At 71.2% G+C, this 57,671-nt stretch carries 45 protein-coding genes and 1 pseudogene (1 of these 46 running past the window's edge); 23 read left to right on the top strand and 23 right to left on the bottom strand.

All coding sequences use genetic code 11. The features are described from left to right. The 4 genes in view from KUM38_RS20455 to KUM38_RS20440 are tightly spaced (at most 56 nt apart) and all read right to left on the bottom strand, a layout consistent with a single transcriptional unit that may run on beyond the window. Positions 1-260 carry the start of an AAA family ATPase gene (locus tag KUM38_RS20455; protein ID WP_217130852.1) on the bottom strand. The gene continues 865 nt to the left of window position 1, outside the view, so the window shows 260 of its 1,125 coding nt (coding positions 1-260); the start codon lies at positions 258-260; its stop codon lies off the left edge, out of view. A 56-nt stretch (positions 261-316) separates the two neighbouring features. After that, on the bottom strand, positions 317-1,741 hold the full coding sequence (locus tag KUM38_RS20450; RefSeq protein ID WP_217130851.1) for a VWA domain-containing protein: 1,425 nt from the start codon (positions 1,739-1,741) through the stop codon (positions 317-319). Beyond that, positions 1,738-3,132 carry a hypothetical protein gene (locus KUM38_RS20445; RefSeq protein ID WP_217130850.1) on the bottom strand — a complete coding sequence of 465 codons (1,395 nt, stop codon included), beginning with the start codon at positions 3,130-3,132 and terminating at the stop codon, positions 1,738-1,740. Before KUM38_RS20445 ends, KUM38_RS20450 begins: the two co-directional genes overlap by 4 nt. Continuing rightward, positions 3,132-3,650, bottom strand: coding sequence for a hypothetical protein (locus KUM38_RS20440; protein ID WP_217130849.1), 519 nt, complete (start codon positions 3,648-3,650; stop codon positions 3,132-3,134). Before KUM38_RS20440 ends, KUM38_RS20445 begins: the two co-directional genes overlap by 1 nt. Before the next feature lie 179 nt (positions 3,651-3,829). Between KUM38_RS20440 and KUM38_RS20435 the strand changes: the two genes are divergently transcribed. The 3 genes from KUM38_RS20435 to KUM38_RS20425 all read left to right on the top strand — a co-directional run bounded on the left by KUM38_RS20435 (position 3,830) and on the right by KUM38_RS20425 (position 7,165). Then, complete coding sequence (locus KUM38_RS20435) at positions 3,830-5,488, top strand: N-6 DNA methylase (RefSeq protein WP_217130848.1); 1,659 nt, start codon at positions 3,830-3,832, stop codon at positions 5,486-5,488. A 109-nt stretch (positions 5,489-5,597) separates the two neighbouring features. Continuing rightward, positions 5,598-5,996, top strand: coding sequence for an EVE domain-containing protein (locus KUM38_RS20430; protein WP_217130847.1), 399 nt, complete (start codon positions 5,598-5,600; stop codon positions 5,994-5,996). A gap of 137 nt (positions 5,997-6,133) precedes the next feature. Beyond that, positions 6,134-7,165, top strand: a complete 1,032-nt coding sequence (locus KUM38_RS20425; protein WP_217130846.1) for an alpha/beta hydrolase family protein — start codon at positions 6,134-6,136, stop codon at positions 7,163-7,165. A gap of 166 nt (positions 7,166-7,331) precedes the next feature. Here KUM38_RS20425 and KUM38_RS20420 read toward each other — a convergent pair whose 3' ends face one another. The 4 genes from KUM38_RS20420 to KUM38_RS20405 all read right to left on the bottom strand — a co-directional run bounded on the left by KUM38_RS20420 (position 7,332) and on the right by KUM38_RS20405 (position 11,836). Beyond that, positions 7,332-8,009 carry a hypothetical protein gene (locus tag KUM38_RS20420; RefSeq protein WP_217130845.1) on the bottom strand — a complete coding sequence of 226 codons (678 nt, stop codon included), beginning with the start codon at positions 8,007-8,009 and terminating at the stop codon, positions 7,332-7,334. Next, positions 8,006-8,428: a hypothetical protein gene (locus KUM38_RS20415; RefSeq protein ID WP_217130844.1), complete on the bottom strand. Its 423-nt coding sequence runs from the start codon at positions 8,426-8,428 to the stop codon at positions 8,006-8,008. Before KUM38_RS20415 ends, KUM38_RS20420 begins: the two co-directional genes overlap by 4 nt. 28 nt (positions 8,429-8,456) lie before the next feature. Beyond that, positions 8,457-10,919 carry a glycoside hydrolase domain-containing protein gene (locus KUM38_RS20410; protein ID WP_217130843.1) on the bottom strand — a complete coding sequence of 821 codons (2,463 nt, stop codon included), beginning with the start codon at positions 10,917-10,919 and terminating at the stop codon, positions 8,457-8,459. 353 nt (positions 10,920-11,272) lie between these two features. Next, a complete protein-coding gene (locus tag KUM38_RS20405; RefSeq protein ID WP_217130842.1) occupies positions 11,273-11,836 on the bottom strand; it encodes a hypothetical protein in 564 nt (187 codons plus the stop codon). Between the two features lie 767 nt (positions 11,837-12,603). Here KUM38_RS20405 and KUM38_RS20400 point away from each other — a divergent pair. Then, positions 12,604-13,065, top strand: coding sequence for a hypothetical protein (locus KUM38_RS20400; RefSeq protein ID WP_308409000.1), 462 nt, complete (start codon positions 12,604-12,606; stop codon positions 13,063-13,065). Then, the gene (locus KUM38_RS20395) at positions 13,062-13,472 is read left to right on the top strand and encodes a hypothetical protein (RefSeq protein WP_217130840.1); all 411 of its coding nucleotides are present in this window, start codon (positions 13,062-13,064) and stop codon (positions 13,470-13,472) included. Before KUM38_RS20400 ends, KUM38_RS20395 begins: the two co-directional genes overlap by 4 nt. A 348-nt stretch (positions 13,473-13,820) precedes the next feature. Here KUM38_RS20395 and KUM38_RS20390 read toward each other — a convergent pair whose 3' ends face one another. After that, on the bottom strand, positions 13,821-14,171 hold the full coding sequence (locus KUM38_RS20390) for a DoxX family protein (RefSeq protein WP_217130839.1): 351 nt from the start codon (positions 14,169-14,171) through the stop codon (positions 13,821-13,823). A 116-nt stretch (positions 14,172-14,287) separates the two neighbouring features. Here KUM38_RS20390 and KUM38_RS20385 point away from each other — a divergent pair, with 116 nt between their 5' ends. After that, on the top strand, positions 14,288-15,196 hold the full coding sequence (locus KUM38_RS20385; RefSeq protein ID WP_217130838.1) for a LysR family transcriptional regulator: 909 nt from the start codon (positions 14,288-14,290) through the stop codon (positions 15,194-15,196). Between the two features lie 212 nt (positions 15,197-15,408). Here the strand turns inward: KUM38_RS20385 and KUM38_RS20380 are convergent, their stop codons facing one another. The 5 genes from KUM38_RS20380 to KUM38_RS20360 all read right to left on the bottom strand — a co-directional run bounded on the left by KUM38_RS20380 (position 15,409) and on the right by KUM38_RS20360 (position 23,597). Then, positions 15,409-17,538, bottom strand: coding sequence for a UvrD-helicase domain-containing protein (locus KUM38_RS20380; protein WP_217130837.1), 2,130 nt, complete (start codon positions 17,536-17,538; stop codon positions 15,409-15,411). 39 nt (positions 17,539-17,577) lie between these two features. Continuing rightward, positions 17,578-18,789, bottom strand: a complete 1,212-nt coding sequence (locus tag KUM38_RS20375; protein WP_217130836.1) for an McrC family protein — start codon at positions 18,787-18,789, stop codon at positions 17,578-17,580. After that, on the bottom strand, positions 18,786-20,621 hold the full coding sequence (locus tag KUM38_RS20370) for a DUF4357 domain-containing protein (protein WP_217130835.1): 1,836 nt from the start codon (positions 20,619-20,621) through the stop codon (positions 18,786-18,788). Before KUM38_RS20370 ends, KUM38_RS20375 begins: the two co-directional genes overlap by 4 nt. 103 nt (positions 20,622-20,724) lie before the next feature. Then, the gene (locus KUM38_RS20365; RefSeq protein ID WP_217130834.1) at positions 20,725-21,135 is read right to left on the bottom strand and encodes a hypothetical protein; all 411 of its coding nucleotides are present in this window, start codon (positions 21,133-21,135) and stop codon (positions 20,725-20,727) included. Continuing rightward, complete coding sequence (locus tag KUM38_RS20360; protein WP_217130833.1) at positions 21,132-23,597, bottom strand: AAA family ATPase; 2,466 nt, start codon at positions 23,595-23,597, stop codon at positions 21,132-21,134. Before KUM38_RS20360 ends, KUM38_RS20365 begins: the two co-directional genes overlap by 4 nt. A 235-nt stretch (positions 23,598-23,832) precedes the next feature. Here KUM38_RS20360 and KUM38_RS41970 point away from each other — a divergent pair, with 235 nt between their 5' ends. Further along, positions 23,833-24,015 (top strand): hypothetical protein, encoded by a 183-nt coding sequence (locus KUM38_RS41970; RefSeq protein WP_254397492.1) that lies wholly within the window; start codon positions 23,833-23,835, stop codon positions 24,013-24,015. A gap of 368 nt (positions 24,016-24,383) precedes the next feature. On the opposite strand, the gene KUM38_RS20350 is transcribed toward KUM38_RS41970, so the two are convergent. After that, positions 24,384-24,896: a hypothetical protein gene (locus KUM38_RS20350; RefSeq protein WP_217130832.1), complete on the bottom strand. Its 513-nt coding sequence runs from the start codon at positions 24,894-24,896 to the stop codon at positions 24,384-24,386. A gap of 243 nt (positions 24,897-25,139) precedes the next feature. Between KUM38_RS20350 and KUM38_RS20345 the strand changes: the two genes are divergently transcribed. Both KUM38_RS20345 and KUM38_RS20340 read left to right on the top strand, forming a co-directional pair. Further along, positions 25,140-26,252 (top strand): ADP-ribosylglycohydrolase family protein, encoded by a 1,113-nt coding sequence (locus tag KUM38_RS20345; RefSeq protein WP_254397491.1) that lies wholly within the window; start codon positions 25,140-25,142, stop codon positions 26,250-26,252. A 482-nt stretch (positions 26,253-26,734) separates the two neighbouring features. Further along, positions 26,735-26,923, top strand: coding sequence for a DUF397 domain-containing protein (locus KUM38_RS20340; RefSeq protein WP_217130831.1), 189 nt, complete (start codon positions 26,735-26,737; stop codon positions 26,921-26,923). 64 nt (positions 26,924-26,987) lie between these two features. Here KUM38_RS20340 and KUM38_RS20335 read toward each other — a convergent pair whose 3' ends face one another. Next, positions 26,988-28,238, bottom strand: coding sequence for a hypothetical protein (locus KUM38_RS20335; protein WP_217130830.1), 1,251 nt, complete (start codon positions 28,236-28,238; stop codon positions 26,988-26,990). A gap of 291 nt (positions 28,239-28,529) precedes the next feature. Here KUM38_RS20335 and KUM38_RS20330 point away from each other — a divergent pair, with 291 nt between their 5' ends. The 4 genes from KUM38_RS20330 to KUM38_RS20315 are packed head-to-tail and all read left to right on the top strand — an operon-like array spanning position 28,530 to position 38,243. Next, complete coding sequence (locus KUM38_RS20330) at positions 28,530-32,132, top strand: sigma-70 family RNA polymerase sigma factor (protein ID WP_217130829.1); 3,603 nt, start codon at positions 28,530-28,532, stop codon at positions 32,130-32,132. A 53-nt stretch (positions 32,133-32,185) separates the two neighbouring features. Beyond that, positions 32,186-35,314 carry a helicase-related protein gene (locus KUM38_RS20325; RefSeq protein WP_217130828.1) on the top strand — a complete coding sequence of 1,043 codons (3,129 nt, stop codon included), beginning with the start codon at positions 32,186-32,188 and terminating at the stop codon, positions 35,312-35,314. Further along, positions 35,311-37,161: a DUF1998 domain-containing protein gene (drmB, locus tag KUM38_RS20320; protein ID WP_217130827.1), complete on the top strand. Its 1,851-nt coding sequence runs from the start codon at positions 35,311-35,313 to the stop codon at positions 37,159-37,161. Before KUM38_RS20325 ends, drmB begins: the two co-directional genes overlap by 4 nt. Next, positions 37,158-38,243: a DNA helicase gene (locus tag KUM38_RS20315; RefSeq protein WP_217130826.1), complete on the top strand. Its 1,086-nt coding sequence runs from the start codon at positions 37,158-37,160 to the stop codon at positions 38,241-38,243. The genes drmB and KUM38_RS20315 overlap by 4 nt, the downstream gene beginning before the upstream one ends. 580 nt (positions 38,244-38,823) lie before the next feature. Here the strand turns inward: KUM38_RS20315 and KUM38_RS20310 are convergent. Then, positions 38,824-39,456, bottom strand: coding sequence for a TetR/AcrR family transcriptional regulator (locus KUM38_RS20310; protein ID WP_254397490.1), 633 nt, complete (start codon positions 39,454-39,456; stop codon positions 38,824-38,826). Positions 39,457-39,532: 76 nt separating this feature from the next. Here KUM38_RS20310 and KUM38_RS20305 point away from each other — a divergent pair, with 76 nt between their 5' ends. The 3 genes from KUM38_RS20305 to KUM38_RS20295 all read left to right on the top strand — a co-directional run bounded on the left by KUM38_RS20305 (position 39,533) and on the right by KUM38_RS20295 (position 41,070). Then, entirely contained in the window at positions 39,533-40,228 is a 696-nt protein-coding gene (locus KUM38_RS20305; protein ID WP_217130825.1) for an alpha/beta fold hydrolase, read from the top strand. A 159-nt stretch (positions 40,229-40,387) separates the two neighbouring features. Beyond that, a complete protein-coding gene (locus KUM38_RS20300; protein ID WP_217130824.1) occupies positions 40,388-40,864 on the top strand; it encodes a hypothetical protein in 477 nt (158 codons plus the stop codon). Further along, positions 40,861-41,070, top strand: a complete 210-nt coding sequence (locus tag KUM38_RS20295) for a DUF397 domain-containing protein (RefSeq protein WP_217130823.1) — start codon at positions 40,861-40,863, stop codon at positions 41,068-41,070. The genes KUM38_RS20300 and KUM38_RS20295 overlap by 4 nt, the downstream gene beginning before the upstream one ends. Here KUM38_RS20295 and KUM38_RS20290 read toward each other — a convergent pair. The 5 genes from KUM38_RS20290 to KUM38_RS20270 all read right to left on the bottom strand — a co-directional run bounded on the left by KUM38_RS20290 (position 41,040) and on the right by KUM38_RS20270 (position 47,602). Further along, positions 41,040-41,540: a hypothetical protein gene (locus KUM38_RS20290; RefSeq protein WP_217130822.1), complete on the bottom strand. Its 501-nt coding sequence runs from the start codon at positions 41,538-41,540 to the stop codon at positions 41,040-41,042. The two genes, KUM38_RS20295 and KUM38_RS20290, sit on opposite strands and share 31 nt — an antisense overlap. A gap of 80 nt (positions 41,541-41,620) precedes the next feature. Then, positions 41,621-43,018 (bottom strand): hypothetical protein, encoded by a 1,398-nt coding sequence (locus tag KUM38_RS20285; RefSeq protein WP_217130821.1) that lies wholly within the window; start codon positions 43,016-43,018, stop codon positions 41,621-41,623. A gap of 130 nt (positions 43,019-43,148) precedes the next feature. Next, positions 43,149-44,213 carry a hypothetical protein gene (locus KUM38_RS20280; RefSeq protein ID WP_217130820.1) on the bottom strand — a complete coding sequence of 355 codons (1,065 nt, stop codon included), beginning with the start codon at positions 44,211-44,213 and terminating at the stop codon, positions 43,149-43,151. 208 nt (positions 44,214-44,421) lie between these two features. Beyond that, positions 44,422-44,685, bottom strand: coding sequence for a hypothetical protein (locus tag KUM38_RS20275; protein ID WP_217130819.1), 264 nt, complete (start codon positions 44,683-44,685; stop codon positions 44,422-44,424). A 139-nt stretch (positions 44,686-44,824) separates the two neighbouring features. Next, positions 44,825-47,602 carry a glycosyl hydrolase gene (locus KUM38_RS20270; protein WP_217130818.1) on the bottom strand — a complete coding sequence of 926 codons (2,778 nt, stop codon included), beginning with the start codon at positions 47,600-47,602 and terminating at the stop codon, positions 44,825-44,827. Positions 47,603-48,023: 421 nt separating this feature from the next. Here KUM38_RS20270 and KUM38_RS20265 point away from each other — a divergent pair, with 421 nt between their 5' ends. Then, complete coding sequence (locus KUM38_RS20265) at positions 48,024-48,515, top strand: hypothetical protein (RefSeq protein ID WP_217130817.1); 492 nt, start codon at positions 48,024-48,026, stop codon at positions 48,513-48,515. A 302-nt stretch (positions 48,516-48,817) separates the two neighbouring features. On the opposite strand, the gene KUM38_RS20260 is transcribed toward KUM38_RS20265, so the two are convergent. Next, positions 48,818-49,789 (bottom strand): YafY family protein, encoded by a 972-nt coding sequence (locus KUM38_RS20260; RefSeq protein WP_217130816.1) that lies wholly within the window; start codon positions 49,787-49,789, stop codon positions 48,818-48,820. A gap of 136 nt (positions 49,790-49,925) precedes the next feature. On the opposite strand from KUM38_RS20260, the gene KUM38_RS20255 reads away from it, so the two are divergent. The 6 genes and pseudogenes from KUM38_RS20255 to KUM38_RS20230 all read left to right on the top strand — a co-directional run. Further along, positions 49,926-50,321, top strand: coding sequence for a RidA family protein (locus KUM38_RS20255; RefSeq protein ID WP_217130906.1), 396 nt, complete (start codon positions 49,926-49,928; stop codon positions 50,319-50,321). A gap of 151 nt (positions 50,322-50,472) precedes the next feature. Beyond that, positions 50,473-50,802, top strand: coding sequence for a hypothetical protein (locus tag KUM38_RS20250; RefSeq protein ID WP_217130815.1), 330 nt, complete (start codon positions 50,473-50,475; stop codon positions 50,800-50,802). A gap of 521 nt (positions 50,803-51,323) precedes the next feature. Further along, positions 51,324-52,247 (top strand): hypothetical protein, encoded by a 924-nt coding sequence (locus tag KUM38_RS20245; RefSeq protein WP_254397488.1) that lies wholly within the window; start codon positions 51,324-51,326, stop codon positions 52,245-52,247. Positions 52,248-52,368: 121 nt separating this feature from the next. Continuing rightward, entirely contained in the window at positions 52,369-52,815 is a 447-nt protein-coding gene (locus tag KUM38_RS20240; protein WP_217130814.1) for a peptidase inhibitor family I36 protein, read from the top strand. Between the two features lie 159 nt (positions 52,816-52,974). After that, entirely contained in the window at positions 52,975-56,895 is a 3,921-nt protein-coding gene (locus KUM38_RS20235; protein ID WP_217130813.1) for a helix-turn-helix domain-containing protein, read from the top strand. Between the two features lie 296 nt (positions 56,896-57,191). Further along, positions 57,192-57,671 (top strand): annotated as a pseudogene (locus KUM38_RS20230) (hypothetical protein); the annotation flags it as partial.

Here is a 57,671-nt window from a genome sequence, read left to right as displayed (position 1 = left end):
CCGGGGTCGCCGATGAGCAGCAGACCGCGGTCGGAGGCGAGGGTGACGATCGACCGCTCCACGAAGCTGCGGTCGCCGAACCACTTCTGCGACACCTCGCGGTCCAGGCCGTCGGCACGCTCGGAGCCGAGGATGAACAGACGGACCATCTTCGGGGACAGGCGCCACGAGAACGGCTTGGGGTTGTCGTCGATCGACTCCAGCCAGTCGAGCTCCTCGGCGTACTTGATCTCGGCGGGGGCGCGCAGCAGGTCGGACATGAGGGAAAAGCCTTTCGTACGGTGGTCGAGAGGGACGTGTGACGCCGCTGCGTCGATCAGGTGAGGAACGTCTTGAGTTCGTGCACGAGCTTCTTGATGTGGCCGGAGATCACCGGCGTGCCGAGGTCCTTGAACTTCTCCCGGAACCACGGGTTGACGCTGCCGCGCCCGGAGCTGGTCACCGAACCCACCGGGATGAACTTCGCCCCCGAACGGTGGATGGCGGCCATGCTCTCGAACAGCTCCTCCGTGCGCCATTCGTAGAAGTCGGAGATCCACACCACGACGGTGTTGCGCGGTTCGGCGATCTTCGGCTGGGCGAGCGCCATCGCCACGGTGCCGTCGGTGCCGCCGCCGAGCTTGGTCCGCAGCAGCGTCTCGAACGGGTCGTGTGCCCAGGGCGTGAGGTCCAGCGCCTGCGTGTCGTACGCGATCAGGTGGACGTCCACCTTCGGCAGCCCGGCGAAGATGGACGCCAGGATGGTGCAGTTGACCATCGAGTCCACCATCGAACCCGACTGGTCCACGACCACGATCAGCCGCTGGGGTGTCGTCTTGCGGCTGGTGTGCCGGTAGTAGAGCCGGTCGACGTAGAGCCGCTCCTCCTCCGGGTCCCAGTTGGTGAGGTTCTTCCAGATGGTGCGGTCGAGATCGAGGTTGCGGTAGACGCGCTTGGGCGGGACGGACCGGTCGAGTTCACCGACCGTGGCCTTCTCCACCTGGGTGCGCAGCACCTCGGTGACCTCGTCGACGTAACGCCGGATCAGCGCCTTGGCGTTGGCGAGGGCGACACCGGAGAGGTTGTTCTTGTCGCGCAGCAACTGCTCGATCAGCGACATGCTCGGCGTCAGCCGCGAGGCCAGCGCGGGATCGGCCAGCACCTCGCGCAGCCGCATGCGCTTGACGAGACCGGCCTCGATGGAGCCGAGCTCCGGCCCGATCTGGGGAACGAGGCGGCTGAGGTCGGGTGTGGGCGCGCCGAAACCGGTGCCGGTCGGGCTGACGCCCTGCCCGGCTCCCGCGCGGTTGACGCCGCCGCGTCCGCCGCGCAGCTCACCGGGCCGGCAGCCCAGCGCCCGCTCCAGCCAGCCCGCGTCGGACTGCCAGCGCGCCAGCTGCTCGGCGGTGACGGCACCGGAGCCGGTGGCGAAGACGTTCAACAGCACCTTCGACGCGAGCGCCGCACGCCGCACCTCGGCGGCCCGGTCACGCGCACCGTCCCCGTCCGGCTCGGGCGTCATCAGCCCGTCGAACTCGGCGGCCAGCTCCGGGTGCCGCTGCACGACGGAGTCGACGGACGCCCCCGGGTCGAGCAGCGCGGCCGGCAGGCCGATGTCCTCGACGACGGCGAGACTCGCCGACTCCAGGGACGCCTGCTCCTCGGGGTCGAAGAGCCGGGCCAGCAGCCGCCAGTACAGCACCTGCCGCCGGTTCTCGTCGGGATCGGGCGCGCAGGCCCCTCCGATGGTCTGCCCGCTCATTTCCGCAGCAGCTTTCCGGCACGCTCGCGCAGCACCTTGACGGCGTCGGTGGCGGCCTTCTCGGCCCGCACCCCGGCCTTGTCGGTCGTACCTCCGGCCCACGCCCCGGCGTGCACGGCGACGGCCTTCTTCCGCACGGTCCGCTCGACGGCGAGCGGCTGGAGCAGGAACTCCCCGGCGTCCCAGCGCAGCAGCCCGACACACGCACCGGACGAGGCGACGACCTCGGGGGTGAGCGGACCGGCGGCCGGAACCCGGTCGGTGTCGACGGGGAGCCGCTCCCCGGCGACCCGGAAAGCCACCCCGCCCTCGTCCTCCTCCACGGCGTACCCCTCCAGCAGGACGGGCACGGCGATGCGGGCCGGATGCCGGTCGAGCGGAGCGGTCGCGAAGGCGACGGCGGCGGGCAGCGCCACCCGCGCGGTGGCGAACGCCTCGGCGGGCTCGCCCGCACGCGCCCGGGCGTCGTCCCACAGCAGATCGCCCTCACCGGTGACGGGCATCGCGTCGAGCTCCATGGCACGCCCCTCGCTCACGGCGGCCAGCAGGGACATGTGCGGCCGGAGCAGCTGCCACAGCCCCGCCCCGACGACGGTGTCGGGCTTCGGCGCGGACACACTGGCCCGCACCAGCCGGGCCGTGCCGCCGTCCGCCGGCTCGAACACCGCGTGCACCTGCGCCTGTACGGCGGTGGCGTGCTCCTGCACGTCGACCCCGAGCGGCAGCAGCCGGCCGGTCGCCCCGGTGACCGCGGGGGCGGACGCCGCGCCGGGCAGGGTCAGCAGCATGGCGCGCGACCACAGGTCGGCCCATCGACGTACGGGAACGTGCTCCAGGGACGCGCCGGGACAGGAGGCGGCGAGTTCGGCGGCGAAGCCGTCGAGCAGCGTGGCCAGGCGGCGCAGTGCCGGGTCGGGCAGCATGGCGGACACGACGGGCGCGGCACCGGCGACCAGCTCGTGATCGATACCGTGCCAGCCGGCCCGCGCGAGATCGCACAGCCAACTACGGGCGGCGGCACGCAGGTTGACCCCATGTTCCTCCCCGCCGGCCGCGGCCGTGCCGCTCTCCCCGTCCCGCGCCCGCCCGACGGCCTCCTCGACCCGCTGGAAGAGCGCGTCGTGCACGGAACCGAGCAGGGCGGTGCGAGCGGCCGCGAGCGCCACGAAGTGATCCTCGCCGGCCGCCCCGGCGGCCGTCTTCTCGGCCGCCTCGGCGACCCGCGCCGCCAGCGGCGACCCGGCGACGGCGTCCGCGAGGGCGGCCAGCCCGCTCGCCTGGGCGGGCTGCGGACGCAGCAGACCGGCGACCAGGACCTCGTCGAAACCGTCCACGGCCGCGAGGGCCTCGTCGAGCCCGTCGACGGCGTCGGTCAGCAGATCGGCACGCATCAGGCCACCGCCCTCGTCGTCGGGAACCACTGCATTTCGGGCAACGGGGCGGTGACCGGGGCGAGTTCGAGGTACGCGAGGTGCCGCAGGAACCGGCTGAACACCTGCGCCGCCGCCGAACTGTCGCCCTGGGCGGGCCGCGTGGCGGTCATCGCGTCGGTGACGGAGTCCGCGTCGGGCGCCTCACCGGTGACCTCGACCTTCAGGTACCGGGCCACCCGCTCGACGCCGTACTGCAGCACGGCCTCACCGACGAGCGCGCGTATGTGGTTGCAGAACCACCCGCGCGCCCCGCCGCAGGGCCGGTTGTTGTTGGTGCTGCACGCGAACGCGTACGTCCCCGCCTCGACCGACGAGACGTACACCCGCCCGATGTCCGACCCGCTGGACACCACACCCTGCAGCCGCCCGTCGGCCAGCTCCACGAACGGCACCTTCGCGAGCTTCCGCGGCCGCGCGGACGGCACCACCCGTGCCGTGCTCGACTTCTCCCGGACCGACAACGCACCATCTCCCATGCATGCGAAAGGGGACGTCAACGCCAGAGCGGCGCAACGAGATCAAGCTATCGGCAGCCACTGACAACGCCCCCTGCCCGGGGCGGGCGCGGAGGCGGCGGGCAGAACGATCGTCGTTGACGTCGTCAACGGCCGTCTTTCATTGATACGCGGCCGGGACGCTGTGTACCGTAGCCGGTATGCCACAGACCCCGGCCACGCCGACGAACCCGTTGGTCACCGGCTCCGAGATCGCCCGTATCGCGGGTGTCACCCGCGCCGCCGTGTCGAACTGGCGACGGCGGTACGACGACTTCCCGGCGCCGGTCGGCGGCGGCGCCAACAGCCCCCTCTTCGACCTGGCCGAGGTCCAGGCCTGGCTGGACAAGCAGAGCAAGGGACAGGACGTCACCGACGAGGTCCAGCTGTGGCAGGTGCTGCGGGGTGCCTACGGCGACGACATCCTCGGCGGGCTCGCGGACATCGCGCACGTCCTCGCCGCCCCCGGGGAGGAGGCGCCGGCCGCGTTGCCCGAGCAGGGGGTCCGGCTCGCCCGCCGGATGGCCGGCAGCGGCTCCGCCGCGGACGTGGTGAACGGCCTCGCCGAGCGCTTCACGGAGTCCGTGCGGCGAGCGGGCTCGGACCAGGTGACCTCGCCCCGGGTGGTCCGGGCCGTCCGGCACTTCGCGGGCGACGTGGCCGCCGACGCCGTACTCTTCGATCCCGCCTGCGGAATCGGTACTCTCCTGCTCGCCGTCGGCGCCGGACAGGGCGCCAGGCGGTGCGGCCAGGAAGCGGACGCCCGCAGCGCACGCCTCGCACAGTCGCGGGCCGACCTCGCGGGACTTCCCCGTACCGAGATCAAGCAGGGTGACTCCCTGCGCGCGGACCAGTGGTCCGGCCTCAAGGCCGACCTCGTCGTCTGCGATCCGCCGGTCAGCGACACCGACTGGGGCCGGGAGGACCTCCTCCTCGACCCCCGCTGGGAGCTCGGCACCCCCTCCCGCGCGGAGGGCGAACTCGCCTGGCTCCAGCACGCCTACGCGCACACCGCGCCCGGTGGCCGTGTCGTCATGGTCATGCCCGCCTCGGTGGCCTACCGCAAGGCCGGCCGCCGCATCCGCGCCGAGCTCGTCCGCCGGGGCATCCTCACCCAGGTCACCGCGCTGGCCCCGGGCACGGCCGCCGCACACTCCCTCCCCGTGCACCTGTGGCACCTGCGGCGCCCGACGTCGCCGGACGACGCGGCCACCGCCGTACGCATGGTCGACCTCACGTCCAACGACCCGGACGACCCCCTGGAGCCGCGGCCCCAGCAGATCACCGAGGTCCCCCAGATCGATCTGCTCGACGACCTGGTCGACCTCACCCCGAGCCGTCACGTCGAGGAGTCGCACCGCGACTACGTGACGGAGTACGACACCTTGCGCCAGGAGCTGACCGAACAGGTGCGGCGCCTGGCCGAACTGCTCCCCGCCCTGGTCGCCGGCGAGGGCACCGGCGCCCTGGACGGCCCCAGTGTCAGCGTCGCCGACCTGATCAGGGCCGGGCTGGTCGAGTACGCGGACCCGGAACCGGTCTCGGTCAGCGACCAGCTCGACACGGACTTCCTCCAGGGCTTCCTGCACAGCGCCGCCAACAGCCGCCGTTCCACCACCGCCAGCGGCACCTTCCGCCTCGACAGCAAGGGCGCCCGCATCCCGCAGATGGACATCACCGCACAGCGCGGCTACGGGACCGCCTTCCACGCGCTGCGCGAGTTCGAGGAGCGGGCCCGGCGGGTGGCGGAACTCAGCCGGCAGATCGCGGCACTGGCGCGGGACGGGCTCAGCAACGGGGCACTGAAACCCGGCACCTGACACCTTCGTGTCGAAAACGTGTACGCGCATCCCTCGGGTGTCTGGCACCATGAGTCGCTGCACCGATGCGTCTTCACGCGGGCCGAGCGTCCTGACCGAAGGGGATTCCATGGCGGACTGGATCTACATCCTCGATCCGCGAAAGGACACGCTGGACGGGGAGCCGTCCGACAGGGAGACGATGCTCCAACTCGCCGAAGAGGAACCGGAACTGGAGCTCTGGCTCAGCCGCCGCAACCGGATGGAGCCGGGCGACCGCCTCTGGTTCTACTTCGCGCGGCCCGAGGCGGCGGTCGCCGCGGTGGCCGAGGTCGACGAGGAGCCCCGCCCGGACGACGAGGACCCCGACGTCCCCTTCCTGGTCCCGGTGACCTTGCTGACCGAGGCGACGAAGGCCCTGTACCGCGACCCGGTGAGCCGCGGGGAACTGGGCCTGGGCCAGGTGAGATCGGTACAGAAGGTGAAGCCGGAGGCCCTGCCGGTGCTGCTGGCACGGGCGGGACTGTAGGCGGCGCGGCGGCGCCCCTCAGGGGAGCCGGGTGACGGTACGGCCGCCCGGACGCATCGTCGTGACCGTCCGTGGGAAGGGCAGTTCCGACGCGCTCGTGCGTCCAGCCCGGTCGAACCGCACCCCAGGGAGCCGCCTTGTCAGCGACCACGACCGCCCTCCTGACCCTCCGCTCCAGAGCCCTGCTCGTCCTCGCCACGGTCCTCCTCACCCTCGCGCCCACCGCACCGGCACACGCCGTCACGGGGCAGGGGGCCGAGGCCCCGTCCCGTTCGCCGCATGCGCGCGGCGCCGAGGTCGTCGCCGTCACCCAAGTCGCCGACCGGCAGGTCGACCTGTCGGTGAGGTCGGCGGCCCTGGGCGGCCGTACGGTCGAGGTCCGCCTCCTCACCCCCGACGGCTGGAACCCCGGCGACCGACGCCGGCACTGGCCGACCCTGTGGCTCCTGCACGGTTGCTGCGGCGACTACACCTCGTGGACCGCCATGACCGACGTCGCGGAGACGGACAGCCTGCGCGACGTCCTGGTCGTCATGCCGGAGGCCGGCTGGAACGGCTGGTACAGCGACTGGTGGAACCACGGCGAGGGCGGCGACCCGGCGTGGGAGACCTTCCACACGGCCGAGCTGCGCCACCTCCTCGAACGCGACTGGGGCGCCGGCCGCAACCGCGTCGTCGCCGGACTGTCGATGGGAGGCCAGGGCGCCCTGCTGTACGCCGCCCGGCACCCCGGCATGTTCAGGGCGACCGCCGCGTACTCCGGCTCGGCCCACCCCCTCCTCGACGACGAGTCGGTCGACCGCATCATGGGATTCTTCGCCGGTCAGGGCGGCGACCCGCTGCGCGTCTGGGGCGACCCGGTCGCGCAACGCCGCATATGGCAGGCTCACGACCCCTTCCACCTGGCCGAACGACTCAAGTCGATCCCCGTGTACCTGTCCTGCGGCGACGGCACCACCGGCCCCCTGGACCCGCCGGGCGGCACCAGCGCCCTCGAGGCCGACTTCAACCGCCAGAACCACGCCCTGGCCGCCGAGCTGGAACGCGTGGGCGCCAAGCACCTGACCACCCACTTCTACGGCCCGGGCACCCACGCCTGGGCGTACTGGGAACGCGAGTTGCACGCCTCGCTGCCGATGCTGCTGGGCGCCCTCGGCCTGAGGGGGTGACGCCCGGGTCCGGGGGACGGCCGGGGCAGCGACTTCGGCCCCTCGTCCGGCCTCCCCCCCTCGGGGAACCGCTTCCCCGGCGCGGGAGCCCCGCACTTCGGTCATGCTCCGCGCTGCCGCCACAGGATCTCCGGCCCGGGCCTCCGGGCCGGAGATCGCGCGGACCCTACGAGGCGTCCCTCCGGCCGAAGGCCTTGACGGCCGCCCGGCGTTCCGGAGCGAACGCGTCGACCGTCCCCGCTCCCAGGCCCGGTACGTCCCTCCAGGACCGGAGCTTGCGAGCCACGCCCCGCACCTTCGGGTGGGCCGGACCGAGAGCGATCTCGAAGTGCGACTCCTGGGGCGTGGTGAAGTCACCGCCCCAGACGACGGCACCGTCCAGCTCGGCCAGGATGTCCCGCACCACCACCAGCTCCTGCGGGTACAGACCACCGCGTACCCCCAGCGGGTAGGCGTGCGGCCGGATCGCCATCGCCGTGCCGGACAGGTAGTTCGACTCGTGGGGTTGACGCACCTCGCGGGACGTGGTGTGGCCCGTCACGTCCTTCTCGCGCAGTTGGTCGATCTCGTAGTGGAAACGCCGGGCGACGTGCAACAGGAGCGTCGCGGCGTCGCCGTCGGCCAGGCGTACGGTCAGGCCGCTGCCCTCGATGGTGTGGGACGCGGCCTCGTCGAGGATCTTCCAGCCGTTGGCCGAGCGGCTGCCGCGCCAGGCGGTTGCCGCCCGGTCCGTCCGGGCCGGGGCGGCGGCCGCGGCCGGGGCCGTGTCCAGGAGGCCGAGGGCGGCGGCCCCGGCCAGGCTCCCGGTGGCACCGAGCACACGGCGTCTGCTCAAAGCGGTCATGAAGTGCCCTTCCTGTTGGTACGGAGTCGGATGACGGTCAGGCCCACGGCACAGGCCAGGCAGAGCAGCGCCAGGACCGGGAGCACGACCAGGACCGGGTTCACCCAAGCCGGGACCAGGTCGTACCCCGCATGACACTTGTCGTGCAGCGGGAACCACCGCGTGTACTCCTCGAAGTTCGCCCTGCGGTACGCCCGGTCGTAGGTCTGGCCCGCCTTGTGGCACGCCTCCTCCGGGTCCAGTGACGCCCCGGCGAGGGAGCCGATGAGGTAGCTGACACCGGCTCCCAGCAGGAGGAGCACCGCGCTCCAGGTGAACCACGCGGGACTGCGCCGCCACGTGCCGGAGAGCAGCGGGCGGCTCCAGAACCACAGGCAGACCAGGAGGGGCAGGAGAATCGGGATGAGAATGAGGGCCATGGGCTGAACTCTGCAGGTTCTTCCTGACCTACCGGGCCGCGGCCCGCTGCGCGGCCTGCTTGCGGTAGACGGCCAGGTTCTCCTTGTACTTGGCGGCCAGGCTGTTCTCCAGGCCGATGAGGGCGAGCTGACGGTCGGAGAAGCCCTGACAGAACTGGGCCAGCTTCTCCGTGTTGCCGGGAATGAGGACGTAGTCCGCCGGCAGGGCGACGCCCGCGCCCGTGATGAGCGCGAGCCGGGCCGCGTCGACGGTGACGTCGGACGGGCCGGCGAGGATGTCCCAGCAACTCGCCCGCGCGTTGGTGGCGTTCTCCCACCGCCGGTCGAAGTGGCTGCGGAAGCGGGTCAGAGCGCCCCCGTTGTTGTAGTGCGCCTTCATCCAGTCGACGACGTTCCCGCCCCCGGCGACGTGCTTGGCCAGCAGGTACCCGTCGACGTCCTCCAGCATGTCCGTGTAGCCGAAGCTGGAGACGGTGCCGGGGATGGCCAGCTTGGCCTGGCAGAACGTGAGCGGCGAGGCGTACTCGTCCACCGAGTTCCGCCAGTCCGCCCAGAACGTCATGATGTCCCCGCCCCAGCCGGCGATGTCGCCACCGGTGGACTCCTTCTTGTCGGAGGGGTCGGAGTTCTCCAGGAAGCCGTTGGCCGTGGCCATCAGGTGGGTGGCGTCGAGCTGGTAGCCCGTGACGGTGTCGGTGAAGGAGTCCTCGACCGACATCCCGCGGCTGTCGCAGTACCCGACGAAGTCCTCGTCGTAGCTGTTCGCCAGCCACCACCACTTCAGGCCCCGGTACTTCTCGTGACGGATGTACTCCATCACCAGTCGGCTGGCGTTGGTGCCGACGTTGTTCGACGCCTTGTACGCGACGGCGTGATCGTAGAGACGCTGCACGTAGGCGATGTACGTGTCGGCGGGGCCGCCCGTGTTGTTCACCGAGCGGACGCCGGGCTCGCCGTTGCGCCGCCAGACGTCCCGGTCCAGGTCGAAGGTGTCCGAGCCGTTGGTGACCTGGAACTCCTTGATCTGGTTGATCGCCCAGTTGGCGGGCAGGGGGTAGCCGAGGTTCCCGGAGAAGCCCCAGGACATGCCGGAGACGAAGGAGAAGCGCGCACCGGTCTTGGCGGTGACGTTGATGCAGACGTTGCGGGAACCGTAGACGCCGTGGAAGTACTTCTTGCCCCGGCTGGCGAGGCCGGCCACCACACCGTTGAAGTAGGCGACGATGCCCTCCGGCTGACCGTCGATCTCCCACTGCTGGGCGTCGTAGTCGACCGCGAAGTAGATCGTCGTGCCGCGGTTGAAGCCGTACCCGCTTGCCAGGTCGTGCGCGTTCAGGGCGTGCTGGAAGCCCTGGCTGTAGGTGAAGTCCGCGAGCCGGCGCGCGTTGTCCTGATAGATCGGGAAGACGCGCAGACCGGCGTCGAAGATGGTCTGCAGCTCGCCGGGTTTGATCTCCTTGTCGAGGGTGGACCCCGGCGGATCGTAGAGGTAGCGGCCGACCAGGCGGTAGTCGTTGTCGTACAGCCAGCGGGCACGGGAGGCGGTGATCTCGAATCTCGTGTCCGAACCGGTCGCCGCACGGTCCGCGTTGCCCATGGACACCAGCAACTGGGACCAGGTGTCGTACTCACCCACGCCGTAGTTGGCGTCTCCCGACTCGTACAGCTGGGAGAACTTCTGGAAGACCTGGACGAACTCCTTGGTCTTCGCGTCGAAGGTGCTCTTGAACGTCGTCCGGACCTCCGAGTCGTCCAGGCCGCGCAGGATCACCGGCTCGTTGAAGACGCAGGCCGCGGTGAACAGCTGCACGAAGATGCCCGAGTCGCCCTCCCGCACGGGATGGCTGCGCAGACCGGCCTGGGTGCCGGGGCCGAAATTGCCGTTGGGGCTGAGCCCCAGTTCGTACTGGATGGCGATCACCAGGGACTTCTGCACGTCCCGGGAGTAAATGCCGTCGCACGGGCCGATCGAGTAGGCGTCCCGCTGCCAGTAGCGGTTGTTGAGCCACTGCTGGATGGCCCGGATCTTCTCCGTTCCGCCGGCGACGACGACGTATGCGTCCATGTTGAGGATGCACTTGAAGATCTTCGGAGTGGTGACGCCGCCGGACGTCCCTGTTCCGCCGTCGGGCAGGCCCATGTCGACCAGGAGGGCCTTCACCGCCTCCGTGGTCACGGCCCCGTACTCGCCGTATCCATTGGCTCCCCAGTAGCCCTTGCAGAACAGGCCGTGCTGGAGGATGCGGACGATGTTGGCGTTCTTGTTCCAGCCGAAGCCGATGTCGCCGAGCGCCTGGAGCCTGGAGAGGGTGGTCGGGCCGAAACTCGCCACCACGGGACTGATGCCCAACTCGTGCTGGAGCCCCATGGTCAGCGCGTACATCGTGGACCAGCCGGTGCGCCCGTCCTCGGGGCACCTGACGTATCCGGCGACAGATCCGTAGGTGGCATTCACCCATTGCTGCGCCTCAAGAACCTTGGCGTCGGCCAAGTCCGCCACTCCTTCTGTGATGAGAGCCGCAGCGATGGCGGCTGTTTCGAAGTCAAGTCGGGCATGAAAAAGCGCGCCCGTGTCGTCAGCGGTTGCCCGGACGGGACATGCTCGGGAATGCGGAATCCGGTGCCTGTGCGTCGGAAGGGGACGGCACGGTACGTGAGATAAACGGGCGGAATTCTTCACCGCGTGATTCTCGGGACGTCGGCGAGGACGGCCGGTTCATTCCTTGGAACGGCGGCGTGCCATTGTCCTGCCGGTACCGCGCACCATGCGCTTTCCGCGTCCATGTCCGCCGGACGTCACGAGCCCCGCCGCCGGAGCACGTCGTGCTCGAGTGCGGGCCACGATCAGTTGCAGCTCCCGACCGTCTGGGTACGGTCGACGAGAACGTTGCCGTTGGACGCCTCCATGTAGGAGTAGACCGTCCCGCAGTAGCCCCGCTTCTGGTAGACGGGGCCGGCGTAGGAGCCGAAGGCGCCGAAGTCCTCGGCGGGGGCGTCAGCGGTGTAATTGGACCGCAGACGCACACCCATGTACTTCGTGTAGCCGCTGTCGTTGAAGAACACGGCACAGATCGGCCTGTCGTAGTACCCGGCCCCGGACGTGCCGTTGGTCCATGTGTACGTGGTGCCGTAGCCGTCGTAGCGCCACGCTCCGGTGGAGATGGTGTAGCCGGATCCGCACACGTTCGCGGCGGCGACGGCAGCCGGCGCGTCGGCCTCGATGATCCGTCTCGTGTCGCTCGACGCCTTCTCGTCGACCTGAACGCCCTTGATGTCGACGGTCGCGAGCGTCGTGCTCGTCTGCTTCGTCCGTGCGGAGGTGTGCTCGGCCGCGGAGGAGGCGGGTGCGGCAGCCATGAGGCCCAGGGCGGCGGCAGCCGCAATGCCGATGCGTATCACTGTCTTCACTCGCGCTCCTTGTCAGGGATTCCCGCCGGGGTATTCGGCCCGCGTCACTGCGAAACGTGGTGCAAGGGTTTCGATGGAAGGCTCACGTCTTGAGAGGTGATGTCACCCGAGAACACTGCGGTCGCCATGACCATAGATCAATTGCAATGTCGGGGGAAGGGGCACGAGTCGAGAGGTCGGGCGACGGGGCGGCGTCGTCGCCGAGTGTTTTGCGGGACTTCCGGTTTTCTCTCTTTGTGAGTCCGTCGCGCGCTTTGCCGCCTTTCCCGTGTATTCAATCGGCTACTTCCGGCCAATCGTTCGTGCGGCCGTAGGCCGACCCCGCATCGTCCGGAGCTCTGGTCCGGGGGCGGAAAGCCAGGCGCTCGAACGGGCGTGGAGTCGTCACTGTCGCAGTGCACGCCCGCGGTATGCCGACGAGTTCCGGCCACACCGGACGAGGGGACGGCGCACGGAGGGCGCCGCCGCGGCGTGAGCGGAGAGCGAGGACCCCGCGCTGTGACCCTGCTCACCTCGACCGGAGGGGTCGCCGACGAGGAGGAACGCGGCGGGACTTGGTCTCCTCGGGGTCACTGCGTACACACGACCTTGCAGACCGGAGGCACGGGTTGGAGGCACGGGCTGGAGGTACGAGGCAGGGGCCTACGGGCGCCGGCGCGACTGGGGACCGGCTGAACCACGGCCCGAGTCGACGGGGCGTGTACATCAGGGACGTCCCGCGGGACTAGGGTCTACGTGACACGGGGCTCAGAGGGGGAGTGACGGGCGTGCTGTCGGGGCTGGGACTGTCCGCGGTCTGTGCCGCCGGCGCGCTCATCGCCGCGGTGGGGATCGTCGCGATGGCGTTCCACGGTCGGCCCCGGCCCCGGGCGGCGCATCTGCTGCGCCGCGCGGCGGGAACGGCCGCGGCCGTCCACTCCCCGGGGTTCCTCTCGGTTCTGATGTCGGAGCAGGCGTTCGGCGACGGCGCGGACTCGATCCCCGCCCCGGCCTGCCGCGACGGCTTCGACGCCGAGACGGAACAGGGCCTGTCCCACCACCGGTCCTCGTACCTGCCGCTCCGCTTCGACCGCGCCCGCCACGACGGCACCGTCTGCTCCGGTGACCCCGGCCATGTCCGGATGAACGGGGCGACCTTGTCCCTCGCCCTGGCCGCCGCCCTGCTCGTCATCGGCGCGGGCCACGCGTCCGAGTTCCGTGCCCGGAAGAAGACCGCGGTGATGTCATGACGCTGCTCCCGGTCTTCGTCGGGCTCGTGGTCGGCTGGGTCGCGCTGCGCGGGCTGCTGGCGCATCCGCTGCTGCCGTTGTGGGTGCGGACCGCGGTGTTCTGGTCGGTGCCGCTCGGCGCCGTCACCTGGTTCGTGATCATGACGGCGGACGACGCCTTCCTGTTCCCGGAGACCGCCCCCTGCCCCAGGGAGCCGATGCGCGAGGGCGTCCTCGGGGACGGGAAGGTCTCGGGAATCTCCACCCCGTTCCCGCCGCGCGCCTACTGCCGGTGGGAGGACGGCACCGTCTACGACCTCGCGCCCGGGGCCGAGTTCGTGTTCTGGGTCTTCTTCGCCATGACGGTCGTACCGCTCGCGGCGGGACTGTGGCACGCGCTGCGGGAACCGAAGTCACTTCTGCGCTGAGCGTGTCGGTCCGCGGGGGCGGTCAGCCCCGCCGCACGCGCCCGGGAGCGGGACATGAACCGAGTCGGTCGCCGCGCGACGGACCGGGCCCCCGGCCGCGCTCGGATGCCCCACGGACCGGGACGCGACACGGCCGCCGGATCCCCGGGCCAGGGCAACCGGGCCTCGATCTCGTCACCGGTCCCCGTCCGCGTCACTCCACCCCATCGGTCCGCACCGCACGGCTGTTCCCTGCCGGGGCCGATCACGTCGCCGTCGGCCGGACGCCACCGGTCGACGGCCTCCGCTGTCCTGACCTCGAAGGGAGTCGACCCCCGGGCCATGGCCCGTCGTGCGGCACTGCGGCGTTCACCGTGTGACGGCAAGGGCGAAGGACGCAGCGGCCAGAGCCAGATAACCGCCAGGAAAGGCGAAGTTGTAGTACACGCGAGCGCGGATGTGCGCGGCGACGGCGCCGAGGTAGAACAGGACGAGCCCGGTCGCGGCGGCGACGCCGATGACCGGGACACCCAGGAGCCCGAGGAGGAGACCGGCGGCCCCCGCGGCCTTGAGCACGGCGAGCCACGGGATCCAGGTCTGCGGGAGGCCGACCTCCGCCGAGTTGGCGAGGACGAACCTGGCCCCGAGGAAGTCCGCGGCGGCGATTCCGGCGTTGGCCAGGATCGTGACGACAGTGGTGATCGCGTAGGCGGTGAACATGTACCTCGTCCTTCGGTCGAGCGCGTAGTGAGTCCGGCGAACCCGGCACGCTCACCTCGCCAAGCCTCCTGGGGACCTTGAACGACGTCCAATACCTGCGCCCATAATCTGTGGGCATGGATGTGGACACTCGGTTGCTGCGCTCTTTCCTCGCCGTGGCGGAGGAGGGGACCCTCACCCACGCCGCGGAACGGCTGTTCGTGTCCCAGCCGGCGCTCACCAAACAGATCAAGCAACTGGAGACCCTGCTCGGAGTGCGGCTGTTCACGCGGTCCCGCACCGGCATGACCCTCACCGAACCGGGCCGGACCCTGACGGAGCGGGTACCGGCCCTGCTGGCCGACTGGGACCGGGCACTGCGGGAGACCAAGAACACCGCCGGCCGGGCGGCCCGCCTGCTGCGGGTCGGCTTCATGGCCAGTGCCGCCAACGAGACGACCCCGCGCATCGTCGCGGAGTTCACCCGGCGCCGGCCGGGCTGGCGGGTGGACATGCGGCAGGCCGCCTGGTCGAACCCGAGCGCCGGGCTCGCCGACGGGGACGTCGACGTGGCTCTGCTGCGGCTGCCCTTCCCCGGCCGGAGCGCTCTGCGGACGGCGGTACTGTTCACCGAGCCCCGCTGGGTCGCTCTTCCCGAGGGACATCCGCTCGCCGCTCGCGACACGATTCCCTTCCGGGACCTGTGGGACGAGCCGTTCGTGGCCGCTCCGCCCGAGACCGGCCGGTGGCGGGACCACTGGCTGGCCATCGACGAACGCGACGGCCACCCGGTCCGCATCGGCGCCGTCACCGACCAGCCGGACGACTGGCTCAGCGCCATCGCCAACGGCTACGGCATCGCCCTCGCCCCCGCGTCCGCCGCCCGCTTCTACGCCCGGCCCGGTATCACCTACCGTCCCGTCGGAGGCGTCAGCCCCAGCCAGGTCGGCGTCGCCTGGGCCCGCTCCGACGACGGCGACCCCGTCGTCCAGGACTTCGTCCACTGCTGCCTGGACGCGCTACGGCCGGAGGAGACCGCCACTTGATCACACGGCCGGTACCGACCGCGCCGCGTTCCGCTGCTGCCGGACGAGCCGTTGGACCCACCGCGCTCGCAGGCCCTGAACCCGGCCGTGCAGCGCCGCGTCGGCGGCCGGCTCCATTTCGGGACGGTCCGTCGGCGGCGGTCCGATGAGCGGTCGGTCAGGTGTATGCGGCTGCCGAGCGGGATCGATTGCACCGAAGACGGTACCGAGCCTCAGCGGAGCAGGAACGGACTCGCGGTCCCGCTCCACGACACCGCGAGCGCCTCCCGCGCCCTCGTGCACGCCACGAACAGCAGGCACCGCTCCCGCAGCAGATCCGACTCGTGCTGCAGGGCGTCCACGGAGGCCGGCGTCACCTCCCGGCCGAACGGCAGCGCTCCGGCGGTCACACCGAGCACGGCGACACACCGGAACTCCAGCCCTTTCATGGCGTGCATGGTGGCGAGCCGCACCCCGTCCACATCAGCGCCCGGATTGTCCCTGACCCGGACCACCGGCACCCCGGCCGCGGCGAGCTTGTCGTACGCCTTGTCGAGCAGGACGTTGAACCGGGCGCACACGCCGATCTCCGCGGGGCGGATGCCCTGCGCGACCCAGTCCTGAACACGCGCGACGAGCGCCGTGACCTCCTCCTGCTCCGACCCGTACCCCGCCGTGTGCGGTCTGCGTCCGTGCAGCAGCGAGCGGTAGCCGGCCAGCGTGTCGTGGCCGTCGCCGCCCAGGTCCTCCACCGTCACCGGGCCCAGCAGGCCGGTGGACCAGGTCAGGATCTCCTCCGTGCTGCGGTAGTTGAGCCGCAGCCGGTGGGTGCGCCCGGTCACCGCGATGCCCAGCGAACCGAGGGAGACCTTCGAGTCGTAGATGCGCTGGTGCGGGTCGCCCGTGATGAACAGGTCGTCGCTGCCGGGAGCCACCGCGCCCCGCAGCACCCGCCACTGCGCGGGGTGCAGGTCCTGCGCCTCGTCCACCACGACATGGTCGTGCGTGGGCGCCGAAGCGGTCAGCAGCTCGGCCGCCCGCGCGCACACCTTCAGGTGCGTGGTCTCCTTCCGGTCGCGCAGCATCGACTCGAACAGCTCGACGGCGGGCCACAGTTGTTCCCGCTTGCTCGGCGCCAGGGAGCTGCCCCGGCCGCGCCGGGAGGCGGCACGGTAGTCGTCCAGGGCGCGCAGGTCCTGGGCGAGGACGACGTGCCGGTACTCCTGGGCGAGGAACTGCTCGGTCCACGGCAGCCCGAGCTTCTTGACCACCCGCTGCCACAGCTGCCGCTCCTCGCGGTCGCCGACGGGCGAGGGGGCCTTGCCGTCGAGACGGGTCACGACGCCGTGCGCGTAGGCGTTGACCGTGGTCACGTCCACCCGCCCCAGCGACTCCTCGTCGCCGTCCAGGAGCAGCGACAGGTTTTCGCGCAGTGCCGCCGCCAGCGCGTTGGTGTACGTCGTGAGCAGGATCCGGGTGTCCGCGGAGCGCCCGAGCAGATGCTTGACGCGATGCAGGGCGGCGACCGTCTTCCCGGTACCGGGACCTCCGGTGACCTGCACCGGGCCGCCGTAGGACACCCGGTAGGCGACCCGTCGCTGCGAGGGGTGCAGGAAGACCCGCCAGGCCGCGAAGGGCTTCTCCAGGATGTCGGCGAGTTCCTCCGGGCCGGTGACCAGGGTGATCCGGCTGGTGGTGTTGGTGATCGCGGCCGCGAGGCTCTCGTCCGGATCGGGACCCGCGGCCACCGGCCGGCGCACGGCGACGACGTCCCGGTAGACCTCCTCGGGGCTGAACCCCTCGGCGAGGTACTGCAGCACCTCGAACTGGTCCTCCGGCAACAGGCTGCCGAACGCCTCCAGCTGGGGTTTGTCGATGACGGTCCGCACCGCGCGGAGCACCTGGTCGTCGAGGCCCAGCTCACGCAGCACGGTGTCCGAGTACCGCGCGAACAGCAATGAGGGCGCAGCCGCGGCGGCCTTCTCCAGCTGCGGCGTCAGCTGCTCGATGGCCACCACGTTGCGGACCTCGAGCGCCCGCGTCGCGGAGTTCGTGGTGTAGAGCCGCTTGGCGGCCCAGGTGTAGGCGTCGTCGTGCCGTACGACGTTGACGAGCAGGAACACATCGCTGCCGTCGTCGGGGGCGAGTACGACACCGCGCCAGAAGTCGTTGATCCGGATGGTCCGCATCCGCGGATCACGGGCCTTCTCGACGGACTCCAGATGCAGTCCCTTGTCCGCCTGCAGCTCCGGAACGGTGAGCTGCTGGAACTTCTGCATCGCCTTGCGCACGCCGGCCCGCACGGGCTTCTCCAGGAGGTCGTAGCTCTCCCAGAAACTGTTGGCGAACGCCAGCTGCGGCACGACGTGCTCTCCCCACCCCGGACGGTCACTGCGAGCTGATCATACGTGCGGTGTCCTCACCAGCCGGGCGGCCACCTCCGCGACGTCGGCGAGCAGCCCCGCCGGGTCCTGGTCGAGGTCCAGGGCGTGCTGGTGGAGGACGATGCCCGCGTGCCGCACCCGGTGGGCGGCGTGGTCCGCGTTGCCCTTCGCGTACACCAGGTGTCCCTCGTCCAGCCCGAGGGCCGTGCAGTAGGCGAGCATCTGGTACAGGTCGGCGTCCGGGTAACCGCCCGGTCTCTCCACCTTGTACTTGGCGTCGGCCACCGCGCACGGCGCGCGGTCGGGCCCGTGGAGGACGAGGTCCGGCTTCATGCGGATCGCCCGCGCCTCGTCCAGGTGAAGTGGGTCCTGGAACCGCGCGACGTACCCGGAACCGCGCAGCGCCTCCCGCAGGGCGACGGTCACGAAGTCCTCGAAGAGCTTGTTCATGTCGAACAGGAACCCCTCGACGCGCAGTCCGCCGGGCCCGTGCTCCGGGGAGGCGTCCTCCAGCACGGCCCGCGCCAGGCGCAGGGCGTGGTGGTACCGGGCGTTGAGCCGGCTCGGACGCCACTCGGGCAGGGGCCGGCCGCGCACGAGTACCGTGACGTCCGCCAGCCGCGCCCGCTGGTGCAGCAGCCTCCGGCGCACCTCGCGCGGAACCCCGGGCAGCCGCAGCAGTCGCTCGACGGCCGCCCGCAGGATCCGGTTCTCCGCGATGTCCGTCGTGAAGTCGTCGTACACCACCTCCACCGGCAGCGTCGCCCCGAACCGGCGCCGTATCTGCTCGGCCTCCCGGACCCGCCCCCGCACGACCGGCGAGGTCTCCTCCGTCACCCGGTACCCCTGCAACAGCCCCTGCCGCAGGGCCCGGTCCACCTGCCGCTCCACGGCGTGGGCGAGCGCGGGCAGCACCTCCCGGTGCTCGGCCACATCGACCTCACCCTCCCGCCAGGCGCCGGCGGGGTCGAGGCTGTAGCCGAGGAGGAAGAAGAGCCGGACGATCGGCACCTTGGGGGTGATACGGACCGTGAGCGGATCGCCGTGACCCGGCACCGTGACCGTGACGGCCCCGACCTTGCTCCCGGCCCGCAGCGACCAGCGCCCGGAGGAGTACGGATCCGGCGCGGCGTCCACGATCCGCAGGGCCGCGAGCGCCCGCCCCACGCCGTCCGGCAGGGCAACGCCGACCGCCGGCGCATGCTCGACGAGCTCGACGACCGACGTCACCCCAGCGACTCCCGCAACGCCGCCGGCCCGTACCGCTTCTCGACGTCCACGCCCTCGCCGTAGTGGTGCTCCTCCAGCAACGGCAGGATCTTCGTCCGCCAGGTCCGCTCCAGACCGCCGTCCCGGTACACGCCCTTCTTCATCAGGTACGAGGGCCCGATGCGGAAGTCCGGGTCGTCGATCCGCGCGTTGAGCGCGTCGAGCAGGTCCGCGGGCTCGGAATCCTTGCCCTCCCGCTCCAGCCACCGGCGCAGCAGGCCGCTCGTCGGCTCGGTGCGCGGCGACAGCTCGACGAACGCGAACCGCCGGCGCATCGCCGCGTCGACGAGGGCGATGGACCGGTCGGCGGTGTTCATCGTGCCGATCACGAACAGGTTCGGCGGCAGCGCGAAGTCGTCCCCGGAGTACGTCAGCCGCACCGACTTGTTGCGGTACTCCAGCAGGAAGTACAGCTCACCGAAGACCTTCGCGAGGTTGGCCCGGTTGATCTCGTCGATGATCAGGAAGTGCGGGATGTGCCGGTTGCCCTCGCGGGACGCCAGATCGGCGAGTTCGCGCAGCGGCCCGGCGGTGAGCCGGAACGCCACCTCCCGGGTCTCCGGGTCCTCCTGCGGCCGGAACCCCTCGAAGAAGTCCTCGTAGGAATAGGAGGGGTGGAACTGCACGAGCTTCACCTGCTCCGGACCGCCGCCCAGGAACTCGGCGAGCTTGAGGGCGAGGTAGGTCTTGCCGGTGCCGGGCGGACCGTAGAACACGAGCTGCCGCTCGTCCCAGAGCAGGTCGCGCACCTCTTCCAGCCACGCCGTGTCGTGCACGAGCAGGTCGGCGGCCAGTTCCTCCGTCGGCCGGGGCAGTTCCAGCTCGCGGCGGGCCGTGAGAGCGGGGATCTCCACACTGGGGTCACGGTCGGTGGCCTCGGCCTCGTCGATCAGGTCCTGATCGCTCAGACCTAGTCCGTCGATGAGGTCCTTGGCCACGGTGAGGTCGACCACGTCGTGCTGAGCGGAGAGACGCTGCTGCAGCTCCTCCGGCAACTCGTCATAGGGATGCCCCTGTCCCGCCCAGTCCACGGGTCGGCGCAGATGGGACCGGCCGTCCTCGGAGTCGACCTGCTCGGCGGGGCCCGAGACCTCACCGACGTAGAGCCGCCCGCCGGAGATCGTGCACATCGTGTCGCCGGGCCGCATCCGGGAGAGGAACGCGTGCATGTCCTCGACGAGCTGCAGTTTCTGGTTGTACGTGGCGGTGGAGGTGTAGTCCTCGTCGACGGCCGTGCGCAGGCGGTCCTTGCTGATGCCCTGCTCGACGCCCTTGCGCAGGTGGCGGGCCGAGAGGGAGACCAGCCCTTCGGACAGCCACAGCCGCTGCACGAGATCGAGACCGGAGACGTTCGACCCCCGCACCAGCCAGGCCCGGTTGCGTCCCCACCAGACCTGGTCGAGATAGTCGGCGAGCGGATGCCCGTCGGCCGACTTCCACTCCGCCCACCCGTTGGCGCTGCGCCCGACCAGGATCTCGGCGGCGGCCGACGGCGAGTTGCACTCGATGTCCCGCGTCGTCTCCAGCCAGCCGGGCCAGGTGGCGGACTCGACCAGTGCGCCCTCGTCGATCAGGCGTCGCCGCAGCCGGTACGACGACGGCATGCGGTGCGGGAACGAGGGCACGACCTCCGCACGGCCGGGCGACCCGGCCAGGACGACGAACTTCTGACTGCCGTTGGTGCCCTTGTCCGTGAGCAGCCGCCCCCGGGCCTCGGGTCCGTCGCCGGGCAGCCGCAGCCGGAACTCCGGATACTGCGTCGTGCCGGCAGGGACCTCGTACTCCTCGCTCACATCCACTCCTCGTCTTCCTCGTCTGCGGAGAGCCTGGCCCGTCGTCCAGGACCCTGTCCATGTCCGTCGGACAACTCGCCCGAGCCCGCGCGGGGGCCGTCGGTCACGCGTTCGTGCGTGATCCGGCCGGCGACGTCCCCCCGCCTTCGCCCAGCGTGGTGAGCAATGCGGTGACCTCGCCGAGCCGGGCGTGGATCTCGGCCGGTGTAGGCGGTAGTTCGTACGTGCGGTAGTGGCACGCCGCGCTGAGCGCCGCCCACGTCGTACGGCACCGGCGCGCGGTGTCGCGTCCCGCGTACCACTCCAGGCACAGCATGCGGTGCTTGCCGACCCGGGTCATGCGCGGAGTGACCCGCTGCCAGTAGGCGTCGAGGGCCTGCTCCAGGGCCATGCGCAGCAGGACCGCGGCGGCGCGGGCCCGCAGACCGGGGGCCAGGGTCTGTACCGTCCCCGCCGGAGGCAGCAGCAGTCGGTCGGCGGCGGCGACCAGACCGTCGGAGGAGATGGCCGTCACCGGGCACCTCCGGCGTTTCCGGCACCCGCCGCGCCGCTTCCCCGGGCGTCGGAACGCAGGATGGCCCGCGCCAGGCCCTTGGTCCGGGACACCAGTGTCCTGCGGTCGTCCACCGTGGGGAGCGGCCCGTGCGCCCCGGAGTTGAACGCTTCGATCAGCTGCCAGCCACCCGGCATGATCTGTTCGACGGCGTAGTGGGGGTGCAGCTTGCCGTCCCCGAGCAGTGCGAGAGCCACGTACTCCTTGGTTCGCTCCAGGGATGCGATGCGCTTCTCCACTTCGGACAGCGGCAGTCCGTGTTCGTCACGGAGCCGGCGGCGCGCCGTCGCCAGACAGGCGACTTCCACCGCGCCCCGGCACATGGCCGGAAGCACGTGATCGGCCACGTCCTGAGGCAGCTGCGGGTCGCGCGAGACGGCCCGCGCCTCCGCGAGGGCCTGCTCGACGGGGTCGGTCACCCTCTCGACTCCCACCACGGAGTCGCTCTGACGGGTGACCCGCAGCACGGTCGCCCGGATGCCGAGGTGGACGATCGCCTGCTGAAGCCGTGTGTCATGGGTGAAGACGATCACCTGGCGGTCCTTGGCCACGGTGTCGAGCACCCGGGCCAGTCCTTCGACCTTCTGCGGGTCCATGGACTGCACGGGGTCGTCGATCACCAGGAAACCGAACGGGCTGGCATCGTGCGTGGCACGCGGCAGGAACAGCGACAGCGCCAGCGAGTGCAGCTCCCCCTGGCTCATCACGCTGTAGGCGGGAGCGGTCATGTCGTCGACGGTGACGTCCAGTTCGACCCTGCCGCGTCCGGGAGTGCCGGCCAGGGTCACGGAGCCCAGCGTGACGCTGCTGTGCTCGCACAACTGCTGCCACACCTCCTGCGAGCGCTCGGCGAAGGGCCGCAGCCGCTCGTCCCGCAGCTCGTCGATGACCGTACGCAGCCAGGCGCGCGCCTTGTTCACGTACGGGCGACGGGCGCGGGCGGCCTCGGCCGCTTCCGCCACGGCCAGCCAGTCGGTGAGCCGCACGGCCATCGGCTGCCACTCGCCGTCCTGGTCGGCCAGTTGACGGGCCGATTCCTCCCGCACCTGTCGGCAGGCATCCTCCAGAGCGACGGCGGACCGCTCCGCCCGGCCGGCCAGCTCCGAGGCATCGGTGACGCTGCGGCACAGCGCCCATTGCCGCCAGAGCTCCGCAAGCGGTGAGTCCTCCGTCTGCAGCCACACGGGGACGGGCTCGATCACGTCGTGGAGGGCCCGCCGCGCCTTCACCACTCCCTGCAGGGCGGATTCGGCCTGGGCCGCCTCGCTCTGCAGCCGTTCCACCTCGGCCCGTGCCCGCTCGGCCCACGCCTGGTCGAGCTGCCCGGTGCCGCACACCGGGCAGTCGGGGGACGGGGAGCGCCGCCGGTGATCGAGCGCGGCTTCCAGCAGCTTCGCCAGCCGCCGGGCGTTCTCGGCGCTGCCGTGCCGGGCGTCCTCGGCCCGCGCCGCCGCCTCGCGCAGCCGCGCGACGGCACCGGAGACCTCCTGCGGATCGGGACCGGTGAGGCCGGCCTGCCGCCGCAGCCGTGCCAGTTCCGGCTCGGCCGCCGGGGAGCGGCTCGCGAGCAGCGCCCGTACCCTGCCGGTGTCGGGCCGGGTGCCGGACAGCGCTTCGACCGCGTCCCGGGCCCTCGGATCGTCCAGCGTGGCCAGTTCCCCGAGCAGCTGTTCCGTGCGTTCCTTCTCGCGCTTGCCCGCCTGCTCGCACTCGCTCGCGGCGTCCTTGACGCGTCCGTCGAGCTCTGCGAGCAGTTCCAGGCCGAGGAGTTTGAAGAACGCGTCGTGCAGGTCGGAGAGCGTGCCGTTGATCATCGAACCGAGTTCGCTGTACGGCAGGAAGGGCCGGGCCAGGCGGAGCGCCTCGGCGTCGACGACCTCGTCCGGCTTCCGCTCCGAGCCGTCGGCCCTTTCGGCGCGCGTCCGGGCGTCGTCGACCTTGGCGCCGTACCAGGTCCGCCGTACGGTGACGGGTTCGCCGTGCTCGCCGAGCCCCAGTTCGACGCTCACCTCGGGCGTGACGTCGGGGCTGTGCAGGTTGCGCCAGCCCTGCTTCCAGTCACCGGTCCGGCGCTTGTCCCAGCGGGAGTTGCGCCCGGTCAAGGCCGTCTCCGCGGCCTCGGCGAAGCTCGACTTGCCGGAGCCGTTGGGTCCGGCGACGACCACCAGGCCGGGGCCGGGCGGCAGTTCGAGCGTGGTACGAGGCCCGATGCCGCGCCAGCCGGCGGCGGTGATGGACCGCAGCTGTACGGGCCCGACGCTCCCCTCACCGCTCATGGTCCGCTCGTCCGGGAGTAACCCGCGCAGTACGGCGCGTGCTTCCGGCGCGAGCTCGGAGACGTCGAGACGAGCCAGAAGGAGCTCCCGGACGGAGGCGGGAGCGTCGCCGGGGTCGGAGGGGGACGGCTGGGGCTGCTCGGGCATGGACTGGTCCTTGTCGGGTCGGGAGGCTGTGAGAGCCGCACGTTGTGCGCGAGTCCAGACTGATGTTGTGCAGTTAGCGTTGTCAACGGAAATCCTCTTTCAAGCTATGGCTCGAAAATGTGTACGTTCGCGCGCTGGGCGCCTGGCGGTATGAGGCGGTGAGGAAGGTGAAACGCTTGCCCGGTGATGCCGGGACTTCGTACGGATTCGAGCGTGACGAGAACAGAGTGATGGCGTGTCGCGTACGCCCCTGCCGCGCGAACGAAGTGAAGGGGATCTTCACGTTCCCTTCATTGACCGGGGCGTCATCCAGTTGAACCTCAACTGGTCGGTCACAGCCGAGGCCGCCCTCGGCCTCGGCTGTCTGGTGCTCACCCGTGACGGGGCGGGGACGGCGGTGCAACCGCTCGGCGCGTAGCTCGGCGACCTCGACGTCTGACCCCACGTCAGCCTCGACCAGGACGACCGGACCGGCGAGACCTCGGACGGCGAGACCCTCCGCATCAGCCTCGAGCGCCGGAACCGGTTCGCCAAGCTGCTCGCCTACGTGTACCTCTGCGAAGGCGCGGCCGACTTCCGCAGCCTCGGAGGCGTCGTCACCGTCAGCGCGCCGCCACCCTCGACCTGCGGCGCGAGGTCCGCTGGTTCACCGCCGAGCCGCTCCTGTCGAGCCAGGAACTCATCGACCGGGCCTGCGGCTTCGGCGTCGACTGGGTGCCGGGCACCAAGCCGCCCCTGTAGCCGGGCGTCGTCGGGAGACGGCTCGCGGCCTTGCCGTGCCGCCCGTCAGGAGTAGGACCAGCGCCAGGCGTTCGAGCTGTACCTGCACGTGATCCGGGTGCCGCCCGCGGTCGTCGTCGTGGCCCCGTGGTCACTGTTCCGGCAGTACTGCCCCGCCTGGTAGCAGTTGCCCGTGTTGGAGGTGATGGAGCAGGTTCCGGAGCCGCTGTCGCTGTTGTTGCCGGTACTGCCGCTGGTGCCGGATCCGGTGGCGGCCCGGGCGGTCTTGGTGACGGTGACGGTCGGGCCGGGCGTGGTGACCTTCTTGGTCTTGGTGACCGTGGGGGCGGGTTCCGGCTCGGCGGTGACGGTCGCCGTCGCCGTAGCCGTCGCCGTGGTCGTGACGGTCGGCACGGGCTTGGCGGCCAGGGCCTGGGCGGCGTCCACCTCGTCCTGCGCGGACTGGGTGCCGCCGATCGCCCCCAGGGCGAACAGGGCGGCGCCGACGGCCCACAGTCTCTTGCGCTTGCGCAGCGGCCGTATGTCGGACGGACCCTGCGGGTGGTTCTGCGGATTCACGGTCTCTCCCGGGGACGGTGAGCGAGGGTGGCGTACAGCAGCTGAGGCACATGGGTACGGCCGGGCTGGTCACGCCGTTGCGGATTGGAGCATGAAGTATTCCCGTTGATGATGTCAACAAGCTATTCTTGTGGGCGTGTGTACGATTGTCGATGTAGATCGCCAAGAGTGAACAGTGATCGCGGGGAGCAGGACACCGGGCCCGCTGCTGGCGAGACCGTTTCGAGGAGAAAGCAGGCTGCCTTGGCCGACGAGAAGGACCGACGAAGGAAGCTCCGGAGGCTTGAGTCCCGGCTGCGGGGGATGATGCTCGGCCTTGCGCTCGGGGACACGGTGGGAACCGCTCGGGGCAGGCCGCCGGCCGACGGCCTGTTGCGGGCCGGTGTCAGCACGCAACTCGCCTGTTTCACCGCCGAGGGCATCATCCGCGCGATGGTGCGCATGGAGCACAAAGGGATCTGCCACCCGCCGTCGGTGGTCCTGCACGCCTACTGCCGATGGGCCGCGTTGCAAGGCATCGAAACGGAGAGGATGCGGCGCCGCTGGGCCTCCGGGACCGGAGCGGAGTGGCCGGACGGCTGGCTCGCGGGTGTGCCGGCGTTGGCCGAGCGGCGGGGCAGCGCACCGGCGACCGTGGCCGCCCTGTCCCGGATCGACGAGCGCCACGAACAGACGGCGACTCGAAGCCGAGGCTGTCACGCACTGACACGGGCCCTCCCGATCTCGGCGATCGGGAAGGAAGGAGCCGCACTGGCCGGAGAGACCGCCGCTCTCACACACGGTGACGCGGCAGCGCGGTCCGCCACCGTCCGGGCGGTTGCGCTGCTCCATCACTGCCTGACCGGCTCCCCTGAGGAAGCCCATCGTCCCGTCACCGCCGACCAGCCGGTACGGGAGACCCTACGAACAGGTATTGCCGCGCTCCCGCCCCTGGACCGCAGCGACGTCGGCGACGAGCACCACCACCTCGTGACAGTGTTCCGGCACGCCGTCGACCAGCCCGCGGACGCGGGGCTGCTCGCACGGCTCGCACCGGACGCCACCGCCCCTTCGGCGTTGTACGGCGGCCTCTACGTCGCGGCGTCCTTCCCCGGCCGAGCCGACTTCGGGACCGCACTGCAGTTCGCGGCGGGAGCGCCGGACGGCGACTCCGTCGCCTGTGTGACGGGCGCGCTGCTCGGCGCCGTACACGGGATCGAGGCACTGCCCGTGGACCTGGTGAGCCGTCACGAACTGGCATGGGTGCTCGACACCTTGGCGCGCGACCTGCTGATCCAGACCCTCGACTCGCCCAGCGGCAGCGAGTACGTCGAGGGCTGGGACCCGCACTGGTGGAGCCGTTATCCGGGTTGGTGACTTCCGCCGGTCGTGCAGCGCCGCGTTGGCGGCCGGCTCCGCGACGGCCGGCTCCGCGCGGTCGGTGACGCCGGGTGGACGAGAACTGCTGCGTGAACGTCCGTATGGTGGCGGGGAACTGGGGAGTGGTTGAGCGCAGGGGACCACGGTGACGGGCGTGAGGAAGTGTGTTCCAGAGGCGGAGCTCGTACGTCACGTCACCGTACGTACGCATGTGGTGAGTGGTGCGGGCATCGGGCACCCGCGCGGGTGCCTGTCAGGTCGGGAAACCGAGCGTCTCCTGGCCGGGGCCAGCGGTGCGCCGAGAACGCCGGGGTGGCTTCGGTTCCTTGGCGGCGTGGGGAGGCACGGGCAGGAGAACGGCCGCTTGACCGCTGGCCGAAAGAGGTGAGCCGCATCCACATGCGCTGTGCAAGCCTGCGCTCGCAGGCGCTTTCCCCGAAGGACTCCATGGGCCTGCTGATGCGGATCAGAGGGGCGCTATGAACACGTCCGAACTCGGTTGGTTCAAGTCCAGCTACAGCAGCGCACAGGGCGACGACTGCGTGGAGGTCGCTGTCGCGGAGCAGACCGTCCACGTACGGGACTCCAAGGACGTGACACGACGGCCGTTCGCCGTGGGGCGTGAGGGCTGGGATCACTTCGTGGGCTTCGCGGCGGCGCGGGACTGACGGAGGCCGGCTGCGGGGTGGGCGGTTGGCGGCTCGCCCCACGGTGGGGGCGGTCGACGCTCACTCAGTCTTCCTTGTCGCTTTCTTTTTCGTCCCTGCGCAGGCGGCGCGCTCGCTCGGCGATCTCGCTGGAGAGCTTGCCCTTGACCGAGCCGGCCCGGTCGAGGGTCTCGTTGCCGAGGCTTCTGGCGACGCTGACGCCCTTCGCTCCTGTCTCAAGCGCCTTGTCCTTCACCTCCGCCGCCGCGTCCACCCATCGTCTCGCCTCCGATGACTGGCGACCGGACTCGATCCCGAGCCGCGCGTGGAAGTCATGGACGCCGGTCACCACGTGGTTGCTCGACCGGACCACAGCCGGGGACTTGGTCGGGTACAGCAACACCTTCGCGTTGGCCGCGTCGGCAGCCGAGTTCATCCGGGCCACCAGACGCTCGGTGCTCCGTGAGATGAGATCCAGCCGATTCTGTCGGGCAACCCGAAGCCCGAGGCGGTGCTGGTCCAGCTGATCCGGATGCGCGTCCAGCACTCGGTCGAGTTCGAGCACCGCGATCGCGTCCTGCAGTTGGAAGCAGCGAGCCAGAACAGCGAGCCACTCCCGAACCTTGGGCTCGACTTCCTTGACCGCCGTGGCGAGATCACCGATCTTGGACTTGCTTTCCAACTTCTCGGCGAGGGCGTCGAGTTGACGCAACGCGTACGCCTGGGTCTCCGCGATCGTCGTCGGCGCGGTCTGTACCTTCGACCACGTGACCTCGGAGACTCGGCCCACCTGCTCCCGGATGGTCATGGTCTCCTCGATCACGAGGTCCATTCCGATCATGCGGGACAACACAGCGTCCTTCTGGGCGCGGAGCACGTCGTCGACCTTCTCGTCGATCGTGGCGAGGTAGTCGGTGATCTCGTCCATGGTCTGCTGCATCGAGAGCTGCGCCATGACCCCCGCGACACCAGCCAGACGTGCAGGGCTGGTCAGGAACGAGCCGGCCCCCTTCTCGATCTGGAGCCATGACTTGATCGAGCCGGGTTTCCCCACCATCGCATGGCTGACGCCTGGCGTCCTGCTTTCCATCAGCCCGAACTTCTTGACACGCTCCGCGGACTCCTTGGTCAGCTTCACCCAGCGACCCGAGTCGGCGGCAATGTCCGAACCCGCCTGCGCGACCGCGGCCCCGGTACCGAAGACAGACTTGAGTCGTTGCACCCCGAGATCCTTCGACGGCAATACCTCCGAGGCGAGGAATCGTTCGACATCCGTCGCATTCCCCATGACTGCCAGTCCGTCACCGTCACTGATCAGCTGAATCTCGTTGTTCATCGCCTGCTCCTGAAGGGGCTCGTCGCAGTGGGAAGTAGTCGGGATGCACGCGGCGATCGCCGTGCAGGGACCGGGGCGAACCTCACTCGCTGCTTCGCCCCTCGTACGCGTCCCGCCCTGCCCTGACGGACAGGCCCCTCACCTATCGCTGCGCCCACCCATCGTGACAGAGAGGAAACGGCGGCAGGGACGCCGTACACGAGAGGTGATCAAATTGGTAGGTAGGGATCCGTTGACATCATCAACGTGTTGAACTTACCGTGAGGCCAAGAAAAGTTGCGGGGTGAACGAATGACGCAGTGGTCTGCGGTCGAGGGCGGATCGTCCGGCCTGCGCGCGGCGCTCGGTGAGGTGCTGGCGCGACTGCGGCGTGCGGCCGTGGACGGCGTCGTCCCGGAGCACGTCTTCATCGAGAGCGTGCGGGCGCTCGCGCTGGGGGACGCCGAGCGGGAACGGCTGCGTCAGGAGCTGGCCCGGCTGGGGCTGCCTGTGAGGGAATTGCAGATGCACACAGGGGGTGACCAGCGGGGTGGTGAAAAGGTTGCACAGGATCGTGCAGAAAATGTGTTCCCCCGCCTGTCGCTCGTACAGAACCTGCTGGCCCGCTACGCGGACGCCGACGGGTACGTGACCCCGAGGGTCGTGGACGGCGTGGTCCGGCTCACCGGGCTCGCCGCACACGAGGCCGCTCAGCTCCGTGCGAGGGCCCTGGTACGGGCCCCGGAGGGCGAGTCGAGCGCCGGGAACGGTGAGGAGGCCGACGAGCCGGACACGTCCGACGGCGCGGAGGATGTCGAAGCCGAGGCGCCGGACCCGGGGGGCGCGTCGCAAGGGGACCTCGCGGAGTCGGTGGCCGCGGCGCACGCCGTTCTGGACACCGACCGACGGGTGCGGCGCCCCGGCAGCCGGTTGCTGAGCGCGCAGGCCGAGGTCGGCCTGGCCGTGCTGCTGCGGGGCGGGGCGGACCGCATCGCGCAGGAACCGGACGAGGACGAACTGAAGGTCCTGCCTCCCGAAGACCTCAGGATCCGTGCCCGGGACTGCCTCGTGGTGCACAACCAGCGACTCGTGCACTCCCTGGCGCGGCCCTACCAGGATCAGGGGCTCGACTACGAGGACCTCCTCCAGCACGGCTTCCTCGGTCTGCTCAGGGCGGCGCGGAAGTTCGACCCGACCATGGGCAACAAGTTCTCCACCTATGCCACTTGGTGGATCCGGCAGTCCATCACCCGGGCCATCGCCGACGAGGGTGCGCTGATCCGCGTCCCGGTGCACATGCACGAACAGATGCGGAAGGTGGCCAGGGCCGAACGCGCCCTCGCGGCCGAGGGGCGGCGCGCGGGCGACGCCGATGTCGCGGTGCGGTGCGACATGACCCTGCAGAAGGTGCAGGAGATCCGGAAGCTCACCCGGCGCACCGACTCCCTGGACCGGGTCATCGGCGACGGCGCCACCCTGGCGGACTTCGTGGCGGAGACCCATGTCCTGCCGTCGGTGGAGCGGCAGGTGGTGGGAGCCCTGTTCGCGGAGGACGTCCTGGCCGTGGTGGACACGTTCACCGAACGGGAGGCGCGCATCCTCGTACGGCGGCTCGGACTCGACGGGGACGAACCCTCGACCCTGGACGACCTCGGACGTGAGTTCGGCGTCACCCGGGAACGCATCCGGCAGATCGAGGGCAAGGTCCGGCCCGTGCTGCGGCAGCGGGTGCGTGAGGCCGGCCTCGTCGGTCTGGACGACGTGTGCGAGAAGGCCGAGCGCGCGGCGGAACGCGCCGCCGAGGCCAAGCGGGCGGCACGGATCGCCCGCGCCACGCACGCGGCCCGCACCGCCCGGGCCCGGATCGCCCTGCGCAAGGTCCGGGCGGAGCGCCTCGCCCGGGCCGCCCGGGAGGTTCCGGTGCAGGCTCCGACGGCGGGGGAACGGGACGAGAGCCGCGCCGCTCCGGTCGGGGAGGCGGAGCTCGAGGCAACGACGGTCGCAGCGGAAGATGCCCGGGCGAAGGTGGCCACGGGCGTCGATGAGACCGTCGACACCGCGGCGCCGGACGTCGTCGCCGCTGACTGGGAGCGCGCCTGCCGGATGTCGCAGGCGCCCGTCGACCAGCTCCGGTGGCTCGCCGACTACGCACGTGCGGTGCTGGGGGACGACGGCCTGGCGGCGGTGCTGGGGCGGCCGGCCGCCGACGCCGTGGCGCGGGACGCCCGCGAGAACAACTACCTCTCGCGTCCGGTACTGACCGCGCTGGAAGTGCTGTGCCGCGTCTTCGACGCCCTGGTGGCGGCCGGGCAGCGGCCGGAGGACTTCTTCGACCGTCCCGCCGAAGCGCTCGTCGGGGCGACGCCACGTGACTATCTCGTACGCAGGCCCCTGGTGAACCGTGAGTCGCGGCTGGCCGTACGGGACGTCCTGCGGGAGTTCCTCGCCGTGGCGGCGAAACCGGCGGAGCCCGAGTGTGAGCAGGCCCCGGAGCCCGAGCGTCAGCAGGCACCGGAGCCCGAGGTCACGCAGGTGCCCGGCTCCGAACCGGCGTCGGTACCGGAGACGGAACGACCGGCGGAGACCACCGGCCCGGCCGGTACGCCGCAGACCACCGCCGACTGGGACAAGGCCCTGACGCTGACGCGGCCACCGCTGGGCGGAGGAGTGGCCTGGCTCGCCGAGTACGCTCTGCTCGCCTTGGGACATCTGCAACTGTCCGTGTTGCTCGGCTCCTCCGGCACGGACGCGGTGGTGCGCGCCGCGCGGCAGCGGGGGACGCTCGACCGGCCCGTGGTCGAGGCCCTCGAAGTCCTGCAGAAGGTTCTCGACTCCGTCAAGCACGCGGGGCTGCGGCCCGAGCACTTCTTCGAGCGGCCCGCCGGAGCGCTGGCCGGGGCCACTCCCCGGGCGTACCTGGCCACAAGACCGCTGGTGAGCGCCGAGTCGCGCCTCGCCGTCGGTGCCGCCCTCGCGGAGTTCGTCGCGGCACGCCCGCCACGGACGGCTCCCGCCTCCGGGAACGGCGGCGCCGGTGCGGGCACGGTCGCGGAGCAGGCAGCCGACACGGCAAGCGGGCGTCCGGTGCCCCCTCCCGCTCCTTCCACGCCGGTCGAGCCGCAGCCGGCCGACCCCGAGCCGTCGCTCGCCGAGGTCCGCGCCCGGCACGATGCCCGGCTCGCCCTGCTGACACAGGAGAACGAGCTCCGGCTGGACCAGGAACGGCGCCGTGCCGACGAACGAGTCGCGGCGGCCCGCGCTGCGGCGGAAGCACAGCTCGACGCACTGGAAGAGGAACTGCTGCGTCGTGCGGACAGGTCCTGGGACCGGCGCGAGCGGCATCTGCGGCGGCAGGCCGAGGAACACGTCGAGCAGTTGAAGGCGCAACACCGTGAGGCGTACGAGGCGTTGCTGCGCAGGGCCGAGGAGGCGGAAGAAGCCGCCCGGGAGACGTCTGGCGCCGAGCGGCGGGCACACGAGCTGGAACAGAGACTGCACCAGTACCGCGAGGGTGCCGAGGCACGGATCAGGGACCTGGAGGCACGGCTGACGACCGCCCACGCGGCTGCCGCCGAGCGTGAACAGGCCGCGGCCTCGGCACGCGAGGAGTACCACCAGGGTGCCCGACTGCGCGTCGCCGAGGTGGAGGCACGCCTGCGGGAGGCCGAGGCGGCCGTCGCCCAGCGGGACCTGTTCGTCGAGGCGGCCCGGCGGCGAGCCGAGGAAGCCGAGCAGGAGGCGGTTCGGCGCATCGCACAGAACGAGCACGACGCCTGGCTCCGCATCGACGCCCTGCAGACGCAGCTCGGCGAGATGCAGACGCAGCTCAGCGAGGTACAGGCACAACTGGCCGCGGCCCAGGAAGCGGCCGACCGCGGTCGCGGCTCCCTCCGGGACCGCTGGCGCCGGTCCTGAGACCGCCGGCCTCCCACTCGTCCCCCTCTCCTCTCATGAACACCAGGAATCCCATGGACCCCAGACAGGAACTCGTCTCCTACCTGCGGCGGCAGCTCGTCGGTCCGGTCGGCGGCGACGACGAGACGCTCGACGCACCACCCGACCGGCAGTACCTCATGGGCACCCTCTACCCGCAGGAAGCCGACCTGCAGGGGCAGTTGGACCTCGCCAAGGAGGAGTTCGAGGGGGCCGGCACCGAGCGGGGGGCCGAGGACACCGCGCCGGCGGGCGACCCCGTGCCGGAGTCGAACTCCTGGCTGCCGTCGTCCCTCGGATTCAGCTTCTACACCGACGCCGAGACCCTCGAGGTCGAGTGCTCCGCCGCCCGCTACCGGACGCAGTCGCGCAGCGGTCAGCGCGGCCGGACGTGGCAGCGGATCGCGATACCGGCCGAGACACACCTCCTCGGCCCGGACCGGGATCAGGTCCCCGTCCTGGACGCGCGAGCCGAACTGCGCGTCACACGCCGCGACTTCGGCAACGGGAAGCTCGTCACCGTCGCCCTCGTCAACGCCGCCCGGTACGACCCCGCCCTCGGCAGGAGCGCCCACTGGGACGGAATGCTCTTCCAAGTGGAACTGCGGGCCCGGCCCGTCGACGGGCAGGTGCTCCAGTACCCGAGTGTGCGTCTGGCCAGCAGGGACCCGGAGGAGCAGGAACTGCGCCTGCAGTACCGGCATGTGCGCACCCACGCCGTCGGCCACGGGTGCGCCGTCGAGGAACTGCGGGACGGCGACGACCGGACGGTGACGGGACTCCGGGCGGCCGTCATGCCCGAGGCGGAAGTCACGGGCGTACGAGCCGCCGGACTCACCGACACCCCGGTACTCAGCCTCGCCCACCTCGCCGACCCGGCCGTCTCCGTCGACCAACTCCGTGAAGAGCTCTTCGAGTTCGCCTCCGCCTACCGGGCCTGGTACGTCGGTCAGCTCAACACCGAGGTGCCCGAATGGGGCCGCGAGGCGGCCGAGCGCGTCCTCGGACGGATCGGCACCGCGGTCTCCCGCATCGAGGCCGGCGTCCGCACCCTCTGCGACCCCGGACGTCCCGAACTGCTGCACGCCTTCCGGGCCGCCAACCACGCCATGGCGCTGCAGATGCGCCACTCCGCCGCAGACCTCGCCGGCACCCGGCGTCCCCGCCGCGACGACGGCGTACCGCCGGACCCGCAGCCGTACGCGGACGCCACCTGGCGCCCCTTCCAGCTCGCGTTCTTCCTGCTGGCCGTCGACGGCGCCGTCGACCCCCGGCACCCGGACCGCGCCGTCACGGACCTCATCTGGTTTCCGACCGGTGGTGGCAAGACCGAGGCGTACCTGCTGCTGGCCGCGTTCGTGATGGTGCTGCGCCGGGGCGGACCCGACGGCGGAGGCACCGCCGTGCTCAGCCGGTACACGCTCAGCCTGCTGACCACCCAGCAGTTCCAGCGTGCCGCGACGACCGTGTGCGCCCTGGAGTCCATGCGCCGGGCCGACCCGGCCGCCTACGGCGAGGAGCCGTTCTCCATCGGGCTGTGGGTCGGTGAGACCACCACCGCGAACAGCTACGACAAGGCGCGCCGCGACTTCGAGAACGCGCGCGAGGCCGCCACCCCGGACGACGTGTTCATCCTCGACCGCTGCCCGTGGTGCGGCACCCGCATCCTGCCCGCCCACAAGTCGCCCGACATCGGCGACTACGGAGTGCGCGCCGCCGCCGACTCCTTCGCCTTCTTCTGCCCCAGGGACGAGTGCCTCTTCCACGACGAGCTGCCCGTCGCCGTCGTGGACGACCACCTGTACGACCGTCCGCCCACCTTCGTCCTCGGCACCGTCGACAAGTTCGCCCGCCTCGCCTGGGAACCACGCGCGGGACGGCTCTTCGGCGCCGGCACCGGGCACCGGCCGCCGTCCCTCGTCATCCAGGACGAACTGCACCTGCTCACCGGCCCACTGGGCACCACCGTCGGCCTCTACGAGTCCGCCGTCCTCGGACTGTGCGCCGCGCCGGACGGCACCGGACCCAAGGTCGTGGCGTCCACCGCCACCATCCGCCGCTCCGGTGAGCAGGTCCGCGCCCTCTACGGGGGCGGCGTCCAGCTCTTTCCGCCCGCCGGACTCGACGCCCGCCACTCTTATTTCGCCGAGCCCGACACCTCCCGGCCGGGCCGTCGCTACGTCGGTGTCATGGCCCAGGGACACACGGCCGGCCGTGCCTCCGTCGCCACCGCCGCCGCCCTGCTCCAGGGTGCCTGGGAACTGCCCGAGGAACACCGGGACGCCTACTGGACCCTCGTCGCCTACCACCACAGCCTGCGCGAACTGGGCCGCACGGTCACCGCCGCCGCTGACGACATCCCCGCCCAGCTCGCCGGACTCGACACCGGCAGCGGCGTACGCCCCCTGCCGGACCAGCAGGTCGAGGAACTCACGAGCAACCTGCCGCGCTCCGAGCAGCCCGTGCTCCTCGACCGGCTGGAGAAGAGCTGGGACGACACGAGTTCGGTGTCCTTCCTGCCGTGCACCAACATGCTGTCCGTGGGCGTCGACGTGAAGCGGCTCGCCCTGATGCTGATGCAGGGGCAGCCCAAGACGACCGCCGAGTACATCCAGGCCACCAGCCGCGTGGGCCGCCACGCCGTACCCGGACTCGTGGTGACCTTCTTCAACGCCACCCGTCCCAGGGACCGTTCGCACTACGAGACCTTCGACGTGTACCACCGGGCGCTCTACCGGCACGTCGAGCCGACCAGTGTCACCCCTTGGTCCGTCCCCTCCCGCCGCCGTGCCCTGCACGCCGTGCTCGTCGTCCTCGTACGGCACCGGCTCGGGCTCGCGGCCGAGAACCAGGCCGGCCGGATCCTCGACCGGATGCCCGAAGCGGAAGCGCTCGTGGACGAGTTGGCGGCCCGCGCCGAAACCGCCGAACCGGGAGCCGGTGACGCGGCGCGCAAGGAACTCGCCGGGCTGCTCGCCGACTGGGAGGACCTCGCGCGCCAGGCCCGCAAGGACGGCCGCGAGCTGTACTACCGCAGCCAGGGCAAGGGCCAGTCCCACCTCATCAAGAGCTTCGAGCAGGTTCACGGCCTGTGGGAGACACCCAACTCGATGCGCAACGTCGACCGGGAATGCCAGGTGACAGTGAAGGGAGCCGACCTGTGAGCCGCACACTCCGGGTACGTCAGTCGCAGACCGTGGTGCCCTTCGGGGTCGGGGCCGTCTTCGACATCCAGGGCGAGTCGTTCGTCGCCACCGGCATCGGCGACTGGCCGTCCCGCGGCAGGCAGCCCGTCGACTCGCCCCGGCTCGCGGACCGCCTCGGCGTCTCCGGCTTCCACGCCGCGCCCGCCACGGCCAACGACCGCTTCGACGTCGCCGACGCGCCCGGAGCGCCGTACATCCGCTTCCCCTCCTGGCTGTTCTGCGGTGCCTGCCGACGGATGAAGCGGTGGCGGATCGCCGACGAGAAGCGCGGCCAGGCACCGCGCTGCCCCTCCTGCTCTCCCGCACGGACGCTGGCGCCGATGCGGTTCGTGCAGATCTGCCAGGCCGGGCATCTCAGCGACGTCGACTGGTGGTTCTGGGCGCACTCGCGGCGCGACGGGGGCGAGCGGCGGCAGTGCGGGGAGCGCGAGAAGCTGCGCTTCCTCGTCTCCGAACGGGCCTCCGGCCTCGAAGCGCTCTCCGTCGCCTGCACCGCGAAGGGCTGCGGAGCCGTCCGGGACCTGCTCGACATCCTCGGCACCCACGGTATGCGCTGCTCGGGACGGAACCCGTGGCAGCGCGCCGGTGAAGCCGTCGAGTGTCCGCGCCCGGTGCAGATCGTGCAGCGGACCGCCGGCAACCTCTACTACCCGATCGTGCACTCCGCGCTCGACATCCCCGAGACCGACGTCCCCGTGCACGCCGACGACGCGCTCGCGGACCAGGTCCGCGAACACCACCTGTGGGTGTCGCTGTGCCGGGACCCGGCCTCACCGCGTGCCGTCCTGTTCCGGCAGATGATCCAGGAGGACACGGGAGCCGACGACGCCTTGCTGGACGCACTCGTCGCCGACGAGACGGGCGGCACGAGCACCGCCGGTACGGCCGCCGCACCCGAGGGCCCCGCACGGCCCGACCTGAGCCGGGAGGAATGGGCCGCGTTCACGGCACCCGTCCCGCCCGCCACCCGTGACTTCGCCCTGCGCGAGACCACGCTCGGCCTGGCCGGAGAGACCGCCGAACCCTGGGCCGGACTCGCCCGCCGCTTCGGCCGCGTCGTCCTCGCCGACCGGCTCCGCGAGGTCCGCGCCCTGTCCGGCTTCACCCGGGTCTCCCCGGACGCCGTCGTCGTTCCCGCCGACACCTCACGCCGGCTGAAGTGGCTGCCCGCCGTCGAGGTCTTCGGCGAGGGCGTCTTCCTCACCCTCGACCACGGCGCGCTGAAGGACTGGGAGGAGGACCCGGACGTACGCAGACGCGTCAAGGGCATGCGGGCCGACCTCGACCGCTCCTTCCAGAAGGACCGTCTGCAGAACGTGACCGGTCCCGAACTCTCCCCACGCTTCGTCCTGTTGCACACCCTGGCCCACCTCCTCATCCGTCAGCTGTCCTTCGAGTCCGGCTACACCACGGCGAGCCTGCGCGAGCGGATCTACGCCCGCCCCGAACAGGACCAGTACGGCGTCCTCGTCTACACCGCCGCCGGGGACGCCGAAGGCACCCTCGGCGGACTCGTCCGCCAGGGCGAACCGCCGCGGCTGGCCGAAACACTGCTGCGGATGACCGAGTCCGCCGCCTGGTGCTCCGCGGACCCGCTGTGCGCCGAACACTCCGGACAGGGCTTCGGCAACCTCAACCGGGCCGCCTGCCATGCCTGCGCCCTGCTCCCGGAGACCAGCTGCGAGGCCGGAAACAGCCTCCTGGACCGGGCCCTCGTCGTCGGCGGCGAACGGGTCCCCGGTTACCTGCAGTCGATCGTCACCGCCGCCCGCACCGCCGCGGCGGGCGCCTTGGAGCAGCCGTGACCATCACCTACCTCGACCTCGACCCCGACCAGCGGGCCGGCCTCGACGGACTCCCCTTCGACGGCAACCACTTGGTCGGCGGACCCCCCGGCAGCGGCAAGAGCGTCCTGGCCGCACAGCGCGCCGTCATGCTCGCCCTCACCGGCACCCCGGTGGTCCTGCTGACCTACTCCAACCTGCTGCGCCAGTCGCTCGCCGGCACGGTGCACGCACTGGGCCCCGCGGACCGCTCGGTCCGCGTCATGACCGCGCACCGCTGGCTCGCCGACTGGTACGGCGCCACACCGCCCGGCGGCGGCGACGGCTGGTACGACTGGGACGCCCTGTACAACCGTGCCGCCGAGACCGCCCCCACCGCCGGACCCACGCTGGTCATCGACGAAGGCCAGGACCTGCCACCCGAGTTCTACCTGCTCTGCCGCATGCTGGGAGCCCGTACGACCGTCTTCGCGGACGAGTGCCAACGGCTCACCGACACCAATTCCACCCTCGACGAGATCGCCCGCAACCTCGGCCGGTGCACCCGCCACGAACTCGCCGGCAATCACCGCAACACCGAGCAGATCGCGTCCCTGGCGGCCCACTTCCACACCGGTGCCGGCACGCCGGTCCTGCCCGGCCGCCAGGGACCGGCGCCGCGCCTGCACCGCTTCCACGAGCGGGGCGTCGCGGACCTGCTCGTCCTGCTCGCCGAGGCACAGCCCAAGAAGAGCATCGGGGTGATCGCCGCCACCAAGCACACCCAGTTCTCCCTGCTCGGCAGCATCCAGAACCGTGCGCCGCGCCTGAAGCCCCAGCTGTACACGTCCGAGTCCAAGGGCGGTCAGTACCGCAACCTCGACCTCGGCCGGCCCGGCATCGTGATCGTGCACCGCCGCAGCGCCAAGGGGCTGGGCTTCGACACCGTCGTCATCCCCGACACCCACGGGGACGCGGGGACGGACCCCACCTCCGCCGCACTGCGCATGTCGTACTACGTGATGGCCACGCGCGCCCGGCAGGAACTCCACCTCGGCTACGAAGGGCAGTCGGAGCCGCCGCTCCTGGCACAGATCAACCGCAGGGACCTGCAACGGGGCTGACATGCGACGCGTGCGCCGTCACCGGGGCGTGGAGCGCGGGCGCGGACTGGGCCGTCACCTCCACGTCGTGAACGAAGCCGGATTCGGCAGCTTGATCCACGGCTTCTCCGCACCCTGCCTGGAACCACGCTCTTCCTCGCGGGGAAGTGCCCCGGTCGTGGTGCCTCCGCATGCCACATACGACGTCCTCGGCGCTCCCCTTCAAGTGCGGAAGACCGGTCGGTCCACGGTCAGGGAACTGAATGCGGACCTCAGCTCGCTGGACAAGGGAACCGCGGCCCATGAACGAACGGTCGGAGCGCTCATCAAGCACCTGTCCCACCGAGGGATCGAGGTACACACCTTTGCCCGCAACAGCCCGAGGTTCGACGCGGGCTGGGCGGTCGGGAAGGACCTCTTCGTGGCGGAGGTGAAGAGGGCCACCGGTCCCGGCTGCCGCAGTGCGACGGCGGCGAGGGGCGCGTCGATTGCGTACTTGTGACCGTGCAGACCGGCTTCGCCATGTTCCGCAGGCGCAGGGAGGTACTCGACTCCAGTGCCCGCAGGATGTGACCTCAGGCGATCGGTGGGCGACGCGGCACTACGTGCCCGACGCCGTGTCGGCACTGGTCGTGCTGCTGCCGGCGGGTGCCTGGGAGTGGTGGGCGGCTGAGCTGTCGCCGCTGGGCAGGTGCTCGACCGCGGCGAGGAAGTCACGGAAGGCCCGGTCGGTGCGGGCGGTGTCGGCGGTGGCGTCGAGGTCCATGAGGAGGCCACGGATGACGGCGAGGACGAGTGTCGCCAGCTCCGGCCGGCCGATGCTGCGCAGGCCCTCCTCGAGCGGCCCGAGCCAGTCGGTCGTGGCGACGCGCCGGAAGTCGGGCCACAACTGTTGCCCTGTGTTCTCGCGCAGCTGACCGAACATCCGCAGGTACGGCCGTCCGTCCAAGCCGGTGATCGAGGTCCAGGCGCGATCCAGGGTGGCGGTGTAGGGCTCGTCGGGTCGCGCCCGCAGGAGGTCGCCGAATGTGTCGAGCTGGCGTTGGCGCGCGTGCCCGAGGACGGCCCGCAGCAGGGCGTCGCGGGTGCCGAAGTGATAGATCAGCATGCGGGCCGAGGTGCCGGTGGCGGTGGCCAGCGGCTCGAGCCGGTCCGGGAGGCCGTGTGCGAGGGCGTAGTCGGCGCACGCGTCGAGCAGCCTCTCCTTGATGTGTGGCTGTGGTCGTCTGCCCATATCGAACATCTTTTCGCGTAATGGCGGCTACGTCTACTGTTGATCGAAAGGCGGTCAGGCAGACGTGGAGGTAGCGATGAGGGTCGTGTTCGTGCATGGGGCGTGCGTGCGGGACGGGTCGTGGTGGTGGCACCGCACCGCCGAGCTGCTGCGGGAGCGAGGGGTGCCGAGCGTGGCCCCGGCGCTGCCGAGCTGTGGCGAGGCGGGCCTGCCCGGAGGCGTCGGCGGTCCGGGGCTGTCCGAGGACGTCGCGGCGGTGCGGCAGGTGCTGCTGGACGGCGACGAGCCGACCGTCGTGGTCGCCCACAGCTACGGCGGCATCGTCACCGCGGAAGCCGCCGCGGGCGTCGGGTCGGTGCGCCACCTGGTGCTGGTCTCCAGCTACCTGCCCGAGGTCGGGCAGAGCCTGGCGGAGTTCGGGGACGGCGGCCCCGCCCCGTTCCTCGACGTGGACCCCGACGCCGGCACCTTCGGGGTCCGTCCCGAGCTGCTCGTGGACACGTTCCTGCAGGACTGCGACCCCGAGGTCCAGGCGCAGGCGGCGGATCACCTCGCCCGGCAGAGCGTGCAGGTGACCGGCCAGCCGGTCGGGGCGGCCGCATGGCAGCAGGTGCCCTCGACGTACCTCGTATGCGCCCAGGACCGGGGCACCCCGCCGCGTCTGCAGCGCGAGTTCGCCCGCCGGGCCGGCAGCGTCGTCGAACTCGACGCCGGCCACCACCCGTTCCTGTCCCGGCCCGCCACGGTCCGGGACCTGCTGCTGAGCCTGTGACGGCAGTCGCCGACGAGCCGGGCCGGCGATTCGAGTCGAGGACCAGGGGTCGCCGTGGCCACCGCGAGGGACGTGGCCAGGGCATGGAGTGGATTCGCCCCTGGTGACCAAGAACAAGTTCCTGCGACCTTGCACCACACTGGAGGCGTGGGGAACCAATTGATCCTGACGGTGATCGCGGTGATCGGCAGTCTGGGTGGTGTCGCCCTCGGCGGCTGGCTCACCGCCCGTCGTGATGACACCCAGTGGTCACGAGAGAAGCGGCAGCGGCAGGAGGACGCGCTACGCGGTGTCTGTGCTGCTTTCGTGGCCGCTGCGATCGAATGCCGACGTCTGCTCGAACAGCTCCACTACTTCCAGCAGCTCGGACGCGACGCGGAGATCCTCACTTTCGGTGAGGAGTACAACCACAAGTCGCGGGACCTGCACCGAGAAGCGGCCCAACTGCGCTTTCTCGGTTCCGCGACTCTCATCACAGCCGCGGACGACATCGTGGTCTCGGTGGCCCACACCCTTCAGGCCGTCAAGCGTGCCGAGTCGGTGTCCTCCGCAGCGGATGTCCGTGCGGACCTGCCCGAGCTCGAAGAACTCAAGCGTTCGATCAATGCGTTCGTCGACCAGGCCCGCTCGCAGTGAGCACGCCTGAACTCGACTGGCACAAGTCCAGCTGCAGCAGTGCGCAAGGTGCCAGTTGCATGGAGATCGCCGTCCCCGAGCAGGCCGTCCACGTACGGGACTCCAAGGACGTCCAGCGTCCGCCCTTCACGGTGGGGCGTGAAGGACGGGCGTGCTTCGTGGGGTTCGCCTCGGCTCAGTTGGCCAGTGCGACGCGCTCGACGTAGGCGACCTTCACGGACGCGATGTCGGACAGCTCGCGCTTGTCCTCGAACTCGCTGTACTCGTTGAACTCGCTCTTGTCGGCGTCGGTCTTGCCGGCGGCCAGGTGGGTCGACCCGATGTAGGTCTGGCCGACGAAGTCGCCGTCCTCGTCGAAGGCGTTGACGATGACGGAGTAGTTGGCGGGTCCGTCCCCCTCGTTGGTGATCTTGTAGACGAACTCGTAGGTCTCGTCGGTGTCCGAGTCGCAGTCGTTGTACGTGTACTCGTCGGTGTCGTCGCAGTCCTCGTACGCGTCGCTGTCGTCGGTGACGAGCTTGCCGCCCGAGACCTCGACGTGGTCGATGGGGTCCCCGTCATCGGCCAGTGCCCACCAGGTGACGCCGCCACCGGCGAGGAGCAGCACGACGACGGCGGCAACTATGAGGGCGCGCTTGGCCGGACGGCGTCCTGTCGCGGTAGCCGGGACAGGCATGGGGTAAGCCTGGGTAGCCGTGGGCGGTGCTGTTGGGGGCGGCGGGGGCGTGGCGTCCGGTCTCTCGGGCGTGCTCTCGGTCATGAGACGGCTCCATTTCGGGACGTGGGGTTCTTGCCGGCGCGGTCGTCTGCCTTAACAATGCGGCTACCGGTCCCCGCCAGGAAGAGCACTGCTGCAAGGACCGATACGACGCAGGCGACCCCGAAGACGTCGGACTTCTCGTCCTCGAACATGCCGGCCGCGGTCAGGGCGAGGAACACTCCGGAGGTCTGCCAGCCGGTTCCGTCGGGCATCGGGCCCGCGGTTCGCGTGCGTATGCGGGGTAGCCACAGGCGCAGCAGCTCGGCGGTGGCCGTGAGGGCGACGAGGCGGGAGGCGATCATCAGGTAGGGGTGGGCCGTGTTGTCTCCCAGTTCGCCCACGCCGACGACGGTGGTCAGGCAGAAGTAGAGAATCGGGACCAGCCAGCCGGGGCTCGCCCGGACTCCCGGTACCGGGTGGGAATCGGTCAGGTCGGTGACCTTGGTGAGGCTGACCCGGGCCGCCGCATCACCCGGAGTGCGTGGCGACGGGATGCCGGGGAGGGGCGACGTCTGGGGAATCGGGCGGAGCGCCCGGTTCTGCGCGCGGCGGACGCGACGGCCGACATCGCCGTACGTGTCCACGTGGGCCGACAGTTGGCTCTGGAGGTCCAGCAATCGCTCGGCCATCGCGTCGAACTCCGCCCTGCGCACGGCGGCGAGCCGCGCGGCCTGGCCTGCGGCGGTGGTGAGCAGGTCGAGGGCTTCGGTGCGCAGTCGTACGGCTTCCGCGCGTGCTGTTTCGGCTGTCTGCGGGGCCTCTGCCAATTCCTTGCGCAGGCGCACGCGTTCGGCGTCGATGATCTCGGCGATGCGGTGCCGCTCGTCCGGGGGCAGCTTGTGCGGGGCGCGGGCCTCCGCACGGGAGAGGGCGGACTGACGCCACTCCAGCAGCGGGCGGCCACGGTGCTCGCCGATGCCGTTGATGTGAACCTTGTCGCCCTTAGTGCGGTGGATGTAGAGGACGTCGCCGCCCTTGCCGTTCGGTGCCTTGTCCCAACTGACGTTGTGGAAGTCGGCGGCGGTTCTGATGCCCTGTGCAGCAAGGCTGCGGATGAGGCCGTTGCCGATGCCGTTCACCTGGCTGGCGGTGAGGTGTTCGCCGCTGAGCGCGCGCTCGATGGAGTGACGGCGCAGGAGCGCCAGAGCTTGCGTCTCTTGGCGCTCGCGTTCTCCGTCCAGCGCGTTGAGCTGGTGGTTCAGCGAGGCTTCCTGGCGCGCCCGTTCCTCATGGATCCGGTGCAGCGCCTTGTCGTGGGCGGCCTCGACGCGGTTCCGGTGCTTTGCCTCGTGGTTCAGGCGCCGTTGGTCGGCGACCTCGAAGGCGCGGCGCTTGGACAGGAGGTGGCGGAGGGCGCCGATCGACTCGATGAGCCGTCGGCGCTCCGCGCGCACGTCCGAGGGGGAAGGCGCGGCGGACGGAGGGACGGGGGCCGATCCGTCCCTCCGGGGGGTGGTGCTGTCGATCAACGGGGACTCTCTTGGGCAGTGGCGTGGCGGGGACTGAGGCCCGGGGCGGGAGAGGTCAGCAGGTCAGGTCGCCGGTGTCCGTGGGTTCGTTCCTGCCCGTGGAGAGGGAGACCTGCTTGATCTTTCCGGTGTAGGGGCCGACGGCGCCGTCGGTGGTGGATCCGTCGGAGTAGTAGACGGCGTGCGCCCACGGCTCGGCGTCCTTCTCGAGGTCGGCGACGATGTCTTTGAGGCGCTGGCTCTGAATGTTGAGGTTGAGGCAGGCTCCCTCGAGGTACGACCAGTCGGGGTTGGTGCCTTCCGCTTCGTCCTCGGCCACGGCGTCGATGGGGAGCAGGGAGAGCGCGGCGTCCTGTGCCCGCTCCTCGCCGACGGGTTCGGCGAACACGACGTCGACGCTGATGAGGTGTTTCTTCAGCTTCTCCGCCGGTGGCACGGTGGCGCAGACGACGGCGTCGTCCGACAGGCGGTAGGCGACCGGGTCCCCGATGGGCTGTCCCGTCTGGGCGGCGCACTCCTCGGACCACGAGACGCGCCGGTAGCGCGTGTCCCACCAGGACACCGGTGAGGCCAGGCCCCGTCCTTCCTTGGCGTCCTCCTCGGGGCCGCCGAGGGTCTGCTCGGGCAACGGCGCCTCCTTGTAGGGAGCGACGTGCGGGCAGAACTCCTTGCGCAGGAAGTCCGCCATGGCCGCGGCCTGTTCCTCGGTCCCGCCCGAGCTCACGTCCGAGGCCTGGATCCCCTCCCACGTGCGGTGCCCGACGGCCACGTCACGGCACGTGCCGACCTGTACGGTCGCCAGCTGCTGCCGCTCCTCCAGGCTCGTCTCGACGCCCTCGCCCAGGCCGTAGCCGTTGGCGTCGCCCACTTCGCCCAGACGGTTCACGAGTGCGTCGTCGACCTTCGCCGAGCGGAGGAAGTCGGCGAGCGAGGTGTCGTCCTCCGTCGGTTCGGAGGCGTCCGCCGCGGGCTCGTCGTCCGGTTCGGGTGCCTTCTGCTCCGCCTCGGTGGCCGAAGAGGCGGGCGGTTCGGACGGTTCGTCATCGGAGCCGCATCCGACGAGCGTGAGGGCCGACACGATCAGCAGGGCGACGGGGGTGAGGCGACGGGACGTGGGCATGATGCTGGACTCCGGGACGGGACGGAGGGGGACAGGCGAGAATGGCGGTGCCGCCGACGCGGTTACCCGCTGCTGACGAGAGCATGATGCATACGTGTTAGCGATGTCAACAAAGTTGCATTTCGCTCACGTTTGATTGTGTGTACCGCCGAGGGTGCCGGCCGGGGCTGCCGGTTGGGTGGTCCGTGCGCCGACACACCGCTGGGGCTCACTGAGGGAAGTGCACGTGGAGCAGTTCGCCGCGGGCAAGGCCGTCGCCGCGGATCTCCTGGCCCTGCCCGACTGGCGCCGTACCGCCCTCGCGCGCTTCGAGGGGGAGGCCAGGACCGCCGCCCGTCTGGACCACGCCGACATCACCACCGTGTACGACGAGGAACCGCTCCAGCGCGAGCCGCGTGTCCTCGTCGGCTGGGGTGGGCTTCGCGAGGACCTTCCGGGTGAATCGGTTACCGGGACCGTCGGTGCGCACCACCGCTGCAGCCGGGCATCGACACCCACCTGGTCGAATCCCGGACCGATCCGGTCGCGCGGCACGGCGGGCCGCGGGTGCCGGCCATGCCGGTGCGGCGGGCATCGGCCGAACGCCGATGCCCGCCGCCGGTCTTCGCGGTTCAGCTGTAGGGGATCACCAGTACGGACTTGTCCGTGCCCGTCTGGAGCTTCGAGGTGCCGTTGCCGATGGCGCTCCACACCTCGAGGCGTACGGTGCCGCCGGTGAGATCACCCGGTGTGCCCGTGGCCGTCTTGAGGCCGCGTGCCTGCGTGTACTCCTCCCATCCGGTGACCGGGTCGGTCGCGAAGTAGTGGTACGTCTCGGTCCGGTCGAAGCTGCCGTCGCCGGTGAGGTCGTAGCTGATCCGGGCCTGCTGGCCCAGCCCGACCGCGGTGCCCGCGTCCACCTGGAGCCGGAAGGCGGTCTGCGCGCCCGGGGTGAGCGTGCCGTTGACACCACGGACCTCGTAGACGAGGGGCCGGTACGGGGTGCCGTCGTGGTTGGCGCCGTCGGCGGAGGCGATGGTGTCGCTGCCCGCCGTGCCGCCGGTCGCCGTGGTCAGGGCGCCACCGCTGCGCAGCTGGAAGGTGTTGCCGGTCGGCGGTTCCGGGTCGGGGTCGGGTTCTCCTGAACCGGTTCCGGTGCCGGTCGCGGTGGAACGGGCCGGTACGGAGAGGGTCTTGCCGTCGGAGAAGGTGACGGTGCGGGCCGTCGGTCCGTGGTTGTGGGCCGCGTAGGTCCGGGTCGTTCCCTTGGTGAAGACGGCGGAGGCGGGGATGTCACCGGTCACGGTGGCGTCCGGGGCGCCGAGGGTGTCGAGGGTGTTGATCCAGTGGTAGGTGTGCGCCTTCGACTCCCCCTGCTCGGGGGTGTAGCCGGCGTGGCCCGCGTCCCACTTCGCCTTGGCCGTACCCGGGTCGGCGAAGGACTGGAACTCCCAGAGGATGTCGCGCCATTCGACGGCCGGGCCGCCGTTCTCCCGCTCCATCTCGGCGATGTTGCGCCGGATCGCGGCCTTCTCGCCGCCGAGGTGGAGCGATCCGCCGGTCACGGGCAGGACGTTGATGCCGTGGATCTCCTCGGGGTTGGCGGTCCACCAGGTGGAGTAGGCCGCGCCGCTGCCCCACACCATGCCGGCCGTGTCGTGGCCGAACGAGGACGGGAAGACCTGCTCGTCGGCGTCGAACCAGTACTGGGCGATCGACTCCGACTCGGTGGTCAGCAGGAAGGTGCCGAGGTCACGCAGCGAGGTGTCGCCGGTGGCGGAGCCCCACAGGACGAGGGCCGCGCTGAGGTTGGTGGACTCGGAGGAGGACTCCTGGTTGTTGCCGGCGGCGAACCCCTGGTGCCCGGAGGCCCAGCTGTGGCCCGCGTAGACGTCGAAGCCGCGCAGGAAGGGGAAGGCGGTGTCGGTGCGGCTGGGGTTGGCGGTGTCCCGTACGAGGGTCTCGACCATGCCGCCCCAGGCGGAGTCGGCGGCCCATCCCGGGTCGTACTGGGCGACGATCGCCGCCGCGTAGACGTAGTAGCCGTAGTGGAAGTGGTGGTCGTTCAGCTCGGTGTCGCTGCCGTAGGAGGCGGGGTAGCCGGTGAGGGTCTTCCAGTCCTTGTCGTAGCTGAACTCGTTCGCGCCTCCCGCCGTGAACCAGTCCTGGAGCTTGCCCTTCATCAGGCCGAGCATCCGGTCGCGGGTGCCGGTCTCGCCGATCTGGTCGGCCACCGGCACGAGTTGGGCGAGGCGGCCGAGGGCCTTGCCGGTCCAGTAGGTGTCCGAGGCCCCGGAGAAGGGGTCGGAGGCGTTCACGACCTCGTTCAGGTAGCCGCGCAGTCTGGCGGTGTCCACGCCGTTCGACTTGGGCAGCGCGGGCAGTACCGCCGACGCCTTCTGGCTCGTGGTGAAGGAGGCCGACTCGCGGACCTTCATGGTGCCGCGCGGCGAGACGTAGGTGTAGGAGGTGAGGGGGTCCGTGGTGTGCAGCCACTGGTGGCGGTAGAGGGCCTGGAGCGTGCCGCGCTCGGTGCCTTCCTTCGCCTCGGTGGTGAGCGTGTAGGTGGCGCCGACGGTGCCGCCGGTGTAGTTCCAGGTGACCTTGGAACCGGTGACGAAGCTGTAGGCGTACTTCTTGAACGTCGCCAGCGCGCCGGTGGACGGCAGCACGGCGACGGAGAAGTAGTCCTTGGATCCGAGACCCGCGGTGACGGTGGAGCCGGCGACGTTCCAGTCGCTGCCGGTCGGTGCGAAGAGGGCGTAGTGGTGCCCGGCGACGGTGATGCCGAGGACGTTGCCCTGGTCGGCGAAGACGGCGGGCGCGCCGGCGGTGGTGATCTGGGCGTTGCCGCCGGAGCCCTTGGCGTAGACGAACGGGGAGCCGTGGCCGATGGTGGTGCGCAGGGTGCGTGCGCCGTCGGACCAGTAGGGGGTGACCGTCCAGTCCGACCAGTCGTCGGCCTTGGTGTCGGGTGAGTTGAGGCCGGTCAGTCCGATGGTGAGGTCGCGCTTGTGGGCGTACTCGTACTGGCGGCCGTCACCGACGATCGCGGGGGTCGTCGGATAGCCGACGTCGAGCCCGCCGGCCGTGGCCTGGTAGGTGAGGGGGTGCCCGTACATGGGGGTCGAGTACGGGTTGTCGCCGTAGCGCTGGAAGGCGAGGGAGGACCACCAGTCGTTGGTGGGCACGGGCCGGTTCCGGGCGGCGGCGGTCAGCTTGGGCGTGACCGGCGTCCCCGTGTTGGTGGTGGGGCCCGACGCACCGGCGGGCCGGGTGTCGGAGTAACTGCCGGAGCCCACGGGGACGGTGGCGGCGGCCGCCGGTACGGCGGCCGGACCCAGGCCGACGGCGACGAGGGCTGAGGCCAGCAGCAGAACGGCTGCCGGTCTGGTGCGGGGGGATGGCATGCGGCACCTCAAGTCATGACAGGAGGGGAGTCTGAGAGCGCTCTCAGGTGGCCGGAACGTAAAGCCTCTGTAATGCACGTGTCAATGCCTTGAACGCAGCGGGTGGGTGTCGAGCCCGAAATCCGTCAGGTCTTCGCGTCTTGACGGTGTGAGCGTCCTCCGGCTGGACCCGATGGCGGAGGGGCACACGTACGGGGGCGCCGGACCTCAAGCGCGAGGCGGAGCGGTTCCTGGCTCTGCGGCACGCCGACAGCGCGCCGCCCCCGCGGGAGCCCGGGTGAGCGTGCCGCTGACGAGGGTTGTCGTACGATCGGCATGCATGTTCTGGTACTTCCCGGACCGGTGATCCGGCTGCCGATCCCGTACGGGCACAGCCGGTGCGGGGTGACCGGTCCGGTCGCGAGGATCCGGGAGACGACCAGTGACACACGACGGGGACGAACCGGCGGAGCTCATGGAACGGCTGGTGCGTGAGCCGAACGTGTACGTGAGTGCCGGGCGGCTTCCCCGGACCGCCCCCGCTCCGGAGGGGCCACGGCCTCTCGTCGCCGCCGAGGTGCACGCCCTCGTGCGCCGGCTGCACGAGGAGCACTGGCACAAGTACGGCTCGGACCCGGTGCCGGTCGGGCAGGTCGAGGCGTCGCTCGTGCCGTGGGACGCCTCGGACGCCACCGCGCTGATGGGGGAACTCGCCTCGGTGAGTCTGCTGTGGCCGTCGCACGCGTACAGGGACCGCGGCGAGGCCGATGCCGTCGCCCGGTGCGTGGTGGCCGCCCTCGGGTCCGGGGCGTGCTGGTGGTCCAACCGGGACGACGTAAGCGTGAGTGGTGTCACCGGAGCCACCATGGACACCCTCGTCACCGGAAGTGACGGTGACCGCTTCGTCGTGCTGATCCAGGTGGAGGACGACTGACGTGTCCGGCGGCACGGGGCACCCGCGCATCCAGCCTTTTCGTGACCGGTGGTCAGGTCCGGGTCGAGCAGACGGCCGGAGACCTTCCAGCGCGGACGGACGTACGGGAAGGCGTCCGGGAAGAGCAGCGGCCGGCGCTCGCCCTCCCCGGCGGCGAGCGCGACTGCCGTCCGGAACCCCTGGCGCCGGCGCGCGAACTCGTCGGTCGACGTCTTGCGGCTCCGGTCGTAGTGGGTACCGGTGCGGCCGTCCGGGTCCTCGCACATTCAAGATCCACTTCCGATGCGCGCCCTGACCGACTCTCAGGACGAGTCCCCGTAGCGGATGGCCATCGCGGCGGCGCGGTCGCGCAGGGAGGTGCGCAACGACTCCGGGGCCAGGGCTTCCGCGTCCGTGCCGAGCTGCCACAGTGCCCACTCGGCGTGTCGCAGATCCTGGAACGTCACCTCCAGCCGCAGCCAGCCGTCCGCGTCCGGTTCTGCGGCGCGGACGGCCACCACGGTGCTCAGCAGGTCCTCCCGCCGCTCCGGGGTCACCCGTGTCAGCACGGCGATGTGGTCGCTGGACAGGAACCGCGCGCAGCGTTCCCGCCAGACCCGGTCCAGGTCGACCCGGTTCGGTCGCTGTGCCGGTTCGGGGAGTTCCTCGGCGGCCGAGATCCGCGACAGCCGGTAGGTGCGGTCCGCGCCGGATCTCGTGGCCAGCAGGTAGCCCCGGTCGCGTACGGTGACCAGGCCGATCGGGTCCACCGTGCGCCACCGGGGTGCCTGGCCCGTGGCCGCGTAGTGGATGCGCAGCCTGTGTCCGGTGAGCACCGCGCGCCGGATCTCGATCATCGTCGTGTCGGGCACCTCTTCGGTGACCGGCCGGCGTGAGAGCAGGTCGGTCTCGGGCTCGACGAGAATGCGCCGGGCCGCGTCGCTCGCGGTGGCCCGATGACCTTCCGGCAGCGCGTCGACCACCTTGCGCATGGCCGAAGCGAGCGCCGAGCCGAGGCCGAACACCTGCTCGCCGCGCCCCGATCCGGCGGTCAGCAGGGCAAGGGCCTCGTCGTGGTTCAGTCCGGTGAGCTCGGTCCGGAAACCGGGCAACAGCGCGAACCCGCCGTGTCGGCCGCGTTCGGCGTAGACCGGGACGCCGGCTGCGGACAGTGCCTCGATGTCGCGCAGCACGGTACGGGTGGACACCTCCAGCTCGCGGGCCAGCGTGTCCGCGGTCATCCGACCGCGCTGACGCAGCAGCAGTACCAGCGAGACCAGCCGATCGGCGCGCATACGAGAACGCTATCGAATACATGACCAAGGGTGTCATGTTTTGTTGGAAGGCTCGTGAGCACCGACGTCGACGACGGCGGCTACCGCGCCGACGGACGTACGTACTTCCCGTGAATCGAATGGAGCCGATGTGGCAGTGGAACGAACGGCGGTCAACCCCGTGACGTGGTCGGTGGAGAGGGGGTTCAACCAGGGTGAGGTCGTCTCCGGGCACACCCGGACCCTGTACTGCTCCGGACAGACCGCGATGAGCGGCGACGGCGAGCCCCGGCACGACGGTGACATGGCCGCACAGTTGGCACTGAGCCTCGACAACCTGGAGGCCGTGCTCGGCGAGGCCGGCATGTCCCTCGCGAACCTCGTCCGGCTCAACGTCTACACCACCGACGTCGATCTGCTGTTCCCGCACTACGGCGTGCTGGCGTCGCGGCTGGGCGCCGCCGGGGTGGCGCCGACCACCACGATGCTCGGGGTGACACGGCTGGCGATCCCCGGCCAGATGGTCGAACTCGAGGGGACCGCCGTCGCGTGATGCGACCTCGCCGCCTCTGCCGCTCGTGCCGGCCGAACCGGCACGAGCTCATGGGTGGGGGGACGTAAGGGCGAAGTGAGGGTCCGGTTCTTCGTTCGTCCCGCAGGGCTGTGGCACGGTGCAGGTGTGTGCGGCTCATGAGGGGAGCGGGATGACACGCAGGCGGATAGGGGGCATTACCGCAGCGGTGTTCGTGGCGGGTGGTGCGCTGGGGTTCGCGGTGGCGGCGGTTCAGGAGGACGAGACGCCTCCTGTGACGGTCGGCGCAGCCCAGCCGACGGCGTCGCGGATACCGACGACCCGTGCGGAACTGGTCAAGGCGTGGACGGCCGAGCTCGAGCACGCGGGCAAGGAACTGCCGGAGGGCTGGGAAGTGCTGACCACGGACGAGATCCGGGGCCGCTACGTGCACCAGCGGATGCTCAACGCTCCGAGTGCCGAGGACATCGACCCGGACATGGGCCGCCGCGCGGACGGGTGAGGGGACGGGCCCCGGCCGAGGTCGGGCCGGGGCCCCGATGCGCGCCGGGTGAAGGTGAAGGCCATCGCGAATCCGGTGGTGTCCGTGGGGTGAGAGGGAGGGAGCGGGGAGGGCGAGGTGCGCATGGGCGCGGCGTTGTGGTTGCGCCGGTCCCACCACCAGCAACGGCGCATGTACGACGGGGGCCTGTACACCGGGTGGGGCGCCGGTATGCGGTGCGGGGGAAGCGGCGGCGAGTCGGGGGGCGGACGCGGTGCGTGTCCCCGCGGCGGGCGGAAAGCACGGATCGCGTGCCGTACGGGTGGCTTCTGTACCGGTGCGCCCGTGTGACGGGGGAGGGGGCTGCTCCTCACCCGCACCGCTTCCCGTCCTCACCGTGTTGCCTCCTTCCTCGCGTCTCCCCTGCTCGCGCCCGGTTTCCCGGCCGACCGCCCGGCGGGCAACAGGAAACCCGTCGACCTCTGGCTGCAGCGGGACAACTCTGAGTCCGTCAGCAAACGGCAGCGAAGGGGGCCGGGTTCATGAGACGTGCACTCGTGTCTTTGTGCACGGTCGTGGCGGCCGTCACGACCGGATGCGCCGACGGAGGCGGCGGAGGCGGCGACGGCCGGGCGCAACAGGATCCGCGTCCGCGTCCCCCGGCACTGACCTGGCAGCAGGAACTGCGCGTCGCCGACGCGCAACAACGTCTGACCAGGCAGTGCATGAACCGCCAGGGCTTCACCTACCGGGAGGACCGCGGCCTGACGCTCCAGGAGAGCCGCCCGGTGCGCTACGTGCAGGACGATGTGGCCTGGGCCCGCACGCACGGTTACGGGGGACGTATCGAGGCGAAGAGCCTGCGGGTCCACGAGCGCAACCCCAACGGCACCTACCGGCAGAGCCTTTCCGCCACCCGGCGCGCCGCCTTCGACACCGCGCTGGACGGTGGTGACGACGCGAAGATCCTCCGGGCGCCGCTGCCCGTCGGCGGAGAGATCCGCAAACGCCTCGGAGGCTGCACGGAGGAGGCCGAGCGCACGCTCTACGGCGACCCGGCCACCTGGTTCCGCACGAGCAAGACCGTCTCGGGACTCAACACCCTGTACGGCGAAAAGCTCATGAAGGACCGTCAACTGACCTCCGCGGTCGAGGCGTGGGCGCGGTGCATGAAGCAGGCGGGGCAGCCTTACAAGGATCCCCAGGCGGCCCGCGAAGCCGTCCGCGTCCGCACCAGCCGACTGGGCGAGGCCCGTGCGGACGAGGCGTTCACCGCCGAGCGGAAGACCGCCGTCGCCGACGCTACCTGTGCCCGCGAGACCTCCCTGCGTGCCGTGGCCACGGCACGGGAGACGTACTACCTGGACCGCCTGCGCGACCGGTTCGGCAAGGACATCGACACCTACCGGCACCTCGGTCAGCGGGCCTACGACCGGGCGGTGCGCATCGTCCCGGAGCGCGACTGACCATGTCGCGCCCGGGCGGACACCGCCCCACGGTGCCGGTGCGCGCCGGGCAACCGGCCCGGCACACCGGCTCCGACGCACCACCGAAGCATCAACAGCGACACCAACGAGGGGAAACGACATGCGCAAGTTCACCGTCACCGCAGCGGTCCTCGGGCTCGCCGCCCTGGGCCTCGCCGCACCCGCCACCACCGCGCAGGCGTCCGAGAGCGCCGTCGCCGGCCCCGGCTGCGACAGCAAGTGGGGGCCGCGCAACGGCAACGTGTACGCCTGGGACGGCTTCGACTGCCAGGGCACCCAGCTGGTGGCCACGCCGGGCAACAGCAGCAACTGGGGCTCCGCCAACGACAGGGCCTCGTCGGTCATGAACCGCGGATTCACCGGCACCCTGTCGATCGTCGCGTTCTACTTCCTGGAGAACTACGAGGGAGGCCACGCCTGCCTCCAGCCGGGCGAGCTGTACGCCGACAACCTCTCCGACAACTTCTTCAGCACCGGTCCGACGGTGAACGACAACATCAGGTCGCACCGCTGGGTGAACGGCGGCTGCGCGGTCAACCTGACCTGACCCGTCCACCCGCCCGCCCGGCAACGAGCGTCCGGAACCGCCCCACGGTTCCGGACGTTCGCGTTTTCGCTACATCGGGTGAAAGGTTTGGCTGCCCTTACCGTCCCGGCAGTAATCTGGGCGTCCACCGTCTCACGGCCGCACCGCTTGGGGGACTCCGTGGGAGATCCGCAGCACGAGCATGAAGTTGACCACGGGAACGGGCGGGACCGGAACGCGCTGACCACGCACTCCTTCCCCGCACAACTGAGACGACTCAAACAGGCGCGCGGCCTGTCGCTGACCGACCTGGCACGGCAGACGCATTACAGCAAGGGCTACCTCAGCAAGATCGAGACCGGGACGAAACGGGCGACCGCCGACATCGCCCGTATCTGTGACCGAGTGCTGGGCGCCGAGGGGCAGTTGCTCAGGCTCGTACAGGAGGGACCGCCCGCCGACGGCGGGAGCGGCGCCGAGGGCGCCGCTCCCGGGCGGCAGTCCGACGGAGTGTGTCCGTACCGCGGCCTGTCGGCGTTCACCTCGCAGGACGCGGACTGGTTCTTCGGCCGGGAGCGCGCGACGGCCGCACTGGTGGAACGCGTCTTCGAACGGGTGGGAAGCGGCCCGCTGATGCTCGTCGCCCCCTCGGGCGCGGGCAAGTCGTCCCTGCTCAACGCCGGACTGGTGCCCGCCCTGCGGCGCGGCGACCTCCCCATGCCGGGCGCCGACCGGTGGCCGGTGGTGACGTTCACCCCCACCTCACGGCCCCTGGACGAACTCCTGGAACGCACCGCGAAAGCGGTGGGCGGGGATCTCGCCGTCACCGTCGAGGAGGCGCGCGCCAATCCCGACGCGGTGCTGGACGCCGTACGCGCGATGGTGGACGACCCGCCGGCGCCACCCGGGGGACGCCGGCCCCCGCCCGGCCGACCGGTGCTGATCGTCGACCAGTTCGAGGAGCTCTTCACCCTCTGCCCGGACGACGACGAGCGGCGCTCCTTCGTCCGGGTGCTCCGCGCGCTGGCGGCCCCCCGGCCGGAGGAGAGCGAACACGGCCCCGCCGTCGTGGTGCTCGGCGTCCGGGCCGACTTCACCGGCGACTGCCTCGGCCTTCCCGAACTGGCCCCGGTCCTCACCGACGGGCTGTTCGTGCTGCCGCCCATGTCCGTGGGGGAGTTACGGGAGTCCATCACCCGGCCGGCGGAACTCGCCGGACTGACTCTCCAACCGGGCCTGATGCCCCTGCTCCTGCGCGACGCGGGGCTGCGCGACGAGCGGGGCGGCACGCTGCCGGGCGGCCCACCGCGGGACGGCGGGAAGGACGCCGGTTCCGGAGCCGGCGTGACCCCCTCCGGCGTGCTCCCCCTCGTCTCCCACGCCCTGCTGGCCACCTGGCAGCGGCGCGAGGGGTCCACCCTGACCGTCGCCGGGTACGAGCGGGCCGGCGGGATCCAGGGCGCGATCGCGCGGACCGCCGAGAACGTCTTCGCCCGGCTGTATCCGGCCGAGCAGAGGACGATCCGCCGCGTCCTGTCCCGGCTGGTGTACGTCGCGGACGGCGGCGGGGCGACCCGCCGCCGGATGAACACGGCCGCCCTGAGGGAGCAGTTCACCGACGCGGACGGCGCGGCCGCCGCGCTCGACGCCTTCGTACGGGCCCGGCTGATCACCACGGACAGCGACACGGTCGAGATCACCCACGAGGCCCTGCTGCACGCCTGGCCACGGCTGCGGGACTGGATCCACGCCGACCGCGCCGGGCTGCTCCTGCACCAGCGACTCGCGCACGCCGCCGCCGAATGGGAGCGCGAGGACCGTGATCCGTCCGTGCTGTACCGAGGCACCCGGCTGAGCACCGTGCGCTTCTGGGCCGACGAACTGGACGGCTGGAACCGGCTCGGCCCCGGCGAGGAAGCGTTCCTCCGGGCGAGCCTGGCCGAACAGGAAGGCCACGAGAGGCAGGCCAGACGCCAGGTCCGGCTCCGGCAGTCGACGCTCGCCACGCTCGTCGTCCTGCTGGGGCTCGCCCTGACCGCCGGCGGCCTCGCCCACCAGCAGCGCGAGAGCGCCCTCGACCAGGAACGCGTCGCGCGTTCCCAGGCACTGGCCGTCCTGTCCGCGTCGCTCGCCGGAGGCCGGCCGGAGGCGTCGATGCTGCTGGCCGGGGAGGCCTACCGGGCCCACGTCACCGTCGAGGCGCGCGGCGCGCTGCTGAGCACGCAGTCCCAGCCCTTCTCCGGCCGGTTGGGCGGTCACCGGGGGCCGGTCAACGCGGTGGTCTTCGCGCCGGACGACCGGTCCCTGGCGACGGCCAGTTCCGACGGGACGGTCACCCTGCGACGGGTGTCGGACCGCCGCACGACCGCCACGTTCACCGTGTCCGGTCCCGTCCGCTCGATCGCCTTCAGCCCCGACGGCCGTACCCTCGCGGCGACGTCGACGCGCGGGCCGGTGAGCCTCTGGGACATCGCCGAGCGCCGGAGGAAGGCCGTGCTCGACGACAGCACGGAGGGCGCCCGGGCACTGTCCTTCGACCCCCGTGGGCACCGGCTCGCCGTCGCGACCGCGCAGGGGCCGATCCAGTTGTGGGACACCGCGCGCACGCCCCGCGTCACCGCCTCCCTCCGCGGGCACGAGGGAGCGGTCAACGCCCTGGACCACGCCCGTGACGGCCGGACCCTGGTCTCCGCCGGGGCCGACCGGGCCGTGCGGCTGTGGGACACCGACCGGGCCCGGCCCCTCGCCGTGCTCGAGGGACACACCGACGAAGTGCTGGGCGCGGCGTTCTCCCCGGACGGCCGGGAGGTGGCCTCCGGAGGCGTCGACCGGACCGTGCGGCTGTGGGACGTGCGCGCCGGCCGGCCCGGCGCGACGCTCTCCGGGAGCAGCGACGACATCAACGCCGTCGCGTACACGCACGACGGCGCCACGGTCGTCGGCGCGGCCGGCGACGGGACGACCAGGCTGTGGGACGTCCGCAGCGGCCGCCAGACCGCCGTCCTCGCCGGCCACACCGACTACGTGATGGGGGCGGCCGCGACCTCCGACGGCACCCTGCTCGCCACGGCCGGCTTCGACCGGTCCGTGGTCCTGTGGAACCTCGGCGGCCCGGTGCTGACGGCCCGTCCGTTCACGCAGGTCTGGCAGGCCCGGTACAGCCCCGACGGGAGACTGCTGGCCACCGCCGACGCCGACCACACGGTACGGCTGTGGGAGGTGGACGGACGCCGGCTCCTGGCGACCCTCCGGGGACACACCGAGGCGGTCTTCTCGGTGTCCTTCGCCCCCGACGGGCGGACCCTGGCGTCGGCGGGCTCCGACGGCACGGTCCGGCTGTGGGACGTGGCCGCACGGGGACCACTGGCGACCCTGACCGGCCACACCGGGCAGGTCTACTCCCTCGCCTTCGCGCCCGACGGCCGCAGTCTCGCCTCGGCCGGCGCCGACCGCACGGTGCGCCTGTGGGACGTGACGAAGCGCGTGCCGCTGGCGACGCTGACCGGCCACCGGGACTTCGCCAACGGCGTCGCCTTCAGCCCCGACGGCCGGGTCCTGGCGAGCGCCGCCGACGACCTGACCGTACGGCTCTGGGACGTCTCCTCGCACCGCCCGCTCGGCACGCTGAAGGGCCACACCGGCGCGGTGCGCGGCGTGACCTTCGCCCCTGACGGGCGGACCCTGGCCAGCAGCGGCAATGACGGCACCGTACGGCTGTGGAACGTCCGCGCACACCGCGCCGAGGCCGTCCTGACCGGCCACATCGGCTCCACCCGGGGCATCGCCTTCGCGCCCGACGGCCGCACGCTCGCCAGCAGCGGCAACGACCGTACGGTGCGCCTGTGGGACGTCGCCGGACGGCGTCCGTGGGCGACGCTGACGGGCCACACCGACGCGGTGTGGAGTGTGACCTTCGCTCCCGGCGGGCGCACGGTGGCCAGCGCCGGCACGGACGGCACCGTACGGCTGTGGGGCCTCGACCCCGAGGTCCGGCTGGCGCGGATCTGCCGGCTGCGCGCGAGCATCGACGCGGACGAACGCGCGAAGCTCCTGCCCGGAGTCCCCCTCTCCGACGGGGCGCCCTGCGGGGAACGGGGGTGACGGCACCTCTTCCGCGCCCCGGTGCCCGCCGCCACCGCGAACACCCAGGCGCCCGCGCAGCGTACGACCGCCGATACGCGCGGCGCCCGCGTCCACGCCTTCCCGTGCTCCACCATCCGCGGTGCGCGTACCCGGCGAAATGTGCGATCCGGTGATGTTGCCCGCAATCGGGTCGAGGGAATGCATTCCTGGCGTGAGGCGACCTCTCCCTCCACCCGGAGCACCCGGACCGAGAGCCGCCGACAGCACGACGACCGGACGAGGGGACGGGGAGAATGAGCCTCAAGGACCGCTTGGTGAAGACACTCGCCGATGTGGCCGAACAGCGCGGGAGGGCCATGGCCGAACGCTTCACCCTCACCGGAGAGTCACGGGACATCGAAGCCGCCGTCGACGCCTACTGCAAGGCGTTGGACGTGACACCGGACGACACTCCGCACCGGGCCGCCTACCTCTCCGGCCTCGCCTCCGCACTGCACCTCGGATTCGGCCTGACGAACGCGTCCGGGGATCTGGACGCAGCGGTCGGGCCGGCAGGTGACGCGGTCGACGCCTCACCTGCGGGACACCAGGACCGGCCGACCCTGCTGCACAACCTGGCGACCATGCGATTCACCCGGTACGAGCAGTCAGGCTCCGCCGACGACCTCGAAGCCGCCGTCACCGCGGCCCGGGAGACGGTCGCGACCCCTCCCGCCGACCCCCGCCGCCCCCCCCGGGCGCGCCGGCGCCTCGGCCCCCGGGTCCGCCTCGGACACGGGCGAGGAGACCCCCGC

Source organism: Streptomyces sp. AC558_RSS880, from assembly GCF_019049255.1.
Taxonomy (GTDB): domain Bacteria; phylum Actinomycetota; class Actinomycetes; order Streptomycetales; family Streptomycetaceae; genus Streptomyces.
Note: the sequence above shows the minus strand (reverse complement) of the source record. Positions and strands in the feature narration are given on the sequence as shown.

What these genes read in the sequence shown, in the direction of transcription:
- KUM38_RS20450 (WP_217130851.1), bottom strand. Translation starts at nt 1,741, where the DNA reads ATGAGCGGGCAGACCATCGGAGGGGCCTGCGCGCCCGATCCCGACGAG.
- KUM38_RS20445 (WP_217130850.1), bottom strand. Translation starts at nt 3,132, where the DNA reads ATGCGTGCCGATCTGCTGACCGACGCCGTCGACGGGCTCGACGAGGCC.
- KUM38_RS20440 (WP_217130849.1), bottom strand. Translation starts at nt 3,650, where the DNA reads ATGGGAGATGGTGCGTTGTCGGTCCGGGAGAAGTCGAGCACGGCACGG.
- KUM38_RS20435 (WP_217130848.1), top strand. Translation starts at nt 3,830, where the DNA reads ATGCCACAGACCCCGGCCACGCCGACGAACCCGTTGGTCACCGGCTCC.
- KUM38_RS20430 (WP_217130847.1), top strand. Translation starts at nt 5,598, where the DNA reads ATGGCGGACTGGATCTACATCCTCGATCCGCGAAAGGACACGCTGGAC.
- KUM38_RS20420 (WP_217130845.1), bottom strand. Translation starts at nt 8,009, where the DNA reads ATGACCGCTTTGAGCAGACGCCGTGTGCTCGGTGCCACCGGGAGCCTG.
- KUM38_RS20415 (WP_217130844.1), bottom strand. Translation starts at nt 8,428, where the DNA reads ATGGCCCTCATTCTCATCCCGATTCTCCTGCCCCTCCTGGTCTGCCTG.
- KUM38_RS20395 (WP_217130840.1), top strand. Translation starts at nt 13,062, where the DNA reads ATGACGCTGCTCCCGGTCTTCGTCGGGCTCGTGGTCGGCTGGGTCGCG.
- KUM38_RS20390 (WP_217130839.1), bottom strand. Translation starts at nt 14,171, where the DNA reads ATGTTCACCGCCTACGCGATCACCACTGTCGTCACGATCCTGGCCAAC.
- KUM38_RS20385 (WP_217130838.1), top strand. Translation starts at nt 14,288, where the DNA reads ATGGATGTGGACACTCGGTTGCTGCGCTCTTTCCTCGCCGTGGCGGAG.
- KUM38_RS20360 (WP_217130833.1), bottom strand. Translation starts at nt 23,597, where the DNA reads ATGCCCGAGCAGCCCCAGCCGTCCCCCTCCGACCCCGGCGACGCTCCC.
- KUM38_RS20340 (WP_217130831.1), top strand. Translation starts at nt 26,735, where the DNA reads ATGAACACGTCCGAACTCGGTTGGTTCAAGTCCAGCTACAGCAGCGCA.
- KUM38_RS20335 (WP_217130830.1), bottom strand. Translation starts at nt 28,238, where the DNA reads ATGAACAACGAGATTCAGCTGATCAGTGACGGTGACGGACTGGCAGTC.
- KUM38_RS20330 (WP_217130829.1), top strand. Translation starts at nt 28,530, where the DNA reads ATGACGCAGTGGTCTGCGGTCGAGGGCGGATCGTCCGGCCTGCGCGCG.
- KUM38_RS20325 (WP_217130828.1), top strand. Translation starts at nt 32,186, where the DNA reads ATGGACCCCAGACAGGAACTCGTCTCCTACCTGCGGCGGCAGCTCGTC.
- KUM38_RS20310 (WP_254397490.1), bottom strand. Translation starts at nt 39,456, where the DNA reads ATGGGCAGACGACCACAGCCACACATCAAGGAGAGGCTGCTCGACGCG.
- KUM38_RS20305 (WP_217130825.1), top strand. Translation starts at nt 39,533, where the DNA reads ATGAGGGTCGTGTTCGTGCATGGGGCGTGCGTGCGGGACGGGTCGTGG.
- KUM38_RS20290 (WP_217130822.1), bottom strand. Translation starts at nt 41,540, where the DNA reads ATGCCTGTCCCGGCTACCGCGACAGGACGCCGTCCGGCCAAGCGCGCC.
- KUM38_RS20280 (WP_217130820.1), bottom strand. Translation starts at nt 44,213, where the DNA reads ATGCCCACGTCCCGTCGCCTCACCCCCGTCGCCCTGCTGATCGTGTCG.
- KUM38_RS20270 (WP_217130818.1), bottom strand. Translation starts at nt 47,602, where the DNA reads ATGCCATCCCCCCGCACCAGACCGGCAGCCGTTCTGCTGCTGGCCTCA.
- KUM38_RS20260 (WP_217130816.1), bottom strand. Translation starts at nt 49,789, where the DNA reads ATGCGCGCCGATCGGCTGGTCTCGCTGGTACTGCTGCTGCGTCAGCGC.
- KUM38_RS20250 (WP_217130815.1), top strand. Translation starts at nt 50,473, where the DNA reads ATGACACGCAGGCGGATAGGGGGCATTACCGCAGCGGTGTTCGTGGCG.
- KUM38_RS20245 (WP_254397488.1), top strand. Translation starts at nt 51,324, where the DNA reads ATGAGACGTGCACTCGTGTCTTTGTGCACGGTCGTGGCGGCCGTCACG.
- KUM38_RS20240 (WP_217130814.1), top strand. Translation starts at nt 52,369, where the DNA reads ATGCGCAAGTTCACCGTCACCGCAGCGGTCCTCGGGCTCGCCGCCCTG.